General features: G+C 34.7%; 46 protein-coding genes (2 of these 46 cut by a window edge). 14 read left to right on the top strand and 32 right to left on the bottom strand.

Going from position 1 to position 57671, the window contains the following annotated elements; genetic code table 11:
- The 4 genes from gatB/aspS to secDF form a co-directional block, all read left to right on the top strand.
- Positions 1–1141, top strand: the 3' portion of a protein-coding gene (gene gatB/aspS, locus AC1DVP_RS11165) for a bifunctional amidotransferase subunit GatB/aspartate--tRNA ligase AspS (protein ID WP_477183550.1). Its footprint begins 2189 nt before the window's first position; 1141 of the gene's 3330 nt are visible here — the last part of the coding sequence; the start codon falls outside the window, past its left edge; its stop codon occupies positions 1139–1141.
- Between the two features lie 670 nt (positions 1142–1811).
- A complete protein-coding gene (gyrB, locus tag AC1DVP_RS11160; protein WP_477183549.1) occupies positions 1812–3755 on the top strand; it encodes a DNA topoisomerase (ATP-hydrolyzing) subunit B in 1944 nt (647 codons plus the stop codon).
- Positions 3756–3815: 60 nt separating this feature from the next.
- Positions 3816–4751 carry a malate dehydrogenase gene (locus tag AC1DVP_RS11155; protein ID WP_477183548.1) on the top strand — a complete coding sequence of 312 codons (936 nt, stop codon included), beginning with the start codon at positions 3816–3818 and terminating at the stop codon, positions 4749–4751.
- A 223-nt stretch (positions 4752–4974) separates the two neighbouring features.
- Positions 4975–7950, top strand: coding sequence for a protein translocase subunit SecDF (secDF, locus tag AC1DVP_RS11150; protein ID WP_477183547.1), 2976 nt, complete (start codon positions 4975–4977; stop codon positions 7948–7950).
- Between the two features lie 273 nt (positions 7951–8223).
- Here the strand turns inward: secDF and AC1DVP_RS11145 are convergent, their stop codons facing one another.
- Positions 8224–9117, bottom strand: coding sequence for a LysR family transcriptional regulator (locus AC1DVP_RS11145; protein WP_477183546.1), 894 nt, complete (start codon positions 9115–9117; stop codon positions 8224–8226).
- 101 nt (positions 9118–9218) lie between these two features.
- Here AC1DVP_RS11145 and AC1DVP_RS11140 point away from each other — a divergent pair, with 101 nt between their 5' ends.
- Positions 9219–9812: an NAD(P)H-dependent oxidoreductase gene (locus tag AC1DVP_RS11140; RefSeq protein WP_477183545.1), complete on the top strand. Its 594-nt coding sequence runs from the start codon at positions 9219–9221 to the stop codon at positions 9810–9812.
- A gap of 56 nt (positions 9813–9868) precedes the next feature.
- On the opposite strand, the gene lgt is transcribed toward AC1DVP_RS11140, so the two are convergent.
- From lgt to AC1DVP_RS11115, 5 genes are all read right to left on the bottom strand, one after another.
- Positions 9869–10798 carry a prolipoprotein diacylglyceryl transferase gene (gene lgt, locus AC1DVP_RS11135; protein ID WP_477183544.1) on the bottom strand — a complete coding sequence of 310 codons (930 nt, stop codon included), beginning with the start codon at positions 10796–10798 and terminating at the stop codon, positions 9869–9871.
- Positions 10799–10875: 77 nt separating this feature from the next.
- Positions 10876–11124 (bottom strand): membrane protein insertion efficiency factor YidD, encoded by a 249-nt coding sequence (yidD, locus tag AC1DVP_RS11130; RefSeq protein WP_477183543.1) that lies wholly within the window; start codon positions 11122–11124, stop codon positions 10876–10878.
- A gap of 39 nt (positions 11125–11163) precedes the next feature.
- Positions 11164–12642, bottom strand: a complete 1479-nt coding sequence (gene cysS / locus AC1DVP_RS11125; protein ID WP_477183542.1) for a cysteine--tRNA ligase — start codon at positions 12640–12642, stop codon at positions 11164–11166.
- 144 nt (positions 12643–12786) lie between these two features.
- Positions 12787–13458: a GTP cyclohydrolase I FolE gene (folE, locus tag AC1DVP_RS11120; RefSeq protein WP_477183541.1), complete on the bottom strand. Its 672-nt coding sequence runs from the start codon at positions 13456–13458 to the stop codon at positions 12787–12789.
- Positions 13459–13664: 206 nt separating this feature from the next.
- Entirely contained in the window at positions 13665–14861 is a 1197-nt protein-coding gene (locus tag AC1DVP_RS11115) for a pyridoxal phosphate-dependent aminotransferase (protein ID WP_477183540.1), read from the bottom strand.
- Between the two features lie 127 nt (positions 14862–14988).
- On the opposite strand from AC1DVP_RS11115, the gene AC1DVP_RS11110 reads away from it, so the two are divergent.
- Entirely contained in the window at positions 14989–16317 is a 1329-nt protein-coding gene (locus AC1DVP_RS11110) for a PDZ domain-containing protein (protein WP_477183539.1), read from the top strand.
- Positions 16318–16368: 51 nt separating this feature from the next.
- Here the strand turns inward: AC1DVP_RS11110 and AC1DVP_RS11105 are convergent, their stop codons facing one another.
- Positions 16369–16758 carry a DUF1573 domain-containing protein gene (locus tag AC1DVP_RS11105; protein ID WP_477183538.1) on the bottom strand — a complete coding sequence of 130 codons (390 nt, stop codon included), beginning with the start codon at positions 16756–16758 and terminating at the stop codon, positions 16369–16371.
- A 163-nt stretch (positions 16759–16921) separates the two neighbouring features.
- On the opposite strand from AC1DVP_RS11105, the gene AC1DVP_RS11100 reads away from it, so the two are divergent.
- Positions 16922–19555 (top strand): valine--tRNA ligase, encoded by a 2634-nt coding sequence (locus tag AC1DVP_RS11100; RefSeq protein ID WP_477183537.1) that lies wholly within the window; start codon positions 16922–16924, stop codon positions 19553–19555.
- A gap of 69 nt (positions 19556–19624) precedes the next feature.
- Here the strand turns inward: AC1DVP_RS11100 and AC1DVP_RS11095 are convergent, their stop codons facing one another.
- The 17 genes from AC1DVP_RS11095 to AC1DVP_RS11015 all read right to left on the bottom strand — a co-directional run bounded on the left by AC1DVP_RS11095 (position 19625) and on the right by AC1DVP_RS11015 (position 45667).
- Positions 19625–19990, bottom strand: coding sequence for an HIT family protein (locus tag AC1DVP_RS11095; RefSeq protein WP_477183536.1), 366 nt, complete (start codon positions 19988–19990; stop codon positions 19625–19627).
- A 244-nt stretch (positions 19991–20234) separates the two neighbouring features.
- Positions 20235–21086, bottom strand: a complete 852-nt coding sequence (locus AC1DVP_RS11090; protein WP_477183535.1) for an NAD(P)-dependent oxidoreductase — start codon at positions 21084–21086, stop codon at positions 20235–20237.
- Between the two features lie 449 nt (positions 21087–21535).
- A complete protein-coding gene (locus AC1DVP_RS11085) occupies positions 21536–23902 on the bottom strand; it encodes a TonB-dependent siderophore receptor (protein WP_477183534.1) in 2367 nt (788 codons plus the stop codon).
- A gap of 311 nt (positions 23903–24213) precedes the next feature.
- On the bottom strand, positions 24214–25215 hold the full coding sequence (locus AC1DVP_RS11080) for an FAD:protein FMN transferase (RefSeq protein ID WP_477183533.1): 1002 nt from the start codon (positions 25213–25215) through the stop codon (positions 24214–24216).
- Between the two features lie 58 nt (positions 25216–25273).
- Positions 25274–27469, bottom strand: a complete 2196-nt coding sequence (locus tag AC1DVP_RS11075) for a PepSY domain-containing protein (RefSeq protein WP_477183532.1) — start codon at positions 27467–27469, stop codon at positions 25274–25276.
- A 110-nt stretch (positions 27470–27579) separates the two neighbouring features.
- Positions 27580–28062 carry a DUF2271 domain-containing protein gene (locus AC1DVP_RS11070; RefSeq protein WP_477183531.1) on the bottom strand — a complete coding sequence of 161 codons (483 nt, stop codon included), beginning with the start codon at positions 28060–28062 and terminating at the stop codon, positions 27580–27582.
- 54 nt (positions 28063–28116) lie between these two features.
- Positions 28117–29640, bottom strand: coding sequence for an ankyrin repeat domain-containing protein (locus AC1DVP_RS11065; protein WP_477183530.1), 1524 nt, complete (start codon positions 29638–29640; stop codon positions 28117–28119).
- Between the two features lie 453 nt (positions 29641–30093).
- The gene (locus tag AC1DVP_RS11060; RefSeq protein WP_477183529.1) at positions 30094–32556 is read right to left on the bottom strand and encodes a TonB-dependent siderophore receptor; all 2463 of its coding nucleotides are present in this window, start codon (positions 32554–32556) and stop codon (positions 30094–30096) included.
- A 74-nt stretch (positions 32557–32630) separates the two neighbouring features.
- A complete protein-coding gene (locus AC1DVP_RS11055; RefSeq protein WP_477183528.1) occupies positions 32631–33767 on the bottom strand; it encodes a PepSY-associated TM helix domain-containing protein in 1137 nt (378 codons plus the stop codon).
- Between the two features lie 11 nt (positions 33768–33778).
- Positions 33779–36136, bottom strand: a complete 2358-nt coding sequence (locus AC1DVP_RS11050) for a TonB-dependent siderophore receptor (RefSeq protein ID WP_477183527.1) — start codon at positions 36134–36136, stop codon at positions 33779–33781.
- Positions 36137–36414: 278 nt separating this feature from the next.
- Complete coding sequence (locus AC1DVP_RS11045) at positions 36415–37545, bottom strand: PepSY-associated TM helix domain-containing protein (RefSeq protein ID WP_477183526.1); 1131 nt, start codon at positions 37543–37545, stop codon at positions 36415–36417.
- A 63-nt stretch (positions 37546–37608) separates the two neighbouring features.
- On the bottom strand, positions 37609–39978 hold the full coding sequence (locus tag AC1DVP_RS11040; protein WP_477183525.1) for a TonB-dependent siderophore receptor: 2370 nt from the start codon (positions 39976–39978) through the stop codon (positions 37609–37611).
- Positions 39979–40179: 201 nt separating this feature from the next.
- Positions 40180–40668, bottom strand: a complete 489-nt coding sequence (locus tag AC1DVP_RS11035) for a DUF6265 family protein (protein WP_477183524.1) — start codon at positions 40666–40668, stop codon at positions 40180–40182.
- A gap of 141 nt (positions 40669–40809) precedes the next feature.
- Positions 40810–43110 carry a type IA DNA topoisomerase gene (locus tag AC1DVP_RS11030; RefSeq protein WP_477183523.1) on the bottom strand — a complete coding sequence of 767 codons (2301 nt, stop codon included), beginning with the start codon at positions 43108–43110 and terminating at the stop codon, positions 40810–40812.
- A 227-nt stretch (positions 43111–43337) separates the two neighbouring features.
- Positions 43338–44036 carry a DUF1826 domain-containing protein gene (locus AC1DVP_RS11025; RefSeq protein ID WP_477183522.1) on the bottom strand — a complete coding sequence of 233 codons (699 nt, stop codon included), beginning with the start codon at positions 44034–44036 and terminating at the stop codon, positions 43338–43340.
- A gap of 211 nt (positions 44037–44247) precedes the next feature.
- Positions 44248–44586, bottom strand: a complete 339-nt coding sequence (locus tag AC1DVP_RS11020; RefSeq protein WP_477183521.1) for a hypothetical protein — start codon at positions 44584–44586, stop codon at positions 44248–44250.
- A 364-nt stretch (positions 44587–44950) separates the two neighbouring features.
- Positions 44951–45667, bottom strand: coding sequence for a DUF3667 domain-containing protein (locus AC1DVP_RS11015; RefSeq protein ID WP_477183520.1), 717 nt, complete (start codon positions 45665–45667; stop codon positions 44951–44953).
- Positions 45668–46159: 492 nt separating this feature from the next.
- Between AC1DVP_RS11015 and AC1DVP_RS11010 the strand changes: the two genes are divergently transcribed.
- On the top strand, positions 46160–46921 hold the full coding sequence (locus tag AC1DVP_RS11010; protein WP_477183519.1) for a response regulator transcription factor: 762 nt from the start codon (positions 46160–46162) through the stop codon (positions 46919–46921).
- A gap of 142 nt (positions 46922–47063) precedes the next feature.
- Here the strand turns inward: AC1DVP_RS11010 and AC1DVP_RS11005 are convergent, their stop codons facing one another.
- The 7 genes from AC1DVP_RS11005 to AC1DVP_RS10975 form a co-directional block, all read right to left on the bottom strand.
- Complete coding sequence (locus AC1DVP_RS11005; RefSeq protein WP_477183518.1) at positions 47064–49829, bottom strand: pectate lyase family protein; 2766 nt, start codon at positions 49827–49829, stop codon at positions 47064–47066.
- Between the two features lie 826 nt (positions 49830–50655).
- Positions 50656–51036, bottom strand: coding sequence for a DoxX family protein (locus AC1DVP_RS11000; protein WP_477183517.1), 381 nt, complete (start codon positions 51034–51036; stop codon positions 50656–50658).
- Between the two features lie 6 nt (positions 51037–51042).
- Entirely contained in the window at positions 51043–51507 is a 465-nt protein-coding gene (locus tag AC1DVP_RS10995) for an SRPBCC family protein (RefSeq protein WP_477183516.1), read from the bottom strand.
- Between the two features lie 5 nt (positions 51508–51512).
- Positions 51513–51836 (bottom strand): ArsR/SmtB family transcription factor, encoded by a 324-nt coding sequence (locus tag AC1DVP_RS10990; protein ID WP_477183515.1) that lies wholly within the window; start codon positions 51834–51836, stop codon positions 51513–51515.
- A 361-nt stretch (positions 51837–52197) separates the two neighbouring features.
- Complete coding sequence (locus AC1DVP_RS10985) at positions 52198–53169, bottom strand: peptidoglycan DD-metalloendopeptidase family protein (protein ID WP_477183514.1); 972 nt, start codon at positions 53167–53169, stop codon at positions 52198–52200.
- A 176-nt stretch (positions 53170–53345) separates the two neighbouring features.
- Positions 53346–54008, bottom strand: a complete 663-nt coding sequence (locus tag AC1DVP_RS10980; RefSeq protein WP_477183513.1) for a hypothetical protein — start codon at positions 54006–54008, stop codon at positions 53346–53348.
- A gap of 117 nt (positions 54009–54125) precedes the next feature.
- Positions 54126–54617 carry a thermonuclease family protein gene (locus AC1DVP_RS10975; protein ID WP_477183512.1) on the bottom strand — a complete coding sequence of 164 codons (492 nt, stop codon included), beginning with the start codon at positions 54615–54617 and terminating at the stop codon, positions 54126–54128.
- A 97-nt stretch (positions 54618–54714) separates the two neighbouring features.
- Here AC1DVP_RS10975 and AC1DVP_RS10970 point away from each other — a divergent pair, with 97 nt between their 5' ends.
- The 6 genes from AC1DVP_RS10970 to AC1DVP_RS10945 all read left to right on the top strand — a co-directional run bounded on the left by AC1DVP_RS10970 (position 54715) and on the right by AC1DVP_RS10945 (position 57572).
- The gene (locus AC1DVP_RS10970) at positions 54715–55518 is read left to right on the top strand and encodes a hypothetical protein (RefSeq protein WP_477183511.1); all 804 of its coding nucleotides are present in this window, start codon (positions 54715–54717) and stop codon (positions 55516–55518) included.
- 68 nt (positions 55519–55586) lie between these two features.
- Positions 55587–56039 (top strand): DUF5675 family protein, encoded by a 453-nt coding sequence (locus tag AC1DVP_RS10965; RefSeq protein WP_477183510.1) that lies wholly within the window; start codon positions 55587–55589, stop codon positions 56037–56039.
- A gap of 12 nt (positions 56040–56051) precedes the next feature.
- Entirely contained in the window at positions 56052–56315 is a 264-nt protein-coding gene (locus AC1DVP_RS10960) for a hypothetical protein (protein WP_073372063.1), read from the top strand.
- Complete coding sequence (locus tag AC1DVP_RS10955; RefSeq protein ID WP_445552234.1) at positions 56305–56547, top strand: hypothetical protein; 243 nt, start codon at positions 56305–56307, stop codon at positions 56545–56547. Before AC1DVP_RS10960 ends, AC1DVP_RS10955 begins: the two co-directional genes overlap by 11 nt.
- A 147-nt stretch (positions 56548–56694) precedes the next feature.
- Positions 56695–56913 (top strand): hypothetical protein, encoded by a 219-nt coding sequence (locus AC1DVP_RS10950; RefSeq protein ID WP_477183509.1) that lies wholly within the window; start codon positions 56695–56697, stop codon positions 56911–56913.
- 305 nt (positions 56914–57218) lie between these two features.
- Positions 57219–57572 (top strand): hypothetical protein, encoded by a 354-nt coding sequence (locus tag AC1DVP_RS10945; protein WP_477183508.1) that lies wholly within the window; start codon positions 57219–57221, stop codon positions 57570–57572.
- Position 57573: 1 nt separating this feature from the next.
- On the opposite strand, the gene AC1DVP_RS10940 is transcribed toward AC1DVP_RS10945, so the two are convergent.
- Positions 57574–57671, bottom strand: partial view of a DUF6922 domain-containing protein gene (locus tag AC1DVP_RS10940; protein WP_477183507.1) — the end only. Its footprint extends 190 nt past the window's final position; 98 of the gene's 288 nt are visible here — the last part of the coding sequence; the start codon falls outside the window, past its right edge — the gene reads right to left on this strand; the stop codon is at positions 57574–57576.

The raw sequence follows: 57671 nt of genomic DNA, 5'->3' as shown, positions 1-57671 counted from the left end.
CCAAATTGCACGCTGTTTTAGAGATGAAGATTCCCGTGGAGACCGTCAGCCGGAATTTACGCAGCTGGATATGGAAATGGCTTACGCAAGTATGCAGCAGATTATAGATTTGAACACTAAAATGTTTAATGAAGTAGTGAAGAAAATATACGGCAACAAGTGGATTTTACGTCCGTTTGAAGTGATTACATATAAAGATGCTATGGATTTCTATGGCTGTGACAGACCTGATTTACGTTACGGATTGAAAATGCAGGATATCACCAATATTGTAAAAGATACCACTTTCCAAGTATTCAGTAAGCCTATTGAAGACGGCGGAATTGTAAAATGCATCAAGGTTTCGGCCAAAGAGCAAGGGAATAAACGTATGTCAAAAGGCCAAATCGAAAACCTTACAGCTATTGCTCAACAGCACGGCTTAGGCGGATTGGCTTATATTATTGTAAATGAAGAGGAACTGCAGTCTCCAATTATTAAGTTTTTAGGTGAAGATATTGCGGCTGGAATTATAAAAGCGACCAATGCAGAAGTTGGAGATATTGTATTCTTTTCAGCGGCAGATTATGGAACGGCTAATAAAGCTTTGGATGCTGTTCGTCAGGAATTAGGCAAAATCTTGCACTTAATTAATCCGAAGGAATTATGCCCGGCTTGGGTTGTTGATTTCCCAATGTTTGAAAGAACTGATGAAGGAAGATGGACCTTCACGCACAATCCTTTCTCGATGCCTGCGATTTACGATTTGCAAAAGCACATGAAAGGGGATGACAATGAAATTGGAACAATTATAGCCCAGCAATACGATATAATCTTAAATGGTTATGAGATTGGAGGAGGTTCAGTTCGGGCACATAAATCGGAAATTCTGGAAGCGACTTATAGAAATATGGGTTACAATAAAGAAGAAATGATAAAAAGTGTCGGAACGATGCACAAAGCTTTTCAGTACGGTGCACCACCACACGGAGGTATTGCTTGGGGAATTGATCGTTTAATGATGATTTTGGAGAAAAAAGCATCCATTAGAGAAGTAATGGCTTTCCCAAAGACCGGAACCAGCGAAGATTTATTGTTTGGCGCACCATCTCTTTTGTCTGACAAAAAAGTTGAAGAAATGAATGTGAGGATTATGAGGTAATAGATTTATAATCTAAAATAATTTAAAAGTGGGTTTGTATTGAAAAATATAAACCCACTTTTTTTATTCAATTCTCTCATTACATTTTTAAAGAATGTTTCCGAGTGATACAGCTATTTTATTCGTGTCGTCATATTTGCAATGGAGTTTGTGATGTAAAAACGTTTTAAAGCTGGAAATGACGCTTAAAAGCTGGAATGATTTATTAATTGGCATCCAATTATTTTTATTTTTTAAATGATTGCAAAAAAGACTGAATAATAACTCCTGAGCCCCGATTAATTCACTATACTTTTGTTTTTAATTGGAGTTCAGTGAGCTTTGTTTGTTGTGAAAATCCTTATGGCCTGGGTCCGGCTTATAAGATTATAATGGAAGCAGGACAATACAGTCCAAAAAAGCTAAATCTTTCTGCTTAAAAAAATAATCGACTCAGTTTATTAAGTTGAACAGAGGTAAATATTATATGATTATGCCTATGTAAAAGCGTAAATAAAAGCTTATTTTTTGTTTATAAAAACGTATTCAGTTTTGAAGGCTTTTTTTTATGGATATAAACCATAAATGTTGATAACTTAAGAGCTTATAACAGTAATAAAGTCCTTAAATAGATTACATTTTCATATATTTGCTGTTAGACGAAAAACACATTTTTTTTAGATTAAATTATATGAGCGAAGAAATCAAGAAGGACAATTATTCAGCAGACAGTATCCAGGCTTTAGAAGGAATGGAACACGTGAGAATGCGTCCATCAATGTACATTGGAGATGTAGGTGTAAGAGGGTTACATCATTTAGTTTATGAAGTAGTAGATAACTCTATCGATGAGGCAATGGGAGGTCATTGCGATACGATATCGGTAAGCATCAATGAAGACGGATCAATATCTGTTGAAGATAATGGCCGTGGTATTCCAGTTGGGATTCATAAAAAAGAAGGCGTTTCTGCATTGGAGGTTGTAATGACCAAGATTGGTGCTGGAGGTAAATTCGATAAAGATTCCTATAAAGTTTCTGGAGGTCTTCACGGTGTTGGGGTTTCTGTTGTAAATGCATTGTCAAATCATTTAAGAGCAACTGTACACAGTAGTGATGGTAAAATATACGAACAGGAATACGAAAAAGGAAAAGCTCTTTATCCAGTAAAACAAATTGGTGAAACTACTAAAAGAGGTACAATTGTTACCTTTTATCCGGATCCTTCCATTTTTACCCAAACAATAGAATATTCATATGATACTTTGTCAGCCCGTATGCGTGAGCTGTCTTTTTTGAATAAAGGTGTTTCAATTACGTTTACTGATAAAAGAGAAAAAGATAAAGACGGAAATTTTCTTTCAGAATTGTTTTATTCTACTGAAGGACTTAAAGAATATATTCGATATTTAGATGGAAACCGTGAGCCTATTATTGCACACGTAATTTCTATGGATAATGAAAAAGGAGAAATTCCAGTTGAGGTAGCGCTGATTTACAATACGAGCTATGGTGAGAATATTTTTTCTTATGTAAATAATATAAACACACACGAAGGAGGAACGCATTTACAAGGTTTTAGAACTGGTCTTACCAGATCGTTGAAGAAATACGCAGATACTTCCGGAATGTTAGATAAATTGAAGTTTGATATTTCGGGAGATGACTTCCGTGAAGGTCTTACGGCAATTATTTCGGTAAAAGTGTCAGAACCTCAATTTGAGGGTCAGACAAAAACAAAATTAGGAAACAGAGAAGTCGTTTCGCCTGTAAGTCAGGCGGTAAGTGAAATGATTGAAAATTATTTGGAAGAAAATCCAAATGATGCCCGAATTATTGTTCAAAAAGTAATACTTGCTGCCCAAGCACGTCATGCTGCTAAAAAAGCGCGTGAAATGGTGCAGCGTAAAACCGTTATGGGCGGTGGTGGATTGCCTGGTAAATTATCGGATTGTTCGGAACAAGACCCTGCAAAATGCGAAGTGTATCTTGTCGAGGGAGATTCGGCAGGCGGTACGGCAAAACAAGGTCGTGACCGTGCTTTTCAAGCTATTTTGCCATTGCGTGGTAAGATTTTGAATGTGGAAAAAGCGATGCACCACAAAGTTTTTGAAAACGAAGAGATTCGAAATATTTTTACAGCACTTGGAGTAACTGTCGGAACAGAAGAAGATAGTAAAGCTTTGAATATTTCAAAATTACGTTACCATAAAGTGATTATCATGTGTGATGCCGATGTCGATGGCAGTCATATTTCAACTTTGATTTTGACATTCTTCTTCCGATTTATGAAAGAGCTAATTGAAGAAGGGCACGTATATATTGCTGCACCGCCTTTGTATTTAGTTAAAAAAGGAAATAAAAAAGAATATGCTTGGAATGATGATCAACGCGATCAGGCGAATGCAAGAATGGGAGGAAGTGCAGGAATTCAGCGTTATAAAGGTCTTGGAGAGATGAATGCGGAGCAATTGTGGGAAACGACAATGGATCCAGGTTTTAGAACTTTACGACAAGTGAATATAGACAGTCTTGCAGAGGCTGATAGGGTTTTTTCAATGCTAATGGGTGATGAGGTGCCTCCAAGAAGAGAATTTATCGAGAAAAATGCAGTTTACGCTAATATCGATGCGTAGTTTTTAGAATGAGCTGTATTTTTCGTTTTTGATTTGAAATTAATAAAAAAACAAATAAAAATGAAAGTTACCATTGTAGGAGCAGGGAATGTGGGAGCATCCTGTGCAGATTCAATTTCTTATAGAGGAATTGCAAGTGAAGTAGTATTATTGGATATCAGAGAAGGTTTTGCCGAAGGTAAAGCTATGGATATAATGCAATGTGCTACAAATACTGGTTTTAATACCAATGTTTCGGGGGTTACTAATGATTATTCTAAAACAGCAAACAGTGATGTAGTTGTGATTACTTCGGGAATTCCTAGAAAACCCGGAATGACCAGAGAGGAATTAATCGGAATTAATGCCGGCATTGTTAAAACTGTTGCAGAGAATGTATTAGCTCATTCGCCAAATTGTATTGTAGTAGTAGTGTCTAATCCAATGGATACAATGACTTATTTGACATTGAAAGCTACTGGATTGCCAAAAAACAGAATTATCGGTATGGGTGGAGCTTTAGACAGTTCTCGTTTTAGATATTATTTATCTAAAGCATTGGATAAGCCTTCTAATGATATTTCAGCAATGGTAATCGGTGGTCATGGCGATACTACGATGATTCCTTTGACAAGATTGGCTTCTTATAATGGTATTCCCGTTTCACAGTTTCTATCTCAGGAAGAGTTAGATAAAGTTGCTGCTGCCACGATGGTAGGAGGAGCGACACTTACGGGGTTATTAGGAACTTCTGCTTGGTATGCGCCTGGTGCTTCAGTTGCTTATTTGGTAGACAGTATTTTGAATGATCAAAAGAAAATGATAGCTTGTTCTGTTTTTGTTGAAGGCGAGTACGGGCAAAACGATATCTGTATCGGTGTACCTTGTATTATAGGTAAAAATGGAATTGAACAAATTGTTGATATTAAATTAAATGATGCTGAAAAAGCGGCTTTTGCTAAGAGTGCTGAAGCTGTAAGAAGCATGAATGCTGATTTGAAATCTGTTTTGGCATAATAATTTACATAGGAAAAAAAGAAGACTGCAATTTTGCAGTCTTTTTTTTCATTTTAATTAATAAATAAATTGGTTAATCTTTCCGTTAATTATATATTTGCTCGGTTTAAAAAAAATGATGTAAATCGTGCATTTCTTTTTTGTTTTTCAAAATAGATGTAATGGCTTATTTTATAGGGTTTTAAAACAAAAATAATAAAAAAATAATTAATTTTTAGTAATAATGCAGAATAAAGGACTTATTAAATTTTTCGCAATTCTATTTGCATTGGTAAGTATTTACCAACTTTCTTTCACTTTTGTCTCTAGCAAAGTTAAAAGTGATGCAAAATCTTTTGCTGGCGGAAACCCGGAAAAAGAAGTAAAATATTTGGATTCAATTGGTAAAGAAAAAGTGTTTAGCTTAGGATTTACTGATTTTACATTCAATGAAGTAAAAGATAAACAAATCAATAAAGGTCTTGACTTAGAGGGAGGAATCAATGTGACTCTTCAAATTTCTGTTAAAGACATTTTGAAAGGATTATCAAATAATTCGAAAAATCCAGTTTTTAATAAATCTTTGGCGGATGCCACTGCAAATAAAAAAGGAAATCAAGCTTATATTGATGCATTTTTTGAAGCTTTTGAAGCTAATTCTAAAGGTTCAGTAAAATTAGCGTCACCAGATATTTTTGCAAACAGAAGTTTGCAGGGTGATGGCGGGGTTACTTTTCAAATGACTGATGCTCAGGTTAAAAAAGTAATCAAAAGAAAAGTTGATGAATCTGTAGAAAGTGCTTTTGGAGTACTGAGAAAACGTATTGATAAATTTGGTGTAACGCAGCCAAATATCCAAAAATTAGGAGAGTCTGGACAAATTCTTGTAGAACTTCCAGGTGCTAAAGATATTGATAGAATCAAAAAATTATTACAAAGTACAGCTCAATTGGAGTTTTGGGAAACTTATAAAATTGAAGAAATCGGTAATTTCATTATGTCTGCAAATGAGGCTTTGAAAAAAACTGAAGTTGCTAAAGTTGAAACTAAAGCTGTTGCAAAAGATTCATTAAGTGCTTTATTGACAGATGCAAAAGATTCTACTGCTGCTAAAAAAGGAAATAATCCTATTATAGATAAAATTGTTGCTCAAGGCGGAGGACCAGTTTTAGGTCTTTTCTCTCCAAAAGATACTGCTGTAATCAATTCTTATTTTAAAAGAGCTGACATCAGAGTTTTATTGGCTGGTGATCAGCGTTATGCAAAATTTGTATGGGGAATACCAACTACCATTAAAGATGCAAAAGAAAAAGATGTTGAAGTTGTTGAATTATACGCTTTAAAAGGTAACAGAGATAATGTTGCTTCAATGGGTGGCGGTGTTGTGACAGATGCTAGCGATACTTTTGATCAATTAGGGAAACCAGCTGTTTCTATGCAGATGAATAATGTTGGGGCTAAAGAATGGGAAGAATTGACAGGAAGAGCTTATACTCAAAAAAGTAATATTGCTATCGTTCTTGATGATATTGTATATTCTGCGCCAGGAGTTTCCAGCGGGCCAATTTCTGGGGGTAGATCTGAGATTTCAGGTTCTTTTGATGTTACGCAAACTAAAGATTTAGCTAACGTTTTAAGAGCAGGTAAATTACCAGCTGCCGCCGAAATTATTCAGTCAGAAGTTGTTGGACCGTCCTTAGGTCAGGAAGCTATTGATAATGGTACTAATTCTGCAGTAATTGGATTGCTTTTGGTATCTCTTTGGATGTTGATTTATTATGGTAAAGCAGGCTGGTATGCAAATATTGCTTTGGCAGTCAACTTATTATTTATGTTTGGTATTTTGGCAAGCTTAGGTGCTGTGCTTACATTGCCGGGTATTGCTGGTATCGTTTTAACAATGGGAACTGCTGTAGATGCGAACATCATTATATATGAAAGAGCAAAAGAAGAACTGCGTGCAGGTAAAACTTTGGATGAAGCAGTAAAAGCTTCTTACAGCTGGACAGGAGCTATGCGTTCTATCGTTGATGCAAACGTGACTCACATACTAACAGGAGCTGTATTATTCATTTTCGGATCTGGACCAATCAAAGGATTTGCTACTACTTTATTAATCGGTATTATTACTTCTTTGTTTACTTCTATTTTTATTGCCAGAATCTTTATTGATAAAAATATTGCAGGTAAAAATGATTTGAATTTTGTGACTAATTTTTCTAAAAATTTCTTCACTAATTTCCATTTTGATTTCTTAGGGATCAAAAAATGGACTTACCTTTTCTCAATTGTTGTAACTATTGTAAGTATTGCATCGATTGCAACTCATGGTTTTGATCAAGGTGTAGATTTTGTTGGAGGAAGGACTTTCCAAGTTCGTTTCGATAAATCAATGAAACCTGAAGAGGTTAAAGATGAATTAACTGCTGTATTTGGCAGTGCCGAGGTTAAAATATTTGGTGAAGACAATCAGTTAAAAATCACAACTAAGTATAAAATTCAGGAAACTGGAAGTGCAGCTGACGAAGATGTAAATAAAAAATTATTCGAAAGTTTGAAAAAGCATTATGCTTCAGGAATGACTTACGATAAATTTATAAATGCTTATGAGGGCAAAAGACTAGGTGTTGTCCAAGCATCAAAAGTTGGTCCAACAGTAGCTGAGGATATCAAAACAAATGCGTATTGGGCGGTACTTGGTGCAATGCTTATCGTAGGTTTGTATTTGGTAATCAGTTTTAGAAAATGGCAATATAGTTTAGGTGCTATTGCAGCAGTAGCGCATGACGTTATCTTTGTATTAGGAGTTTACTCATTGCTTTGGAAATACATGCCTTTCGGAATGGAGATTGATCAGCACTTTATTGCGGCTATCTTGACGGTTATTGGTTATTCTATGAATGATACTGTAATTGTATACGACAGAGTACGTGAGTTCCTGGATGGTAAAACAAAAGGTTCATTCTCAGAAATTGTAAACAAATCTATTAATTCTACAATGTCAAGAACAATCAATACTTCATTGACAATGATTTTTGTATTGTTAATCATGTTTATTTTTGGAGGAGAGTCTATTAGAGGATTTATCTTTGCAATGCTTATCGGTATTATTATTGGTACTTATTCTTCATTGTTTATCGCAACTCCAGTATTGGTTGATACGATTTCTAAAGATGAGAAGCGTGAAGTAGAAGTTAAACATCAGGAAGTGGAAGCCTAGAAATAGTAATTATATATTTAGAAAAAAGATTCAGCGTTAAGTTGAATCTTTTTTTTTGCTTTACCTTGACCTGATTAATTAATTTTGGAGCAGAAACATTAGGTGTTTTTGGCAATATCGTCCCGCTTTTCGTTTCAATCTTTTGTGCCGAACACCAGCACAAAAGGATTTTCACTTTAATCGGGGCTAAAGGGTATGATTTGGCTTTCTTGCCATCATCTAAAAAAAATGTAATAATTGAAACAAGATTTTTATGATTGAGAGTAATCTTAGCTACATTATTTTCATAAAAGTGTCTTTTATTAATTGTATTTCATCTGTGTAAATGGTTTTCTTTTTGTTAGCAAAATAAAGAGTGTTCTTTAGAGGTATTGTTCCTTGCCATAAAAGCTTTATTTTACCGCTTTCTAATTCTGTTTTGCATAAAAAATCCGGAATGACGGCTAAGCCGCTGCTGTTACTCAAACAGCGCACTATGGAGTTTAGATTTGGAACAATGTAATTTGGTCTGAAATCAGCGCGTTTATTGAAATTAAGCTGCCAAAAATGCCTTAGATGTTCCATGTCGCCTGTTGTTCCATACCATTTTTGTTCTTTTAGCCAAAATTCTATTGCTTCTAAGTCACCTTGTTTTTTTAAAATTTCAAAGGCATCGGATTCTGTTTCGTTGCCGCCAATTAGAACGATGGTTTCTGAAGAGAAGGCTTGGTATTCAATTGTGTTCTTAAGAATCATTTGCGGCGTAATGATTAAGTCTAATATTCCTTTGTCCAGATTTTCTATCATTTCTGGATATTCTCCAAATTGAATAATTACATTAAACGGGAAGGTTGACAAATAAGGCTCTAAAGTAATCTGGAAGGTCTCAAAACACATTCCAATGCTAATGGTTGGGGTGTTTTTTTCAGTGCTTCGCTGAAAATTTTTCTCTGCCTCTTCTAATTTAGACAATGCATCTGTTATAAAATTATAAAGGACCTTTCCTTTTTCGGTAGGAATCATTTTTCTGCTGGTCCTGTCAAATAATTTATAGCCAACATAACTTTCGAGCGAACTTAGATGCAAACTTACTCCCGGCTGCGAAATAAACAGTTCTTCAGCGGCGCCAGTTAAGGTTCCAGTTTTGTAAATGTATTTAAAAGTTCTATACCATTCTAGATTTACCATTCTTTCAGATATTATAATTATGATACAAAGGTATGAATTGTGCTATTTTAGTAATGGTATTAGAGGTTGTAAATTTGCCTTATCAAATTAAAATAAAAGAAATGAAAAAGATATTTATAATAAATGGAGGTCAAAAGTTCGGACATTCAGGTGGGAGATTCAATCAAACGATAGCCAATGCCACGGCAGAATTTTTTCTAAGCCATAAAGATTTTGAAGTAAAAAGTACAGATATAAACCATGAGTATGATCCTGCCCAAGAAGTGGAAAAATTTGTTTGGGCCGATGTAATTATTTATCATACGCCGATTTGGTGGTTCCAGTTACCGCACGCCTTCAAAAAATATATTGATGTGGTTTTCAGCGAAGGCTATAATAAAGGCATTTACAAAAGTGACGGGCGTTCGTCCAAAAATCCTGCCATAAATTATGGAACAGGAGGGATGCTGCACGGAAGAAAATATATGGTAACCACTTCGTGGAATGCACCGAAAGAAGCTTTTACATTGCCAGGTGAGTTTTTTGGTGAAACCAGTGTTGACGATGGGCCTTTATTTGGATTTCATAGAATGAATGCTTTTACGGGAATGAAGCCTTTGGAAAGCTTGCATTTTCATGATGTCGAAAAAAATGCTGATGTTATCAATGATTTGAAATTGTATGAAAATCATTTAGCAGAATTGTTTTTGAACTAAAAAAAATAGCCAACGGAATCAACCCGTTGGCTATTTTTTAATGCAATAAATTCAATTTACATTTCACTCGTCTTTTTCGCGGTAAATACAAAGTACAATCCCACAGCAATAAACGGAATACTCAGCCATTGTCCGGTTGATAATATGTTTCCTAAATCGCTTTCAAAGCCACCTTGGCTTTCTTTTACTGATTCGACTACGATACGTACCGTGAATAACAGCACCAAGAACAAACCAAATAAATAACCTGATTTTTTTCTCGCATCTGTTTTCCAATACAAGAAAAATAATGCTGCAAAAACAAAGATGTAACAAAAAGCTTCATACAATTGTGCAGGATGCTTGGCAGGAACTTGTTCCAGTAAATTAGCATATTGAGGATTAGTTGCAATAGCATTATAAGCATCTTTTGGCGTCGGAAGCTGCGTTGCATTGACTGCTTGTCGTGGGGTAAACTGATCTCTTACAAAACGAATTCCAAATGAAGAGGCGGTTTCTTTACCCACAATTTCCGAATTGAAGAAATTTCCCAATCTAACAAAAATAGCTCCACTGGCCACAGGAATGACAACTCTGTCTAATATCCATAAAACAGGTTTGTTAAGCACTTTTTTACTGAAAAAATACATTGCAACGATAATAGAAATAGCGGCTCCATGACTTGCTAGTCCTTGATATCCAGTGAATTGAAATTTAGGGCTGAGTCGGAAAGGCAGGATGATTTCGGGCAGGTTATTGCGGTAATATTCCCAATCGTAAAAGAAAACATGTCCCAAACGGGCTCCAATTAAAGTAGCCAGCACGGTCCAAACAAACAAAGAATCCAATTTGTCAATAGTAATATTTTCTCTGTCAAAAATATGTTTCATGATGTACCAGCCCAATCCAAAAGCGATTACAAACATCAAACTGTAAAAGCGAATAATGAAAAAACCTAAATCAATACCTTCAGAGGGATTCCAAACAATGTTTAAAGCGTGTGTCATTTATTTTTTTATTTTTTTGTGAAAATACTATTTTGAATTGAGTGATTGTGTTAACTAAAAGGTAAGAATTTTTCTTTTTAATGATTATGACTGCATTTTTTCTCTGGAACAGGATCATATCCTTTTCCGCCCCAAGGATGACAGCTCAAAATTCTTTTCATTCCTAAATAACCTCCATAAAACAATCCGTGAATTTGCAATGCCTGAATCATATAGCTCGAACAGGTAGGCTCAAATCTGCAGGTCGCCGGAGTAAAAGGGGAGATAGCTCCCTGATAAAACCGAACGAGTAGTATAAAAGGATAAATTATTATTTTTGAAAACATTTTAGATGTTGTTATCTGAATTCTAAATCTGAATTCTGCTTACTGAATACTAAACGTAGTCCCTTCTTTCCCGTCTTTTAATTGAATACCCAATGCTATTAACTGGTCGCGAATCTGATCCGATAGCGCAAAATCTTTATTATCTCTGGCTTGTTTGCGCATGCCGATAAGCATATTCACTACGCCTTCTAATTTGTCTGTATTGCCATTGATTTTTTCTTCTTCTAATCCCAAAACATCAAATACAAAAGCTTGCATAACTGTTGTGAATGATTTTAAATCGGCAATGCTTAATGTTTCTTTTTCCTCTTTCAATAAATTGATATAACGAACCCCTTCAAATAATTGTGCAATTAGAATAGGTGTGTTAAAATCGTCGTTCATGGCATCATAGCATATTTGTTTCCAGCTGGAAATAGCTATTGAACTTGTCGCGCTTGCCGAAATTCCTTTTAAAGACTCCATTGCTTCCATTAGTCTTTTATATCCTTTTTCAGCTGCAATAATGGCTTCGTCAGAGAAATCAAGAATGCTTCTGTAATGGGCCTGCAGCATGAAAAATCGTGCTACCGATGCCGAAAAAGCTTTGCTCAAAAAAGCATTGTCTCCCGTTAAAATCTCACCTGGTAAAATATTGTTTCCAGTAGATTTTGCCATTTTTTTGCCGTTCAGGGTAAGCATATTGGCATGCATCCAGTAATTCACCGGAGTGTGTCCGGTGCAGGCTTCGTTTTGAGCAATTTCACATTCATGATGCGGGAATTTCAAATCCATTCCGCCACCGTGAATATCAAAATGGTTGCCCAAATATTTAGTGCTCATTGCAGTACATTCCAAGTGCCAACCAGGAAAACCGTCGCTCCAAGGCGAAGGCCAGCGCATGATATGCTGTGGTTCGGCTTTTTTCCAAAGCGCAAAATCCTGAGGATTCCTTTTGTCCGATTGTCCGTCAAGATCACGGGTATTAGCCAGCATATCTTCAATATTGCGACCGCTTAATACTCCGTAATGATTGGTTTCGTTGAATTTAACAACATCAAAATAGACTGACCCATTGGCTTCGTAACCAATTCCTTTGTCAATAATGGTTTTTATAATTTCAATCTGCTCAATAATATGTCCCGTTGCCGTTGGTTCGATACTAGGAGGCAAAAAGTTAAAAGCATTCAAAATATCATGAAAATCTACTGTGTATCTTTGAACTACTTCCATAGGTTCCAGTTGCTCCAAACGTGCTTTTTTGGCAATTTTATCTTCACCCTCGTCCACATCATCCACAATATGACCAACATCGGTAATATTTCGAACATAGCGGACTTTATAGTCTAAATGCAATAAGTATCTAAAGATTACGTCAAATGACATAAAAGTTCTCACATTCCCAAGATGTACATTGCTGTAAACCGTTGGTCCGCATACATACATACCGACATTTCCTTCGTTAATTGGCGTAAATGTTTCTTTTTCTCCCGAAAGAGAATTGTATATTTTTAAGGTTTGTGTCTTGTATAATGACATTTTGGTATAATTAGAAAATGTGACAATTAGAAAATTGTGTGTTTTGTGAAAAATAATAACCATTAAGGAATCAAGGATTTTAAGTCTTAATTTTACTTAATTTCTTAATGGTTTAATGTTTTAAAATTGATGTTTTAAACCAAATTAAAATTTAGTATCTAATTTGATATAGTCCAAAAACTCTCTTTTTATTTGGGCATCTTTGAATTTTCCGCCAAATTCAGATGTTACAGTACTGCTTTCGATATCTTTGATTCCTCTAGAATTCACGCAAAGATGTTTGGCGTCAATAACGCAAGCGACATCTTCAGTGCCAAGAGCTTGCTGCAATTCTTGAACAATCTGCATTGTTAAGCGTTCCTGTACTTGAGGTCTTTTTGCGTAATGTTCTACAATACGGTTCATTTTTGAAAGACCAATAACTCTTCCGCTCGAAATATAAGCTACATGGGCTCTTCCGATGATTGGCAATAAGTGATGTTCGCAGGTAGAGTAGAGTGTAATGTTTTTTTCAACTAACATTTCTCCGTATTTGTAGTTGTTCTCAAAAGTGGAAGCTTTTGGTTTTTTGTCAGGATTTAATCCTCCAAAAATTTCTTTTACAAACATTTTTGCAACACGATTAGGAGTTCCTTTCATGCTGTCATCAGTCAAGTCCATTCCTAACGTTAGCAGGATGTTTTCAACATCTTTTTTTATTTTTTCAATCTTTTCTTCATCTGAAATGGCAAAAGCATCTTTTCTTATTGGATTTTTTGCATTGGTACTAATATGATTGTTTCCTATTTCGTCTTGAAATTCTTCGTTGTTTATCATTAAAAGGTACTGTTTTTATGAGTGTCTATTTTTAAGGGGTAAAGATAATTAATAAAAAGGAAACATTTTCTATCGTTTTGTCTTTTAATTATTGCAAAAATTGATGAAAAGATTGAGTAATTTGATATCAAAACAAAAAAAGCAATAACATAAATGCTATTGCCTTTTGATATCGATAAGGTATTTGGTGTGTTTTTTCTTTTTCTTTATTTTGAATTGTAAGCAGTTAGCGCTTCTTTCAAAATTCGAACAGCACTTATTAAATCTTCTTTTTTCAAAACATACGCAATACGAACCTGATTTAAACCAACCCCTGGAGTCGAATAAAATCCGGCAGCAGGCGCAATCATTACCGTTTCACCATTCAATTCATATTTTTCTAGAAGCCATTGAGCAAAATCATCGGCATTATCAATAGGTAATTGAGCGATACAATAAAAAGCGGCTTTTGGAGTTTTTACGATAACGCCTTCTATTTTATTTAATTCGCTGATTAAAATATCTCTTCGTTCTTTGTATTCAACTATTACTTCGTCAAAATAACTTTGAGGTGTGTCAATTGCGGCTTCGCAAGCGATTTGTTCGATTGTTGGAGGGCATAAGCGAGCTTGTGCAAATTTCATTGCAGCAGCAATAACTTCTCTGTTTTTAGTTACCATACAGCCAATACGTGCGCCACACATACTGTATCTTTTAGAAACCGAATCAATCATGATTACATTTTGTTCGATTCCTTGTAGGTTCATTACAGAAAAGTGATTGTCTCTCTCGTCATATATAAATTCACGATATACTTCGTCTGCGATTAAAAACAAATCATGCTTTTTAACCAATTCTCCAAGCTGTTTGATTTCAGATTCAGAATATAAATATCCTGTTGGATTGTTTGGGTTACAAATTAAGATCGCTTTTGACTTTGGTGTAATTGCTTTTTCAAATTCTTCAATTGTCGGCAGTGTAAATCCGCTTTCGATATTAGAAATGACGGGTACAACTTTTGCACTTGATTCTTCCGAGAAAGCACTATAATTGGCATAAAAAGGTTCAGGAATAATGACTTCATCTCCAGGATCCATGATGCTTCCAAGAGCAAACAAAAGTGCTTCAGAACCTCCAGTGGTTATCATTATATCTTCGTAACCTACTTTTACATCTTGTTTGGCGTAAAATTGGGCCAGTTTTTTTCGGTAACTTTCGTATCCTGCAGAAGGACCATATTCGATGATAGTTAAATCAATGTTTTTTATCGCTTTAATAGCAATTTCAGGGCTTTTTATATCGGGTTGTCCAATGTTTAAATGATAAACCTTACGCCCTTTTTTTTTAGCTATGTCTGCATAAGGAGCCAATTTTCGGATTGGCGATTCCGGCATTCTTCGACCTCTGATTGAAATTTCAGGCATGATTGTAAAATTTGAGGTGCAAATTTGCAATTTATTTTCGGAAATTGCTGTTAAAGATTGTGCCAATTTTATTGTTTTTTTGCAGATAATTATTGTATATTGGGTTATAATATAGAAATTTAACTAAATGAAAAAAAAATGTGTATTTTTTCTTTTATTAATAACAATAATGCCTGTTTTTGCTCAGGAGGGTTTTGTATTTGAAAAAGGTATAGAGAAAGTTACAGTGCCAATGGTTCTGATTAATAATTTAGTTTTTATTCCTATAAAGGTAAACGGAGTGGTGTTGAACTTTCTTTTGGATACAGGTGTAGAGGAAACTATTCTTTTTAGTTTGGAAGATAATCCAGATGTTAATTTTTTTAATTCCGAAAAAATAAGCCTGAAAGGCTTGGGAAGTGAGGATGCTATTGAAGGATTGAAAACAACCAATAATATTTTGGAATTAGATGGAGTTAAAGCCACCCGACAGCTTATTTATGTTATTCTTGATCAGAGTTTTAATCTTTCTTCGCAAATTGGAATACCCGTAAACGGAATTATTGGGTATAATTTTTTTAGAGAAAATTTGATCCGAATCGATTATGCCAGTAAAAGAGTAATTGTTTATAAGGATAATAAAACAAATAGGAAAAAAATAGAAAAAAAATTTGACAAAACAACAATTACAATTGATAGGTTTAAGCCATATTTGTTGGGAATAGCTGATATTGATAAAGTAAAAATACCTGTAAAAATGTTAATAGATACCGGGAATAGTGACTCAGTATGGCTGTTTCAAAATTTGTCGGATCAAGTTAAAGTGCCATCTAAAAATTTTGAAGATTTTCTAGGAAAAGGCTTTAGCGGTGACATTGAAGGAAAAAGAGCGAAAGTTACCAGTTTTTCATTTGGGGATTATACTTTCAAATCGCCAATTGTAGCTTTCCCTGATTCCAGTTCTATAAAAAGTGTCCGTATGGTTAAAAATAGGGCAGGATCAGTTGGAGGTGAAATTTTAAAGCGTTTTTCGGCCGTTTTCGATTATAAGAACGAATTGCTTTATTTGAAGAAGAATTCAGATTTTTATCAGCCTTTTAGTTATAATAAAAGCGGTATTGAAATAAAACACAACGGAATACAATGGGTAAAAGAAACGGTTAGGATGGAGACTGTGCCTTTGGGCGGTATTACTTTTAATAGTGAAGGAAAGAATGTTACTAATGATTTTAAATATAAATTTGAGCTCAAACCAATTTATGAAATCGCGAATATTCGAAAAAATTCACCTGCAGAAAAAAGCGGCCTGCAAGTTGGGGATATAATTATTACGATTAATAAAACACCAGTTTATCAATATTCATTGCAGAAAATAAATGAATTGTTTAAATCGGAAGACAATAAAGCATTTTATTTGGAAATTGAAAGAAATGGTAAAGCTTTTAAGTTTTCTTTCCAATTGGTTGATGATTTGTAACAAAAAAACGCTTTTTAAAAGCGTTTTTTTTGTTATTATATACTGTTTTAGTTAGTTTGTGAGCACTTCCCCTTTAATTTTGAGAGGAACCCGGCCACCATCATAATTAACAGCATTAGTTTCTAGTGTAATGGTTTTGCGTATTGGACCTGGAACCATATTGTATTTTATTTCAATTCGGTCTGATTTACCAGGAGCTATAGGCTGAGTAGGCTTATATAGTATTGTAAAACTGGCTGTAGATTGGATTCCTGTTATACTTAGTGGCGCATCACCGTTATTGGTAAATGTAAAGTTTCGAACTCCATTATCAGCAGATTTATTTACTTGACCGTAGTCAATCGTATTATTTGTTTGCTGTATTTCAATCTTAGGGCCACTTTGCGCAAAGCTAATGTAGCTTGAAAGCAGCAAAACGATAAAAGTTATTATATTTTTCATAATTCTTAGTTTTTAGTAGGTATAGTAAATGTACTATACTTTTAATTAACGGACAATTTTTTATTTCGCTTTTTATACTGTGCTTAATTATTTACTTTTGTCCCTAATATAAATATCAAAAATCAAACCAAAGTATAATTTTGGTTTTAACAGTTGCTTTTTTATGACAATTCCTGCACAATTTGACGCTAAAACTATTGAGAATAAATGGTATGCGTATTGGATGAAAAATAATTATTTTCATTCGAAACCAGATCACAGAACACCATACACTATTGTAATTCCTCCTCCAAATGTAACTGGAGTCTTGCATATGGGGCACATGTTGAATAATACCATTCAGGATGTTTTGATTCGTCGTGCACGTCTAAAAGGTTTTAATGCCTGCTGGGTTCCAGGAACGGATCACGCTTCTATTGCAACAGAAGCTAAAGTAGTTGCAAAATTAAAATCTGAAGGAATTAATAAATATGATTTGAGTCGTGAAGAGTTTTTGAAACACGCTTATGATTGGACGGATAAATACGGAGGAACTATCCTAGAACAATTGAAACAACTGGGTTGCTCTTGTGATTGGGACAGAACTAAATTTACGATGGATCCTGATATGTCGGCATCTGTAATTAAATCTTTTGTGGATTTATACAACAAAGGATTAATTTATCGTGGTTACCGAATGGTAAACTGGGATCCGGAAGCGAAAACAACTTTATCCGACGAAGAAGTTATTTATGAAGAACAACAAGGGAAATTATTTTTCTTAAAATATAAAATTGAAGGAAGTGAAGATTTCTTGACAGTAGCAACTACACGTCCTGAAACCATTTTTGGAGATACTGCTATTTGTATAAATCCTAACGATGAACGTTTTGCTCATTTGAAAGGAAAGAAAGCGATTGTGCCAATTTGTGGGCGTGTGATTCCAATAATTGAAGACGAATATGTGGATGTTGAGTTTGGAACTGGATGTTTGAAAGTGACTCCGGCTCACGATATGAATGACAAAACGTTAGGGGAGAAGCATAATTTGGAAATTGTAGATATTTTTAATGAAGATGCAACGTTAAATAGTTTTGGATTACATTATCAAGGGAAAGATCGTTTTGTTGTTCGTACCGAGATTGCAAAAGAATTAGAATCGAATGGTGATTTGGTTAAAACAGAAATTCACCTGAATAAAGTAGGAACTTCTGAAAGAACCAAAGCGGTAATCGAACCTCGTTTGTCTGACCAATGGTTCCTAAAAATGGAAGATTTGGTAAAACCGGCAATTCAATCTGTTTTGGTTGATGGTGATATTAAATTGCATCCAAAACGTTTTGACAACACTTATGCACATTGGTTAAACAATATCCGTGATTGGAATATTTCCCGTCAATTGTGGTGGGGACAACAAATTCCAGCCTATTATTATGGTGATGGTAAAGAAGATTTTGTGGTTGCAGAAAGTATTGATGAAGCTTTAATTTTGGCGAAAGCAAAAACCAACAATCAACAACTAACAACGAATAACCTTACTCAAGATGCCGATGCTCTCGATACTTGGTTTTCTTCCTGGCTATGGCCAATGTCCGTTTTTGGAGGAATTATGGATCCTGAAAACGAAGATTTTAAATATTATTATCCAACCAATGACTTGGTAACAGGTCCGGATATTTTGTTTTTCTGGGTGGCGAGAATGATTATTGCTGGATATGAATATACCGATAAAAAACCATTTACAAATGTGTATTTGACAGGTTTGGTTCGTGATAAACAAAGACGTAAAATGTCTAAATCTTTGGGGAATTCACCTGAACCATTAGAGTTAATTGAAAAGTTTGGTGCCGATGGAGTTCGTGTGGGATTGCTTTTGAGTGCTTCTGCAGGTAACGATATTATGTTTGACGAAGAATTGTGTAATCAAGGAAAAGGTTTTACAAATAAAATTTGGAATGCTTTCAAATTAATAAAAGGCTGGGAAGTTTCGGATGCTATTCCGCAACCAGAATCTTCTAAAGTGGCGATTGAATGGTATGAAGCCAAATTGCAGCAAACGCTTTTGGAAATCGAAGACAATTTCGAAAAATACAGAATCTCGGATGCTTTGATGGGAATCTACAAATTGGTTTGGGATGATTTCTGTTCGTGGTTCCTAGAAATGATTAAGCCGGCTTATCAAAAACCGATTGACAGCGTAACTTTTGCGAAAGCGATAGAAATGCTGGAAAACAACATGAAATTATTACATCCTTTTATGCCTTTCTTGACGGAGGAAATTTGGCAGTTGCTTTCAGAAAGAACAGCCGAAGAGGCTTTAATCGTTTCGACCTGGCCGGAAATAAAACCTTTCAATGCGAAATTAATCACCGATTTTGAAAACACAATCGAAGTGATTTCGGGAATCAGAACGATTCGTAAAGACAAGAATATTCCGTTTAAGGATACGATTGAATTGAAGGCAGTAAACAATGATAAAGCTTCAACTTATTTTGATTCGGTTGTGACCAAATTAGGAAACATTACTTCATTGGAATATGTTTCGGATAAAGTGGATGGAGCGTTATCTTTTCGTGTAAAATCGAATGAATATTTTATTCCGATTTCAGGTAATATTGATATGGAAGCCGAAATTGCTAAATTGACCGAAGAGTTAAATTACATTAAAGGCTTCTTGAAATCGGTACAGATTAAATTGTCAAATGAAAAGTTTGTAGCCAATGCAAAACCTGAAATTATCGAAAACGAACGTAAAAAAGAAGCCGACGCTCTTTCTAAAATAGAAACAATTGAGCAAAGTTTGGCTGGATTGCAATAGTAATTGACTTTTGTATAAATTAAAAATCCCAAAACGTAAAATGCGTTTTGGGATTTTTTTTATGGTGTCTTATAAGTTTGATTTTATCTTTTCGATTACATCAGTATATTCAGCATCTGATAAATAGGTTTTCTGCGGATTCATTTCGAATACAGTTCCAAAACCGTAACCTTCTTTGTATTTAGGAACGATATGAACGTGTAAATGTGAAAGTGTATCGCTGTAAGCACCATAATTAATTTTGGTTGGATTGAAAGTGGCAGCAATTGCTTTGGCTACTTTTGTCACATCACGAAAGTAGGCATTGCGCTGTTCCTCGTTCAATTCATAAAGCTCAACGGCGTGGTCTTTATAGACTACATTGCAGCGGCCTGAGTAGGATTGCTCTTTGAAAAGGAATAATTGTGACACTTCTAAGTCACAAATTTTAATCATTAATTGATTCAAGGTGTCATTATTTTGACAGTATAAACATTCTGAAATGGGGCTGGACATATTATTTTTTAAAGAAATTTTTAATTAAAACCAAAACTAGTAAAAATATGTCCTTGTTTTAGCTAAATAATTTAAAATTTATTTGATGGATTATTGTCTTGAAATGGGTATTTCGAAAATGAAAAGAAGTCATTTGAGAACTGAATAGCAGTCCAAACAGCTTGAAAATATTTATCAAATTGGATTAAAGATTTTTGATAATGGCCATTACATCTTCATCTCCCAAGCCATTGTCTTTTGCCTGCTCAAAACTTTTGAAGAGCGGTTGAAATAAAGGCGAGTCTAATCCCTCATTTTTGGCGAGATTTAGGTCTTTGCATAAAAGGCTCAAAGGAAAAGCAACGGGATATTGATTAGCTAAAAGAGATGGTGTTTTTATGTTGGTTATTCCATTTCCACAGGCTCCGTCGTTGATAATGGTTAGCATGTTTTTACGGCTTATTCCGTTTTTTTCAGCAAATAAAACCGTTTCTGCCAATCCCTGAATATTTAATGCAAGAAAGTAATTGATGGCTAATTTCGCTGAACTTCCAACGCCAACTCCACCTAAAAGAAGAGAAGATTTACCCAATACATCAAATAAGGGTTTTGCTCTTTCATAATTTTCTGCGCTGCCTCCTACAAGAATAATAAGAGTTCCATCCTGAGCTGGTTTTACGCTGCCTGATACAGGAGAATCTAAAAATTCGATTTGATGTTTGCTTGATATTTCGGCTAAGTATCGGGAAGTATCGGGTGAAATTGTACTCATGTTGATGATGAGTTTGCCAGTTTCGGGTTTAGACAATAAACCAGTTTCGTTCTGGAAAACATCTTTTACGGCATCGTCATTTGTAAGCATGGTAAAAACGACGTCGCATTTTTTAATTAATTCTTGCGGATTTAAAGCCGATGTTGCGCCAAGATTGATTAATTCCTGTTCTTTTTCTTTTGTTCTATTATAAACAGTCACTTCATAATTGGCTTTGAGAAGATTTTTTACCATTGGGTTGCCCATGTTTCCAAGACCAATCCATCCTATTTTCTGTTTATTCATGATTTTAGTTTTTAAAAATTAGGGGTCCAATTTATGATAGAATTGCACAAGTAAATTTACGAAAAAATGAGATAGAGAATGGGCTTGGGGAAATTCAAAATTTTGAATAAAAATAAAAAAGCAAAATATCTGCTTTGATCCTCGATATAAGCAAAAATTATTGAGAGCCGGGGTTCGGCTCTCAAGATTACTTCACTTTACTTTTATTTTCCTAGGCGTTCAGTGAACTTCGTTTGACGCGGATAGCGGAACCTATGCCGATAAAAAAGCCAAATCTTTCTGCTCCCAAAAATTTACAATCAAATTCAGATGGTTTGAACTGTGGCTAGCTATCTAATGTTTTACAAAACAAAAAACCTCGCCTATTTCTAGACGAGGTTTGTAAGTTTAATGCATGTGAAATTGCAAAAAAAAATAAAAAAAAAATAACTAAACTTGAGATTTTAGAATTATAGCTTGTATTTTAAGCTTACCATTACTTGACGCGGAGTAATTGGGTTCACACTGTAATTTTCGTGTACCGTATAATTTAATTCATTTGTAATGTTTGATAATTTACATAAGATAGAAACTTTTGTCCAGTCATATCCAATAGAAGCATCAATAGTAGTATATCCTTCTAATGGAATATCACGGTCTCTGATAGTTACAGTGTAAGCTGGGTTTGGTTTTGGGTTTGCAGGTGTAGGTGTAACAGCTGTCCATAGATAGTCATCATTCCAGCCTCCTGTACGATCTCCAATATAGTTTCCGATTGCTCCAAAAGAAAGTCCTTTCAATGCACCGCTAGGTAATTTGTAGAAAAAGCTTAAATTAGCAGTATTCTTGGGTGTTCTCGCTAGAACATCTCCCACAACAAGGCTGCCATTTGTGCCTGAAGATTTTGAAACTTTGGTTTCGTTAAAACTATACCCTGCAATAATGTCTAAACCTGCGAGTGGTCTAGCTGTAATATCTACTTCAATTCCTTTTCCTTTTGTTGCTCCTACTAATTCTTTGAAATTGGTGTTTGCGTTTTCAGTAACTCCATCAGCCAAGTACTGAGCAGTTTGTGCTAAATTATTGTTAGATATTTGATATACAGTTATATTAGTACTTAAGATTCCTCTCCAGAAATCTGTTTTAATACCTGCTTCGTATTGGTCTATGATAGATGGGTCTAATGTTTCCCCGTTAACAGTTGTTCCTGTATTTGGAGTAAATGAGTTCGAATAACTGGCAAATAAAGATAAATCTTTGTTCGGTTGAATTACCAACCCTGCTTTTGGAGAAAAAGCTGTATTAAAGCTTTTAACTCCTGTTACGGGTTCAGCATTTTCATAAGTAGTTTTAAGAACGTTTTTATTTGTGATTTTGTCTTTTTCTATTACCTCTTTGGTTGTTGTAGCATCGCTTTCTTGCCAAGACCAACGTAGTCCTGCTAAAACTTTGACATATTTGTTAATTGAAAGCAAATCTTGAGCAAATACTCCAAAACGCTGTGTATCTGTTGTAATTAGTTGCGTTATTCTACTGCTAAATGGTACATCACGACTTTGTGTATTGTAATCATAGTTGAATAAATTAATTGCTTTTGTCTCTGTTGTTATAAGATCTGCATGGTTTTTAGTAGCATCATAAAAGCCAAAAGTATAACTAGGTGCAGAAGAATCTTCATAATCAACTCCTGTGAATATTTGGTGTTTGATTCTTCCTGTATTGAAAGTTCCTTGTAAACTCAATTGGTCACCAAATATTTTTTCGGCAGCGTCAGCTTGTGTCAAACCACGTTTCCAGTCGCCATTAGCAGCTACTGTATTTAGTTGTGCAGTGGATTTTTGAGTTCTGTGGTAGGATTGATAAGAGCTATTGAAAACTAATTTCCAGTTGTCGTTAAAATCGTGATTAACTAATACCGAAGCACTGGATGATTTGGTGTTTCCAGTTGACCATAATGCTCCAAAATAAAGGTTGCGTGGAATATCCAAAATAGTTTTAGTTTCATTGACAATTCCAGTTCCAAAATCAGGAATCCAGTCTGCACTTAAATAATCTCCTTGTGCTGTAATTTGAGTTTTATCTGAAATTTTAAACAAGAAAGAAGGGTTAAGATAAATACGGTCGTTTTTTAMAAAATMTCTAAAACTTTCTGAATTTTMGTATGAAGCATTGAATCTATAAKCAATCGATTTGTTTATTGGTCCATAAAAGTCAATAGACGGTTTATAAAAAGCATAGCTTCCCATTTGCATGGTTAATTGACCTCCTTCGGTAAATTTAGGTGTTTTGGTAACCAAGTTCAATATTCCTCCAGGTGTAACATTTCCAAATAGCAATGCAGAACCTCCTTTAAGGAATTCTACTCTTTCTAAAGAAGCAACATCAGGAATAGATCCTGCGTTGTAACGGAAACCGTTTTTGAACATATTGTTTGCATCCATTGAGTATCCTCTGGACCATAAGGATTCCTGAGCGCCACCACGTGCTGAACCAACATAAACTCCATTAGCATTCTTGATAACGTCACTCAAACGGATTGCTTGTTGCTGTTCGATAACTTCTGCTTCAATGACTTGTACGCTTTGTGGTACATCCATTGGTTTTAATCCTGAACGTAAAGCTGTTACTGGCTTTTGTTGTTTATTTCCGGTTATTATAACTTCCCGTAAAACTTCTCCTTTTCTTTTTTTTACAGTATCATTAGCTGATTTTATAGTATCTGAAGAAAAATAGTAAATATCCTTATCGTGTGGATCGTTTGTGCTGCTTGCTATATCTTGTGCCTGAATTGAAAAACAAAATGGTAAGAAAACTAAGGGGAGTAAAATATATTTCATGTTGTTTATTTGGAATAATTAAAAATAACAATGCAAATATAAAACCTCATTTTCGATACCACAACTTATTTAGACTAAATATTAATAATATTTTTGTAAATATTTAACCTATTGTATTTTAGTATTTTATATAGGTTTGTTTGTGTGTAAAATGCAATTGTTTAGAAGTATTTTTGAAAAAAAGATCCTTTTTTTGCTGTAGAATGTGTGATAACATCCTTGAGAATAGCTTTAAATGTCTTTTTTATCAATTCGTTTTGTTTTAAAAATTATGACTGCGATTAAAAAAAAGACTTGATTTTTGTAAAAAATTAAAGCCGTGTCTTGATTTTTTTGATTCTAAAGTTCTTTGATTTTATAACTTTTCCATTGTCGGTAATTATAAGGCAACTATAATCGGGGTATTTGCTGAGTAATTTCATGCCTGATGTTTTCCCCAAAATCATTAAAGAAGTGCTCAATCCATTGGCAGTTTCTGCATTTGGGCCAAAAACGGTAACACTGCACAAACCAGAAACTGGATAACCCGTTGCAGGATTGATGATATGAGAATAGCGTTTGCCATCAAAAACCACAAATTTTTCATAGCTTCCAGATGTGGTGACTGCACCATTATTTATTGGGACAACCGCAATCAGCTTGTCGGTGTCAAAGGGATTTGTAATACCAATATTCCAATCTTTTCCGTTTGGCTGTTTACCCCAAGTACTCATATCTCCGGAGCCGTTTATAATTCCGGCTTCGATTCCTTTGGCTTTCATCATCTCACGGCATTTATCAGTGGCATAGCCTTCTCCCAAAGCGCCAAAACCAATTTTCATGCCTTTTAGTTTTAAGAAAATGGTCGAATTTACACTGTCTAAAATGATATTTTTATAGCCTACCTTTTCCACCGATTTTTTTATGGCTTCCGCCGAAGGCATTTCGGTCATGGAACCGTCGAACTTCCAGATTCTGTCCATTGCTGCGAAGCTGATATCAAAACCGCCATTGGTTATTTCTGAAAAATGAAGTGCTCTTTGAGTTAATTCAAAAACTTCTTTGTCTACTTTCACCGGTCGGATTCCTGCATTTTGGTTTACTTCGGATATTTGTGTGGTTGGTTTCCAATCGGATATTAAATATTCGATTCGGGTGATTTCGGCAATAACAGCATCAATGTTTTGTTCAGCCGAAAGCGAATCTTTTGCAACAATGCTAATGTCAAAACGACCGCCCATAAGTAAGGTGGTTCTTTTGCGCAAGACTTGGCTGTTGCCTGTGAAGGAGCATACAATTAAAAAAACAAATAAGAATTGGTGTTTTGCTATCATATTAGAATTTAAAAGCATCAGTTTGTCAAAATAACATATATCATGTGAATATTTATGACTAATAACAATCCGTTAATATTTGCCCTTTGGCTTTATAATCCGAAATATTTAAAGCTGTTTGACTAAGAATTTCGTCAAGAGCAAACTCTACGTCTTTTTGCATAGCAAGAGAACCACAAATCATTACAACTCCTCCGTGTGTTAGTAAATCTATAAAGAAATCAGTATCTCGTTTGATGAGATTCATGACATAATCATGATTCATTTCGCGGGATAAAGCCAAATGAAAACTTTGGAGCTGTTGTTTTTCCATCATTTCATTGGCAAATTTTTTATAGCCCGAAACGGTTTCAGTTTCGGTTCTAAAGCCAGAATACAAATGGATTTCAGTTTTTTTCTTGTTTTGTTCTATCATTCCAAGGAACGGAGCGATGCCGGTTCCATTGGAAATGAGCGCTACTTTAGAGGCCTTTTTAGGAAAATGAAAAAGAGTATTGTTAATAATTCGTGCTTTTATAGTTGAACCAACTTCAAGATTATTTAAAAAGCCAGAACCCAATCCAGAAGGATGTAATTTTACAACTAATTGGATGTTACCATTGTGATTTCCGATAGAGTAGAGGCGTTCTCGTGTATCGTTTGTTGGATAAATAGCCAATAAATCTCCTGATTTAAATTTGGCTCTCATATTCGCACAAAGCGTGAGTATAAAAGTATGCTCGGCATCAGAAACTGCAGTTTTATCTAATACCATCAGTTTTTGCAATCCTTTTGGAACGTGATTGTATAATGATGGAGTGGTGGAAAGAGGAATTCCAGTTTTGGCACTCCATAATTTTATCCAATTTACAAATTCTTCAGCCGATTTGTCGTTTATGGTCTGTAATTCTAAAATGCGTTCAGCCCATTTTTGTTTTGCTAATAAAGTATCAATGTCATGTGCAAAGCCACAAAAATCTGGATAGGCTGTCGATCCAAAGCCTACTACCGAAACATTGATTTTTTGCTGTTGTTCGATTGTGTTTACAAGCGATATAAATTTAGTCGCATTAGATGGAGGATCACCCAATCCGTGGGTTGAGCTAAAAATAATAAGATGCTCTGCTTTTGGATAGGCCGAAAAATTATTCAGTTCAGTAAGGAAAACTTTTTCGCCGTGGGCGTGTAATTGTTTATGAATAGCATTGGCAAATCGAAGCGAACTGCCATTTTCGGAACCTACTAACAAAATGAATTTGCTTTCTTTGGCTGTGTGCTTGTTTTTAATGCGGCTCGCTCTTCGTTTTAATGTCATTGCAAAACCCGAGTAAATAAAAAACAGAATATTCAAACTCGCAATTCCTAAAATGAAAGCCCATAACATACTCGCACGTCCTGTGTGCAAATCAAGACTCAGCTCTGATAAGAGTGTTGTCATTGGAAAGCGTTTTTCACTTTCGACAGCACCAGTAACTTGATTGACTTCGATTTCTCTATCTTTTAGGGTAATGATATAATATTCTTCGGGGTCATCCGAAAATGGAAATTCAATTTTTTGAACATCTGCCAAAAGCGTGCTTTTAAATACTGAAATATCAACCGCTTTTTTTGAAACAGGAACAGTTGTTGTAATTTCGTTATTTTCTTTTGAATCTGTTTTTGGTATGAAAAAATTAAACTTTTCTGCCGTCAAATATGTTCCTGATACAGCAATAATCAGAATCGGAATTAAGGCAAATCTACCCAAAACTACGTGGTAATATTGGGCAAAATATTCCTTAATTACTTTAGAAAAGAAATTACGCAGTCCTCTTTGCCTCTTTAGCACAAGGACAAAACCAGAGATGGAGATTAAAACCAATATAAAGGAAATAAGTCCCACAAAGAAACGGCCCGTTTCATGAAGAAATAAAGAACGATGAAGCGCAGTAATCCACTGGATAAATTCGCTTTTTTTGATTGGAGCGCCTAGTGTTTTTCCTGTTCTGGGATCAATATAAGCATTGACATCATTGTCTTTTTGGTCGATTCCTTCCAGTGTCACAAACTGATTGTGGTCAACTGTAATTTCAGTTATTTCAGGATAGGTTTTGCGCAGTACAGGCAAGGTTTCGCTCAGGGTTATTGTATCAAAATCTGCAGCTCTGTACGATACTGTTTTTTCTTGAATAGCATCGACTGCCAGTATAGTGCCTGTTATTGATGCCAATAGTAAGAATGCAGCAGAAAACACAGCTAGTGCCAAGTGCGAATAACGCCAAAAAGAAAGAGTCATTGATGTAATTTATTTTGGTAATTATTTATATTTTAAAAAATCTGCAAAATCAGCGTGCTGTTATTTTTACGCAGATTTTGCAGATTTTAGCAGATATAAAAGTTTAAAATTTAAAGTTTATTCAATCTTACGTATCGAATGTATCCTTTACCTTCCGTTTTATCGGCAATGCCTTCTGTTGTCAAAGGAACTTCAAGATCGGTTACATAATATTTCTGATCTTCAACCGCAGTTTCAAAACGCAATTTGTATCCTTTGTTAATTTTAGAATCTTCAATTTCTAAAGTAGTCATGCTGCGATCACCTCCAGTAACCGAAGCTCCAGTTTTGGCACTGATATCTGTAGGTTTTTGGGAATAAAATTTATGCCACTCTTTAAGGGTTTTGTACCATTTTTTATCATCTCCCATCACATAAAGCGTTTTGTCGTAATCTCCTTTTGGATTAATGAGCGATACCACAACATAAGCACCTTCTCCAGCATAGTTGGACATTTGGAGCATGCACTTGTATTTGCTGGTTTGTGCAGCTGAGTGAAAAGATAATAAGCAGATTAAAGCAGCTGTTAAAGCTATTTTTAGTATTGATTTCATATCGAATTATGAATTGTTAATTATTTATTATGAGTTGTGATTGGCTTTTAAGTGTTATTTCAAAAACGCTAAATCAGTTTTACTTTTGGTCAATGACTCATTTTCTTTAGCCAAGTCAAAAACACTTTCCTTAAAATCGGTTGTGATTTCTTTTTTGGCACCAATAGAAATCAGGTATTTCATAATACTGTCGTCTTTAGCAATCATTGCCGCTCTGTGCAAAGCTGTCAATCCGTCTTTATTTTTGGCATTAATGTCAATGTTTAAATCAGCTAATTTTTTTAATAAAACTAAATCATTTTTGGCTACTGCCAAATGGTAAAGCGTGTTACCGTCTTTTTGGGCAGTTGCCAAGTTTAACCCTTTGTCTTGAAGCAATTTTATTTTTGCAGCAAAGGGATCCTGTTTTTGCGTATTTGCACTTTCTGGACGGCCACCCATTCCTATTCCCATTTGCGGTCTGTAGGATTGAATTAAGTAAAAACCTAAGTTGTTGTCTGCTCTATCTAAGACTTTTACATCGGCACCTTTGTCCAAAAGCATGCTAACGGCTTCGGGAGTTCCTGATTTTACAGCTATTGTTAATGCTGATTCCCCATTTCCGTTTTGAATATTTATGTTTTTTACAATTACCAATATTTGTTCCAATGCAGCAGTTGTTTCTCTAGACGCTGCAGCTACCATTAAAGGAGTGTTTCCTTCGTTATCGGCTTTGGTAATATTTACTCCCTTGGCCAAAAAGTAGTTGATGATTTCAGTTTGTTTTGGTTTATTGACTAGAAAATGAAATACAGTTTCTCCAAATTTACTTGTAGTTGTAGGTTTGATTTTTAAATCCTCTACTAAGTATTTGTATGTTTCAATTGTATTTGTTTCTCTGCGGGAACCTTGTGCGGCAAAAATAAGTGCATTGTCAGTATATTTTACCCCTTTTTCCAATAGTGTTTTTAAGAAAGGGATATTACCTGTTTTGGCTACATAATTGAAAGCAGTATTACCGTTGCTGTCCACATCTTTAAGCGACATTCCTTTGGTGGCAAAATAAGTCGAAAGGGCGAGGTCTTTATCATAAGGGATTGCTATAAGCAATAGGTTTGCACCGTCTTGATATTTTTTCATTGGTTCGACACCAGCTTTAAAAAAAGCTTCATAAACAGCCGTATTGGTTACGCCGCTGCTAGCCGCTGCTGTAATAGGAAATGCACTGTGGCTGTCTTCTAAATTAACATCTGATTTTTTAGCGATAAGATATTCTATGATTTCCAGATTTCCTTTGCTTGCCGCCCAATGCAGATAAATTCTATTATCGTGAGTCGTTTTGGTAACTTCATTTCCGGGCTGTTCCAATAAGAATTTTATGGTAGCAGCTGGAGCATCATTGTTAATGGCTAAAACCACAGGGTCGAATGATCTTGAGTTTAATTCCGAAGGATTGTTGCCTTTTGCAATTTCAGCTTGAACAGTTGCTGCATCTGGGAATGTTTTCCAAAAAGACTGTTCTAAAAGCGTATTTTTTTGTTGAGCATTAACAAATAATGTGGTAAATAAGACTAACGAAATAAAAAAGATATTTTTCATAAGATTATAAAGATATATTAATTTACGGCATGCTATATAGGTTAATTCTTAAATTAATCAAGAATTAAGGAACGTATTTTGAATGAAAAGCAAAGATTATTTAGAATAAATAAAAATAGTGCAAATGTAAAAATAAATAGTATAATAGCAATCATTATTTAAAATTTAAATGGAATTTTCATCGCGTGTTTTTTTAAAGCTTTCTGAATTACATTATTTTTTGCTGCATGCTTATCTGTATGATTTCGAGCCGAGAAAAAACATAAATATTATTTGATTGTCTATTTGGATTCAAAAAGCAGTGAAAGGTTTAATGTAATTTCTTTAAATTTTCAATTTAATGAAATCCGACCCGCATGTTTATTGTGATTACAAGAAGCTTGTGCAAAGGCTTCCCCGTAGCTAATCTTTTGAGAAGAGACTGCGGGGCATGCCAAAATAGTTGTTTTTTATTTAAAAGGTATATCCCATGTTGAACATGAAATTTCTCGGAGCACCAGGACCAACCATGTTAGGATTGGCTTGTGATACGATGTATTCTTTGTTTTGAAGGTTGTTCAGGTTTAAAGAAAATTTCATTTGCTTAATCTGATAATAAAAAGCAGCATCTATTAGTGTATAGCCTGGCAAAGTAAAATAGGCCAATCGTGTGTTTTGTTTTGAAGCAAAATTGGAACCCAATCCAATTCCGAAGCCTTTCATTTTTCCTTCAAGAAGCGTGTATTTTGCCCAGAATCCACCTTGATTATGCGGTGAAGCTTCTTTCCATCGGTCAATATCTGCCACAACTGCCGTTTTTGTAATGCGGGCATCATTGTAGGCATAATTGGCATTTATGGACAAATTGGGCAATATGTTTCCTGTAATATCAAACTCGATTCCTTTTGAAGTTTCTTGACCTCTTTGCTCTAATAGCTGAGTGTTCGTAGGGTCGTTTGCGTTTACTAAAATATTGTTTTGAGTAATTTTGTAAGCCGCAACAGTAATGGCTAATTTCTTGTCGAACCAGTCACTTTTGGCTCCAAACTCATACATCTTGCTTGTTAATGGATCAAATGGGCCACCGTAGATTTCAGGAGCTCCTATAGTTCCTGCACTTTGTGGCTGAAAACMTTCTACATAAGTTCCATAAAGATTGATTTGTGGAATTAAGCTATATACTAATCCTACTCTAGGTATCAAAGCGTGCTGTTTTACTTCGGCTTCTGTGCTTTTTTTGTAATTAGTAAAATCAGTGTAGAACTCTTGTCTTAAGCCTAAAAGAACTTGTAGTTTGTTCCATTTTATTTGGTCTTGTATGTAAATACTCTGCGAGTAATATTTTGTTGCTGCAGTTGCTGTTCTGGTTGTGAAATAGTTATCAGTATTGGCAGCGGAATAATCAAGATTTGCCAAATTATAAAACGGAACATTGGGAACAGGATTTCCATTTGCGTCAAGCAGATACAGATTCTTTTTAGCAGGATTATAGGTTGCTATTGACGCAGTATTAGTAGCATTTCTGTAGCCGGTTGCAACGCCATTTGTTCCGCCAACGGGTACAGTACTCAAAATATAATCGGCACCCAATACTATTTTATGTTCTATTTTTCCTGTGTTTACATCATAATTCAAGTAGGTGGTAAGGTTGTCGTCATAGCGGTTGCGCATACGTTCTGTTGTGCTTTGTAATAGTAAAGACGGTATTTCTTTTCCAGCTCCATCTACAGCATAGGCATTAGCCCCGCGATGTTCAACCATATCTTCAAAGAATTTATATTTTAAATACGATACATTCAATGAAAGTTTACTGTTGAATTTATGATTCATAATTGCCGACAGATAAAATGTTTTTTCTTTCAAGTAATCGCTGGCTCTAGACATACTCTGTGAAATAGGAGTAGTAAATAATCGTGTGGCTCCATCGGTAGAAGGGCCAAATAAGGGCTGGCCTCTTTCGGTTCTTCCTTTGATGATGCTGTAAACAAAATCGACATCAATTCTGGTTTTTTCACTGGGTACAAATGCGATAGTCGGTGCTATAGATACATCTTCTCTTTCTTGTAAATCCCTGAAAGTTGCACTGTTTTGATAGGCTACATTCATTCGGTATAAAATGGTTTTGGATTGGTTTAAGGAACCTGTTAAATCGGTTGTTGCTCTTATGGTTTGAAAACTTCCAACATTTACGCTTGCTGAATTTCGATTTACAGCCAATGCTTTTTTGGTTACATTGTTTATAGACCCGCCAGGTTCTGTATTTCCGTATAAGGCAGATGCAGGGCCTTTCATTACTTCAACTCGTTCCAAATTATTTAGATTTAAAGAATTAAAGGAACGGCCACTAACTCTTAATCCATTTATAAATTGGTAGCTGTTTCCCGAAATTCCTCTTATCGTGAACCGGTTTTCAAAATTATTAAGGCTTACTCCGCTAATGTTTTTTAGAACATCATTGACGCGAAAAGCTTGTCTGTCAATAATTAATTCTTTGGTTACATAGCTTACAGACTGTGGCAAATCTTTTAATGGAATGGTAGATTTGGATGCCGCAACTGATACATCGTTTCTGTAGGTTCGTTCTCTAAAACCCGAAACTACAATTTCATCTAGTTGACCAATGCTTTCATCTACCGTAAAATCGATGCTGTAATTGCTTTGACTGGAATTTATCTCGATGGTTTTGCTTTCTTTTTTGATKCCAATACCTGAAACAATGATGGTATAAGTGCCTTGTTTGATGCTTTGTATTTTATACTCACCGCTTTCATCGGTCACTGCTCCTTTAGTAGTGCCTTTCAATTCAACATTTGCAAATTCGGCTGCTTTGCCTTGACTGGTTTTTATCTTTCCTTTTAGGGTTCCAGTTTTTTGTTGGGCTAATAGTGTTGATGTTAAAATAAAAAATAGACTAATGACATATAAGAATTTTGTCATTGTTGGATTCAAATAATTCATGGTTAAAATATAAATAGGTTAGGTTGTTGTATTTATTTATGGTTTCTTAATATTTAATTTGTCGTGACGCTTTTCTTTTTTTTATTTCGACCCCACCAAATGTAGAAGCCTGTTATTGGAAGGCTCGCACAAACTAAACTGGCAAAAAAAGCAAGTATTTTACCAGGTAATCCCAAGATGCTGCCTGCGTGTAAATCGTAAGTGATGAATCGGAACTTTTCTCCAGTATTTTTATCATCAAAAGTGGTTGTTTTTAACACTTTTCCCGTGTATTGATCGTATACAGCAGCTACATCATTTAAGCGGTTTTCATGCCTAATAAATGCATTAAAAGCAGCCGATGAATCTTTGGGTATGAACAAAATATACTCACTGGCTTTAGGATGTAAATTTTGTACTGAATTGTAAATTTTATCAAAACTGTTTTTTGAATTAACCTGAGTAGAGTCCGATACTAATTTTTCGCTTTTTTCACTTTTTTTACCACCATTAAGTGTCCATTGCACTGCTGAATCATACCATTCAAAAGCCCAAACTAATCCAGTAAGTGCAATGATTAAAGCAGGAATCATCATGTAATAGCCTAATATGTTATGCAAGTCATAATTTTTTCGTTTCCACTTAGTGGTACTTTTCCACTGAAACGAAAAGCGCTGTTTAATGGCATTTTTATTTTTTGGCCACCATAAAATTAAACCTGTAATAAGGGAAAAAACAAATACAATTGTGGCTGTTCCTACAATTGGATCTCCAATATCATGTTTAAGAAAAAGTGTTTGGTGAAGCATTCTGACTACGAAGAAAAATTCGAAATTATAATCTTCTATCTTTTCGATATTTCCAGTGTAAGGGTCTAAATAAATGTACAATCTGTCATAATCATCCCAATACCAAATACTGTTATTTTCCAGTTTATTAAAACTCCAAAATGCAACTGTACTTTCGTTGTCATTAACAATTTTGCATCCTGATATTGGATTTTCTGATTTGGTTTTTGCTATTTCTAATAGTTTACTGAATGGCAATGCTTTGTTTTTTACTTCTTTTACGTGGTAATGTTCATGAACAATAGGTCGTAATTCTTCTTCAAAAACATATAAACATCCTGTGGTGCCTAGAATAATTACAATTAGGCCTGACGCAAGGCCTAGCCATAAATGTATTTTTCCTATTGCTTTTTTTAATTTCATTGTTCTGTTAATTAAAACCTGAATGTTAAGTTTGCTAAAACCGTTGTAGATGCTTGTGGTGCTCCCCACGTACTCCAATACTTTTCATTGGTTATATTGTTTATCTTAAGACCAACTCTCCAAGTAGGCTGCTCGTAAAATACAGTACTATTAAAAATGGTATAGGATGGAATGTAAAAAGTATTGGTAGTGGACATAAAACTTTTATCTACATAATTAGCTCCAAAACCAAAACCTAGACCTTTTAAAAAGTTTTGAGATTTATATGAAGCCCAAAAGTTCCACACGTTTTCAGGGGCATCAGCAGCTTTGTTTCCTTCAAGGGCTGGGGTTGCTGATTTTACGATGCGATTGTCATTATAGGAGTATCCTGCAATAACATTTAAACCTGAAATTGGGTCAGCGGCTAATTCAAAATCATATCCTTTACTCACTTGTTTTCCGCCTTGCTGGTATGATAAATCCGTAAATCTCATTACGGCATTATCATTTGTAATGTTGTAATAACTAATAGTGGTACTTAATTTTTTATTAAATAATTCGGCTTTTATACCTCCTTCGTATTGATTAGCATAAAGCGGATCTAATATTAATTGATCCCCATTGGGTTGGTTTACGGGAGCAAGATTTTGAAATCCGTTTAAGTAATTACCAAATATGGAAACCTGATTTTTAATAAGTTGATAGACAATTCCTAATTTAGGAGATAATGAAGTCTGATTGTAAGCAGGCGTAATTGTAGTTGTAGTACCATTTGTAGCGGCAGTTTCCTTACGGTCAAAATTGTCAATACGCAAACTTAGCATTAGCGACAGCCTGTCGGCAAAACTAATCACATCAGATGCATAAGCACTAGCGGTGTATTCTTCTCTAGCGGCTCTAATAACTGGAGTTCCTAATAGTGCGTCGATTTCCTTTTTTCGTATTGGAGTAAAATCTTTCGTTACATCAATTGTTTTAATAACACCAGTAGTCGGAGTTGTGGAAAAAGTATCTGAATAATATCTGTAGTTGACACCGGCCAATAGTTTGTGCTTTAGAAATCCAGTTGAAAATTCACCATTAATATTTTCCTGAATATTGGTGTAGTTACTGGATATAGGTCCAAAAAGGGTGGCACGATTACTGACTTGTGTTGGAGAAGTCCAAGTAGGAAGAACTTGGTAGCTGTATTCCACATCTTCACCTACATAAGAAAATAGGGTTGTAGATTTCCAATTTTCAGATAGTTGGTATTCTGCTTGAGTAAAAACTTTTGAGGCCGAAGATTTGGCATCGGCATCGTCATGTACCAATGATTTTTTATAATCTAACTTTATATCACTCGGATTGGTTACGCCAGATGTAGCAGATACAGCAGGATATAATGGTTTGGTGCTTTTAACATTAAAAAGTTCTGCATCTATATTGAAAGTAAGTTTTTCGTTTGCTTTAAAAGTAAGGCTTGGAGTAACAGAAAGGGTTTTGTTGAAGCCGTAATCTAAAAAGCTTTTTTCGTTGTTAATTGCGAAGTTTACTCTGAATAATACCGTTTTGTCTTTGTTAAGCGGTGTATTAACATCAGCGGTAAGTCGGTTTAGACCAAAACTTCCAGCGGTATAAGCTATTTCTGTTGCTGTTGTTTCAAATGGTTTTTTGGTAACCAAATTTACTACTCCGCCAAAAGAAGAAGCCGAGGATCCAAATAAAGTTCCTGAAGGGCCTTTTATCACTTCAATGCGCTCAACGTTTGCAATGCCAACAGAAGAACGGCCAGATAAAGTTTCCATGCCATTTCGAGAATTAATTCCAACGGTAAATCCTCTGAAAATAACAGCAAATCCTCCCGAAGGATAGTTAAGCGGCACTACTCCAGGAGAATTTTGCATAGCACTTTTAATGTCAACTGCTATCTGCTCCTGCAAAAGTTCTTTATGAATAACACTATACACCTGTGGGTTTTCTAAATTTGAAATGGGCATTCTCGCCACATAATCTGTTTTTTTAGATAAGATGCTTTTTCGGTTATTAATGACAACTTCTTTTAAATCATTGTTGGAAACTTCCAATTGCAAATCAAGAATAGTGGTTTTATTTTCTGTTACTGTCACTTGTTTTTCTATAGTTTCGTGACCTGCTAATGAAACTTGCAATGTGTAGGTGTTGGCTTTTATTCTATTAAATTCAAAGCTGCCATCGTCATTGGAAGTGGTGCTATATTTTGAGTTTTTAAGGATAATGTTTACTCCAGCAGCGGGATCATTATCAGATGTAATAATTATTCCCTTGATTTTACCTAGGTTTTGTTGGGCTAAAAGGCTTATGGTTGAAAAGAGAAACAAGCATGTTAAGAGAATAAATTGTAGAATTCGTTGGTTAAAATAGGTCATTGTTTTAAAGTTTGATTGCGTGTAATTATTATTGTTATTATTATTTAGAATAAATAAAAATAATGCAAATGTAAATAATTAACTTATATTTTGTAATATTTATTTAGAGTAAATAAAAATAATTTCATTTAAATGAATTGAGAGAGTAATTCATCCTTTAGATAGGTGAGAGGTGTTTATAGTAATGGTTTTAATATAAAAAGCCCCTAATGAATAGAGGCTTTATTGAATTTGGCTACTGCCATGTATATGTATATTTATGGTTTTTTATGTTTTATTTAATTTGTTATAATGCTTTTTTTTTTATTTCGTCCCCACCAAATATAAAACCCAGATATGGGAAGGCTTGCAATGAGTAAACTGATAAGAAAAGCAAATATTTTTCCGGCTAGCCCGAATACAGCTCCAGTATGTAAATCATAATTCATGCGCATTAACTTATCTGGAACTGCTGCATTTTTATATTTTCCGTAAATGTGTTTTACTTCTTTTTCTTCTAAAGTGTATTGGTCAAAATAGCGGTAATCCGTTTTCCAGAATGTTTCAGCTTCAGGATTAGCATTGGCAGCTATGGAGGTGCTGTCATTTTCTGGCGGATGCACTTCGATGGATTTTGCCGTTGGATATTCTTTTTGCATTAGTATCCAAATTTTGTCCAACGACTTGCTTGGAGCAATTGTCTTTTTTGTTGAAACAGGATCCCCGTAAATCAATGATTTTTCCCCGCCTGTTACTGTGTAATAGGAGTAAGCAAACCATTGGAAACCCCAAACTAAACCTGTAATTGCGAAAATGAACGCAATTAAAAGCACATAGAAACCAGTGATATTATGCAAATCATAGTTTTTGCGTTTCCATTTTGTTTCTTTTTTCCATTTGAATCTAAAGCGCTGTTTAGCTGCATTTTTATTCCGAGGATACCAAAGATACAGCCCTGAAAGTAGCAGTACCAGAAATATTAGGGTTGCCGAGGCTACAATGGGCTGTCCGATTTCTGGAGGAAACCAAAGGTAGTAGTGTCCGTCGAGGATGAATCTGAAAAAGCCTTCATCCATATTGGCTGTTTCTATTACTTTGCCCGAATATGGATTTAGGTAAACTATATAATAATAAGTGGGTTCATAATGAAAGAATATAGCTTCGGCCGATTTTTCGGTTCCATTGTATTTGATGGCATGAAGAGCCTTGCCAGGAAGTTCCTTTTTGGCAATTTGTTCTAATTGTGAAGGAGGAAGGAACGGCTTGCTTTGCTTATCGACAAAACGGTATTCCTCGGTGATATTTTGTATTTCTTCCTGAAAAGCATATAGACAGCCTGTAATAGCAATAATGAAAACTATTATTCCCGAAGATAATCCGAGCCATAAATGTATTTTTCCTATCGCTTTTTTTAAATTATTATTTTTCATTAAAAAAGAGTAAAACTCCCCATCTTAATGAGGAGCTTAATTGAACAAAACTAAAAAGTATTTTTAGAATTTATAACCCAAAGTTATTCTTGCATTAGTACCTGCTTCAGCTTGCCAATAATACATAGTGGTGTAGCTGTAATATCCTCCCGAATACAAGTACTTGTTAAGTATGTTGTTAACAATAAGATTTATAGATAGTTTTTTTATTTGGTAAGACAAGCCGCCATCTAAGCGGAAATAATCAGGAAGTGTATTAGTGTTATCAGGCGAAATGTACCAAGGCGCTCTTTTTACCTGATATTGATATCCTAATGAAACACCAAATCCGTTCAGTAATCCGTTATCCACTTTGTAATTTATCCAAGTGTTTTGAATGTGTCTTGTACTTCCGGGAATTTGATTTCCTACCATATTTGGGTCAGTATCCTTTGTCGTTTTCCCTTCTGTAAAAGCGTAGTTTAAAACAATGTCTAAATTTTTAAAGATTTCACCTCTAATATCAGCCTCAAAACCTTTTACTTTTTGTTGTCCATTTTCTTTGCTGTATTGCATAGATCCTGAWGAATGTTCAGCATCGAATGTAAGTACATTGTCTGTGGCAATTTGATAGGCTGCAAACGTAGAATTCCATTTTCCATTTAGCCAGTCTCTTTTAAAACCTAATTCTAAGTTGGTTCCTGTTTGAGGATTAAAACTTTTCCCCTGCCAATCGCTTCCATAATTTTCTGTAAAAGACTCATCCCTTACAAAATAGGCCGATGTATTTTTGTCAATAGAATAACTCAGGCCAATACGGGGTGTGAGTTTTTCGTTTTTTGAATCTTTATTATAAGCATCACCAGCTTTTAATATAGTATATCTTCCTGCCAATGTTAAACGAAGGTCATTATCTAAAAATCCTAATTCATTCTGTGCATAAAAGCCTTTGTAATTATTGTAATATTTTACGCCTCTGTCTTTTATGTTTTTACTTCTGTCAAAAGTAGGTGATGCAGGTATGCCATGAACAGGATTGTAAATGTCCAAATCAGGTAAAGTAAAAGATTGTGACCAGTCATGATAGTATGTTTTATCACTGATATCTAATCCTGATAATATTTTGTGCGAAACCGATCCGGTTTGAGCCTGACCGTTTACAAATGCCTGTCCAACATATATTTTTCCTAAAATATCCCAGTTTCCGCCGGCTCTTTTAAGAATGGCATCATTGTTAGGATCAAAACCAGCTGGCCATAATGACATTCCTTCCTGCTCGTAGTTTAGGTATGAACCTTGGGCTGTAATTTTCCATTTGTCATTGAATTTATGCTCTGCAATTCCCAAAAGACTTCTTTCGAGCATTTGTGTAGGATCTAATTCTTTTTCTGATGTAGTAAAGCTTCTTGGTAATTCTTCATAACCGTTTTTTGCATAAACATAGTTACTTCCAATTGCATTTACTTTAGAAAATTGTTGCGTATATTCTAACGTTACAGAAGTTTTGTCTGTAAATAAGTATTTCAATACGGGTGCAAAAGTATAACGGTCGTTAAAATCAAAATCACGGTAACTGTCTTTCTTTTCGCCCATCACATTGAAACGGTACAAAAGTTTTCCGTTTTTGGTCAATTTACCATCTAAATCCAAGGTTCCTCTATACATACCAAAACTGCCCAAAGACAAACTTGCCTCTCCTTTGTTTCTTCCGCTAGGTTTTTTGGTTACCACATTATAAAAACCGCTAGGATTTCCATTAGACAGCATAAATCCTGCAGGGCCTTTTACAAATTCGATGCGTTCTACCATACTCATGTCTTCCGTTAGCGGACCCCAAGTAGTACTTACGTTCATACCATTTCTAAAAGCAGCAACTTGGCTGCCTCTCATCGTGATATTGGCATAATTATCCCAATGCTCTACACGTGTAGCCCCACTCACATTGCGCGTTACGCCTTCAAGCATGCTGTTGATTTGCTGATCCTGGATAAGCTTTCCTGTTACCACTTGGATGTTTTGCGGAATTTCTATAATAGGGGACTGCAAGCGTAGGGAGGATGAAATTCTATTGGTTTTGAAAACACTTTTATTACTTAAAACGACCACTTGGTTCAATTCGTTATTAGACAAGGAAAGATTGATATTTATAGTTGCTGTTTCACCAGATGTTACTGTTACGTTTTGCTCAACGTCATTATAACCAACTAATGTTACAATTAAGTTATAACTGCCGGATGGTACGTTTTTAATTGTAAAAACTCCATTATTATCGGCAATGGCTGTTCTGTTTAATCCTTTTAAAGTGACAGATACTCCTTCGGCAGGTTTGTTGTCACTGGTTTCAACAGTTCCTTTGATGCTTCCTGTACCTTGGGCAAAGGCTGTTGCTGTAAATAGAACAAGAAGTAATGACAGTAATGTAATCTTGGGTAATTTTTGATTCAAATATTTCATAGATTTAGGAATAAAGATTTTTAATAATTTTTATTTAGAATAAATAAAAACAGTGCAAATATAAATATTTAACTTTATTTAACAGGATTTATTTAGATTAAATATAAATTAATGTTTGATGATTTGTTTTTTAAAGTTTTAGGGCATAAAAAAACCTTGCCGTTATAAGACAAGGTTTGTTTTTTGATGAGGTAAAGATTGTTATTTTGGTGTTTCAGATTTTTTCATCCCAAATTTTTCCGCACTGGGTTTTCCGATCTGTACACCAGAAATAGATGCGACAAGGCTGTCTTTGCTAATTTGGCTGTATGTTATTTTTTGCGGATAATCGTGTTTTGGATTTTCAAAAACCAGCTGTTTTTTTGTTACGGAAGTCATTTTAAAAGGAACAGTTTTGTTATCGTTTTGCCCTTTTACCGTAGCGTTGTAGAATAGTTCTTCTCCTTTTTGCTGTAATATTATGGATTCAAAATGTAAAGTATCTTTGTTTTTAATAAAAAAGGATTCGCCTTGAAAAGTACTGTCGTTAAGCTGTTTCCAATTTTCTGAAAGAATACCTTCTGCAGTTTTGGTTTCCCATTTACCCAATAACCAGTTGGCTGATTTTAATTTATCTTTCTCGTTTGCTTCTTGATTTTTACAGGAAACAATGGCTAGCAAAAGCAATATAAAAGTTGTTTTTTGGAACATGGGCGTAACTGTTTGATGTTATTTTGAAATGCTAATTTATGAAAAATAAAATAGAAAGATTTTTGATTTCAGATTAACGATTTTTGATTAATAAATAGTAGATTGTTGATTTAAGAAGTTTATAATATCTAAAATCAGAAATCAGCGATCATTTTTGCTTCCATTCAAAATCGAATAAACTAATTCCTTGGTAGGTTTTTGATCTTTCAGTTTTTCTCTGACCACATCAAAAGTGACTCTAAAATCACAGCCCAATTTATAATCAGCGCAGCCATAAGCGGTTTTGCCTTTTATAATTGTTCCTTTTTTGCATTTCGGGCAAGTCAAAGTATCAGGAGCTGTTTTTACTGCTATTTTCTTTGGTTCTAATTTGAGTTTGAAATTTTCTTCAAAACGGATTAAGCCTTCAACTGTTCCGGAATCGGTTTTAAAGTCTTTCAAATTTACAGTCGAACCTTTTTGAACTAACCGCAAATATTGACTTTCGGAAATCTTTTTTCCTGCAAAAACATAAGGCAGTACAAAATCACAGCCCGATTTATATTCACTGCATCCGTAAGCCGATTTCCCTTTTATCAGATTTCCTTTTTGGCATTTTGGACAAACTTCTGCCAAAATTCCTGTAGCTTTCTTTTTTTCAATTGTTACTGCTTGTTTTTGCACAGTTTCGGCATGTGAAATATTGGCGCGGGTAGTTTCGCTTCGTACTTCAGTAACCAAAGCTTCGACCATGTGTTTCATGTTTTTAATGAATGCGCCGGCGGTAAAAGTTCCCCTTTCAATATCTTTCAGCTGCTTTTCCCAAGAACCTGTCAGTTCTGCCGATTTTATTAATTCATTCTGGATCGTATCAATAAGCTGAATTCCCGTAGGTGTTGGCAAAACCTGTTTTTTGTTCCGAATAATGTATTGGCGTTTAAAAAGCGTTTCAATAATATTCGCCCGAGTTGATGGACGCCCAATACCGTTTTCTTTCATCAGTTCGCGCAGGTCTTCATCGTCAACCTGTTTTCCTGCTGTTTCCATGGCGCGCAGTAAAGTTGCTTCCGTAAACTGATTGGGCGGTTTGGTCTCTTTTTGTAAAAATGAAGGTTCATGTGGTCCTTTTTCGCCCACAATAAAACTGGGTAATAAATCGGCTTCTTTTTCTTTGGCGTTTGGGTCTTCAAAAACGACACGGAATCCTTTTTTTAAGATTTCTTTTCCGGTGGTTTTAAAAGTGACATCGGCTGCTTTTCCGATTACTGTCGTATTGGCAACCAAACAATCATCATAAAATACAGCAATAAAGCGTTTTACAACTATGTCATAAACCTGTTGCTGATTGTATTGTAAATTGGATTGTACTCCTGTTGGGATAATCGCATGGTGATCGGTTACTTTTTTGTCGTTGAAAACTTTAGGCGATTTTTTAATCTTTTTTCCTAAAAGCGGTTGAGCCAATTCGGCATAATTAGTCAATTTTTGCAGAATTCCAGGTACTTTCGGATATATATCATTCGGTAGAAAAGTTGTATCGACTCTGGGATAGGTGACTACTTTTTGTTCGTATAAAGTCTGGACAATTTTTAGTGTTTCATCTGCCGAAAAACCAAATTTTTGATTGCAGTATACTTGCAAACCTGTTAAGTCAAACAGTTTCGGGGCATATTCGTTTCCGTTCTTTTTATCGACTGAAACAATTTCGAACTCACTTTCTTTGACTTTATTGGCTAGAATTTCACCGTCTTCTTTTTTCAGGAAGCGTCCTTCCTCATAGCTGAAAAGTGTTTCTCTGTACAATGTCTGTAATTCCCAATAGGGCTGAGGTTTGAAATTTTCGATTTCTTTGAATCGCTCCACAACCATTGCTAGCGTTGGAGTTTGTACGCGCCCTATAGACAGGACTTGTTTATAACCGCCGTGTTTTACGGTGTACAACCGAGTGGCATTCATGCCGAGTAACCAGTCGCCAATTGCTCTGGAAAAACCTGCATAGAATAAATTATCGTAATTGGCAGATGGTTTCAGGTTTTCAAAACCCTCTTTGATGGCTTCGGCGGTTAGGGATGAAATCCACAAGCGCTGTACCTCGCCTTTGTATTGGGCTTCGTTCATGACCCAGCGCTGAATGAGTTCTCCTTCCTGTCCTGCATCCCCGCAGTTGATAACTAGCTCTGCTTTGTCGAAAAGGCTTTTTACAATTTTAAACTGTTTTTGAATCCCCGAATTCTGAACAACTTTGGTTTCAAACTTTTCGGGAAGCATGGGCAGGTTGTTCAAATCCCAGCTTTTCCAATGCGGTTTGTAATCGTTGGGTTCTTTTAGGGTACATAAATGTCCAAAAGTGTAGGTAACAGCATAACCGTTGCCTTCGTAATACCCATCGTGTTTGGTATTGGCTCCCAAAACGGATGCGATTTCGCGTGCTACACTTGGTTTTTCGGCAATACAGACCTTCATTTTCTCCTTCTTATTTGAAGGCGCAAATTAGGAATTTAGAAATTGGTATTGAAATGAAATTTTTATTCAGTTGGGGCGAAGGTACTATCTTAAAAACCAAGAAAAAAGAACAAATTTTTACAACTTGGCTTTTTGTTTAAAAAATGTGTTCAGGAGCTTGGAGACTTTATGGAACAGGAGAGTGGGAAAAACATTTCTCAGTCACGAAATGTAATTTCATTTTTTTTTTAGCAAATCAACAACAAACGATATTCTCCTTCATTTTCTATTGGTGCTCTGTGAATACAAGGCAGTACCTGTTGTTTTGGATGATCCACCGCCAGGCGCCAAAGATGTCCTATTCCTAAATTAATAGGCACTGCATGGGGTTGCACCTGATAATGCAAATCAAAATAATTTTCCTTTAAAAAGTTGTCAAATTCCTCTGATGATCCGTTATGCAGCTCTTTAAGCTTTTTTCGAATTTCAGGAATTAGAATTTTTTGCTCCGCTTGTTCATTAGAAATAATATCACTTGCGACTCCATGATATGTACATAAAAAGGTATCCGTTGCAATGGGTGAACGATCAACATGATACGAATACACATCAGTAGATATGAAATCAAATTCATCATCCCGTTCATAACATTTAAGTAAATTAAGAGAGGGAGAAGCTCCGAAATCGGCTAATAATTGTAAATCATTTAAGATAATTTTCCTTGCTATGTTTCCCTTTTCTGATAATTGGAGTGATAATAAATCTTTAGGATAAACTTCAGTTATATTTTCTTTTATTTGCAGTTTATCTACAATCTCTTTAAAATTGCCTTCCAAATTTCTGTACCAGCACAGTGCATTCATTTCTCCCTTAAAATTCTTATTTACAAGTTCAGAAAAAGTGGATACCATTCCAATTTGGCTGCTGTCAGAAAATGTATTACTCATAGTTTGATATCAAAAAATCCAGTTATTTAATGCATTACAAAATTATGCAATTCTGCGAAGCAGTTCTATATTTTAAAAAATTGTAATCTATCATCTGAATCAGTATCATTATAGTTTTCAAATGAATGTCTTAAAATCAGTTTTTTATTTTGCATGTATAAATCAAAAAGGATTAAATTGTTTTCATCATAAATTTGAGTTTCGTCAAATTTTAAAAGTATTGACCATTTCTCTCAATTGAAAATCTTTTTTCGATGCTCCATTTACCTTGAATTGTTTGACAATCGGCATATTGTTCTGTAGTTAAATCATTCATTATGTTAGGGAAATTTTCTGTTTCAAAACTTCCATCCTCGTTCAATGTTAATTGAACATCATTGCATCTGTAACTATAGCGAAGCATTGCTGTGTAGCTAATTTGGTCTAGCTTCCAATTGCCGCTTAGCTCTTTGGTCTCGGGTTGTTTAATTAAATTTTCTAAGGAATTTCCATTAAATGAATTGCATCCGCAAAAAAACATTAAAAGCATCAAGTAAAATCCTTTTTTCATATTAATTTCTTTTTTAAAGTTTTGTCTTTTGCGATAGCGCTGATTTTTATTACTTCTTCAAATATATAAATTAATACGAAAAACACTGTTTCGATGATTTACTGGATTTGCTTTTGTTAGTGAGGTTGCTTCGTTTCTAGCGATGACTTTGATTGTGTATTTTTTTTTATTTTTTAGTTCGATTTTTGTAGTTTTTTATTAGAGCGTAAATTGAGAATACAAAAATTATCAGGTATAGAGCGTCTAACAGCGGTTTCTGAAAGCTTAGATTTTCAAAGTCTAAATGTTTTAACAAAGTCCATCCTAAAATGATTGCTATTACACCAAAAGCAAATGATGGTATTTTCTTGTTTTCCATATTTTTCTAATGTTTTGTTATTATGTCAATTGTTATTCCTATTGCAAATATTAAAATGAAGAATGTTATCATTCCTAATAAATAGCAAATTAATGCTTTGAAATAATTAGGTAATTTCTTTTTTTCAAAGAAATTACCTGTTGCCCAAACTAAATAAATCACACTCATCATTCCTGCAATGTTTAATAATTTGACGTGTAAAATTCCTTCGATAATTGCAAAAAAAGCAAAAATCAGCATTGAAATTCCTAATATAAAACATAACATGATGAGCAATTCAAAAAAGTTATAACCATATTTTTTAAAAAATACTTTTAGCCAAACCGCAATAAATGTTCCTGTCAAAATATTCATATATCCATAATTTGCCTGCAGCCACCCTAAAATTTTGACAAATGCAGATTTTTCTAATCCTTCATATTTTATATATTCATCTTCAATATGAAAAAAATGGCTTATAAGAGTATAAATCAGGGACGTTAAAATTATAAAAATAATTGGTTTTACAAGGCGGCTTCTATTTTCTGATATATAATTTCTAATGTTTTGTCCTGGATTTATAAAAAGTTCTTTAACGGTGAATAAAATGCCGCGTTCAAAATGTAAAACGTGTTCAATTTCGTGAGCAATATAATGTCCGTCAATCCTTTTCAGTTTTGAAGGTTGTCCGCAGTTTGGACAAAAGTTATGATTTACTTCGTTATTACAGTTTTTACAGTTCATTTTTATTCTAATAATTTTTACAGTTCGTTTATTGGTAACAGAAAAAGTTAAAACTTTGCTTTAGCATTTAAAATGTTTAACCACAGATTAAAAAGATTCACTCAGATTAATCAGTGATAATCCATTTAATCTGTGGTAAATTAAAAAAGATTCAATCTTTAACTCTCCTGAGAATTACGTCTCTTAATTTCCGAATTTAGATCTTCGATGTAGCTGTAAGCTGGGATAATTGTGACAATGGCTAAAGGGAAAAAAATAGTGAGCAAATTGTATTTTGATATAATTATCATAATAACGAAGACAATTAACCATAGAATTCCAAAGCTAATTATTGTTGCTTTTAGAGTTTTTTTATTCTTAAGCAGTTCTTCTAAACTGGATTCAGACAAAGATTTTTTCTTCATGATAAAAAAGTTAAAGTGCTGTACAAAAAAAGCCAATCGTTTTTAATTTCACTTTACACTTTTGTGTAGTTTTTACTATTTTTATAAAATGGAAAATGAAAAGCATTCCTTACTCAGCAGAAACAAAATAAAGGCAGTATCCGATGCGGATAAGCTTCAGTTCAGCAATTATCTGGAAGTGGTAAAATCTTTTGCAAAGATGACTTATCAGAGTGTTTATGTAATAGATTATGAGGGGATTAAATTCGAGTATGTTTCGAGTAATCCTTTATTTTTATGCGGTTATTCTCCCGAAGAAGTGCTTGAAATGGGCTATGAATTCTATTTCAGGAATGTTCCCGAAGATGATTTGGTGTTACTAAATTTAATAAACAATGCAGGATTTGATTTTTATGATAAATTGCCAAACGATGATGAGAGAAAATTATACAGCATTTCGTATGATTTTCATTTAAAGGGAAAATACGATAAGCCCATTCTCATTAATCATAAATTGACACCGCTTTTTCTAAACGAAAAAGGAGCTGTTTGGAAATCATTGTGCATCGTTTCTATTTCACATAACCAAAAAGCTGGGAACGTTACAATAAATAAAGAAGGTTCAGCAGTTTTGTGGGAATTGGATTTGGCAAAAGAAGTTTGGATTGCCAAAGAAAAATCTAAACTCAAAGACAAAGAATTGGAAGTGCTTCGATTATATGCTCAAGGGTTAACGATAAATCAGATTGCAGAAAAAATGTTTGTTTCTCCTGATACCATAAAGTATTACAGAAGAAAAATTTTCGAAATTTTTGAGGTGAAAAATTTCGCAGAAGCTCTTTCTTTTGCCATAGACAATAAGATTATCTAAACTTAGGAAGGATATAACGCATTTTTTGAGATACTTCCGTAGGATGCTTTTTTGTGTATCGCTATTTCAGGACTTGACATTAAAATGAAATAACCTCTCTTAGTTTTTTTAAGAGAGGCTATTTTGTGATTTTTATTCTGTTTTATCTTTTAGCAATTGTTTTAACGAATGTCTCTTTATCTGTAGTCACTTTTACTAAATAGTTTCCGATACTAAGATTGCTTACATCGATAGGTTCAGCATTGTTTGAACTTTTAACTAATGTTCCCATCATATTATAAATCATAATGCTTTCTATTTTCTGGTCAGAATGAGTTATGTTTAATTGGTTTGTTACTGGATTTGGATACAAAACCAAGTTTGTGGCTTCGGTACTTTGTACTGCTTTAGTTTTTTGAGCAGTACGTAATGTAGTATTGTATTTAGTTTCAATATAAAATAGGTTTGCAACAGAACCTTTTAGTATAGTATTTGCACCAGATGCAAGTGAAGCACTAACTATTCCTGCTGAAGCAGTGTAGGATATGTCATTAATTTTAATTGTCCCAGTAAAAGTAGGATCAAACACCAAAGTCAATGTTGATGCTGCCGTCGTTGTAAAAGTTATAGACGTGCTTGATTCTATTTTTAAACGCTTTGTCAATGTCAAACCATTATATGTTGCTGATCCGTCAGTAGAATTCATATTTCCTGTGATGGTATAGAATGAACTAACTTTTCCTGATGTTGTGAAATTATGTATTTCATTGCCGGAAGAAGCCGTTGTAACTGTTATAGTTCCCGATCCAGTTGCCGATGTTCCTGTACCGGTAGTACTAATGGAATATGATAAAGTAGCTGTTGGAGTTCCTGATATAGTTATTGTTTTGGCTGTAGTGTTTTTTACAAAACTAATTCCTGATGCAGGTAATCCAGTCACTGTTGCATCGGTTGCAGTTCCGCCCCAAGTGAAAACAATTGAGCCAATCGCAGTGCCGCTCGTTACTGTTTGGTTATTGTTGGCAGTTGAAGTTAGTGTTTGAGTACCTGATGCTGTAACCGTGATGGTTCCTGATCCAGTTGCAGGCGTGCCTGCGGTACCTGTTGTGCTAATGGAATATGATAAAGTAGCTGTTGGAGTTCCTGATATAGTTATTGTTTTGGCTGTAGTGTTTTTTACAAAACTAATTCCTGATGCAGGTAATCCAGTAACGGTTGCATCGGTTGCATCTCCACCCCAGGTGAAAACAATTGATCCAATCGCAGTACCGCTAGTTACTGTCTGATTGTTATTGGCAGTTGAAGTTAGTGTCTGGCTGCCTGCGGGTGTAGTTTCTCCTTGTACTGAAACTAATGTTGTGCTATAATTGGTAAGTGCAGACTTAAATGCTGTAATCACAAGTGATGATGCATCATCTACGGCATTGTCAAAAGTCCATTTTAAATCACCGCCAGAAACACGTCCTGCGTATTGAACTACTTTAGTTTGAGCAGCTGCAGGCTGATCTATCACCAAATTTTTAACATAGAATGCAGTATTGGTATCAAAGTTATTGTATGAATTGGCTCCCAGTTTCGATTTAATGCTGCTGCTGATAACTTCGCCTCTGGTTGCAGTTTCAATAGCATCAAATTCAACAGGATAATTAGTGGCATTGTATGGAACATAGCGCGTTTGACCAGTCATTGTATTGTTAAATGCTTTAATTGTTCCTCCAGCTTCACCAGAAAAAGTGCCTGTAGAATCATAAAATATATCAGTGCCTTGTTTAGAAGTAAGCATAGGGTATTTACAATTGCGGAAAAAATTTCCTTCCATAAATAATGAGGAACCTAATGTAGATCCTGCTCCATATTTAGAATTTCCGTCATAATAGTTGTTGTAAATGTGTGCTGAATAGTAACGAACCCTTGGATGACGAGAATCAGAATGATCGAACCAGTTATGGTGATAAGTAATATATAAACCGGTTGTAGTTCCTTCGCTTAAGCCTAAAAGACTGGCTTTTCCACTATCCCAAAAGTGGTTATAAGCCAATGTTATATAAGTTGATGATTTATTGTCTAATGCCCCATCGCCTTTTATTTGGTCAGCGTCACTACCGGCATCGCCATAGAACAAATCGCAATTGTGAACCCAAATGTGATCATTATCCTGCTGCATTCCAATATTGTCTCCTGCCGTACTATTGCAGTTCATAACTCCGATATTGCTGACTTCGATATTAGATGCCGATTTAAGACGAACGCCCCAGCCATTGGCAACTGCATCTGTACCAACGCCTTCCAGAGTAAGGTAGGATGATGCATTATTTGAATTTTCAATAACAATATCTCCGCCTTCCATTACAGACATATCGGTAATATTTCCAATCAAACGAATGATAAACGGACGGGTGTCTTGTCCCTTTTTAATAGCATACAAAATATTTTGCAAGCCGACACAAGGATTTGTGCTGGCGCCAGTGATATTTATTGAAATTGTGTTTTTGGTATTTTGGGTAACATAAAGAATTACGGCATTGTCTTTTGGAGTCCCATTGGCTTTATATCCTCCAGGAATTCGGCCGCTGTCAAAAGCGAAACCATTACGGTCTTGAGCCACAACGGTTAAATTGCCTGTTGTGGTCCCGGTGCCTTCATTTCCTGAAATAACGGGTTTTACAGTAAGAGTATAAGAACCCGCAGCAAGTCCAGGTACATCAGCACGATAATAAGAACCATAACTACGGATAAGTTGTGTGTCAATTTTTTTGTTGGTTTCACCGCCACCGGTGTAATATACATTGTAGCTGCCGGCTCCAGAAACGGGAGTCCATTTTACAAAGGCAGATTCTAGCCATCCTGACGATTCATTAATAGTAACGGACTGTGCCCAGATTTGGGTCGAGGCCAACAAGGCGATCAGGTAAAATAAAAGTTTTTTCATAATTTGGTTTTTTTGGTTTTTAATTGGTTTTTGTTAACGATTAACATTTTTGTAGTATATAACTGTTTTGCAATCGATTACACAAATGTATATAATTTATTTTATCTTGATTAAAAATTTGTCATATAATTTTGAATAAATTTTGTTAATCGTAAAAAAAAGACTAAAATATTAGGTTTTATACGTGTTTATGGTTAATTKTTTGATGTATTATTTTTTTTATTTATCATAAAAAATAATAAATTGTAATCGATTGTTTAGTATTTATGAGTAGTTTTGTTGAAATATTCTTTTATTTTTATATGGTTATAGGTTTTTTATTATAATAATTGCTAATAATTTTGAAGATTATTTTGTGAAAGGAATTTTAAGTTGGAATGTTGTTTTTAATGCCAAAAACCAGTGAGATCTTTGGTTGCAGAGGAGGTGCATGGTAAAAGAGTTTTGACTTAGCTGGAATATCCCCATCAGAGCTTTATTGAGAGGAACAAAACGCTCAGGCGTTAGCTAGTCACATTAACTAAAATAGTTATAGTCTAGCAATGGGGATTGTGTTTTTGCACACGATTCAGGGAAACTACTCGAGGGTTAACGATAAATCAGATTGAGGAAAAAATGTTTGTTTCTCCTGATTTCATAAAATATTACAGAAGAAAAATTTTCGAAATTTTTGAGGTGAAAAATTTCGCAGAAGTCCTTTCTTTTGTCATAGACAATAAGATTATCTAAATTTTTGGATTTCCGCTTTAAAGAGGTTCTTTTAGGGAGTTTAAATAAACCCGCTCTGCAAAGTAGTGAGAATACAGAGCGGGTTTTGTCTGGAATTTTAGTTTGCAACAGTTAACTTTCTGTCCGCAGGTCTAAAATTCCAAGAAACTATTATGAAAATGGTCTGAAAAAGTGGTCCAAAAATTGCTTTCCCAGCATTGCCCATTGCCAAATGCGAAAATAATGCGCCTGTCATCAGGAAAAAGAATCCTGCGTATGCCCATTCTTTTAAGAGTTTGTTTTTTGGAATTAAAATAGCGATAACTCCAAGAATTTTCCAAACGCCGATAATGTTCATAAAATACATCGGATAGCCAGTATGGGCAATAAGTTCGTTCATTTCTTTGGTGTGCAGCAGCTGTGATATGCCGCTTCCTAACATGCCAATAGACAGAAGTGCTGTGGCTGTCCAATAAATTATTTTGTTTCTTTTTGTCATGATATATTATTTTAATTGGTTTACGATTTCCTGGAGGCGGTTATGTGCCATGTTTATTCCTTGTGCGAATGGCAGTTTCAAAATCTGGTCTCTTATTTCAACTGATTTATAAACCACATGCATAGTAAGTTTACTGGTACTGTCGGTCACTTTTTCAAACTTTAAAAATTCAAGCTGAACGCCAAAAGGTGTATTGCTCATTTCAAATGTTCTTGTGATTTTTTCGTTAAGGACAAACTCATGGATCGTTCCGTTAAATTCGTGTTTGTTTCCTTTTGGGTCAGTGGTTTCAAATTGGTAACTGCCATGGTTTTTATTTTTAAGTTTCAGCACTTTCGTTCCCATCCACTGCTCGACAATTTCGGGTTCTGCATAGGCTTTGAACAGTAATTCCAAAGGCAGATCAAATGCTCTTGTGATTACTAATTCCTGCTTGCCGTCAACGGCATTGATTTTTGTTTTTAGTTCCATGGCTATTATTCCTTTGGTTTATAATTCTTCATAATGTCTTCCAATTTATTAAATCGGTCGTCCCACATTTTTCGGAAAGGCTCGATAAAGTCGGCTATCTCTTTCATTTTTTGTGCATTCAGATGGTAGTAAATTTCCCTTCCGCTTTGTTCGGCTGTGAGCAGTTCACATTCGGTTAAAATTTGGAGATGCTTAGAAACCGTTGGTCTTGCCGTGTCAAAATTGGATGCAATTGTTCCTGCCGTCATCGATTGTGTGGTTACCAGCATCAGTATTGCCCTGCGTGTGGGATCGGCAATTGCCTGAAAAACGTCTCTTCTTAAATTCATCGTGAAGTTATTTGACTACAAATATAAGTGTAGTTAAGTAACTACGCAAATTTTTTTGAGAATTATTTTATGAAAGTTGGAAATATGATGAGTTTTATGAAAGAATACAATTAATTGAGTCATTGCGAGGAACGAAATACCCGAACGAAGTGAACAGAGCGTAGCTAATCACATTTATAATTTCAGCTCTAATGATTTGTTGGAGTTTGCTTTTGATATTGGAGATTGCTTCGTTCTCCGCAAGGACTTCGATTGTGGATTTGTGTTATGTGCTTAGCTTGTGTGGCAAATCGGGAGACTTAGAGCCGTAATTTCATTGTTCGTGCAACGAACGCAGCGAAACTCTTGCTGTTCGTAGTAGTTATTTTTTTTCGTTTTGAATTTTTTCGTTTTGAATTGGCGAATAATCTTTTTTTATTTGCCCGTTTATAATTATGTTTTCAAAATAACACTTTACTCCAGTTGCTGAATTCATATCTTCAACATTTTGTATATGGAAATGCAAATGTGCCTCGGAAGAATTTCCAGAATTACCACAAAGTCCCAAAAGTTGCCCTTGTTTTACTTTTTGCCCTTGCTTAACTACAATTGAATGTTGTTTTAAATGAGCAAAAAATAAATATTCGTTGTTTGTAGTTTTTATTATTACAGTATTTCCTGGTATATAAATAGGATTTAAAATCCCTGGAACATTGTCTTTGATTCCATCAACGGCCAAAACAATTTCTCCATCGCAAGGCGCAATTATATCTTTGCCAAAAGCATAATAATCTTCATTTGTTTTTTTGTCTGTTTTGTAAGATTTTCCTTTTTTGTCAGTAATTATTAAATCAAAAGCGTTTTTCTGTGCTTCACTTTCAACGTGGTAGTTTAATTCTTTGGTGTCACCACCCCACATTACTGTCCATTCTTCTTTGAAGGGTAAAATTAATTTAGTTTTATTTTTTTCAAGTTTTGGAAGAGAACTTTCTTTAAATGGCTTTACAAAAAATCCGTTAATTTTTGAATTATCATCTACAGATATATTTACAGCAAATAAGACTCTTTCAAAAGTAGTTTTATAGGAAGCATAAGTCTGTTCGTAATTTACAAATTCTCGTTTAGTGATTTTTCCTGCTTGTTGTTTTAGTCCATTAAAAAAATCTTTTGTCTTATCAATAGGTAATGTGTTTTGCATTTCAGTCGAAAAATTTGCAAAAATCGCATCAAAATCGTCCGAGTTATAATTTTCTTCAAAAATATCAACCGCAGTTTTGTAAGTTGCTTTTTCAGTTTGTCCAAATGCAAATGTTGTCAAAATTGTAAAAGCTAAAATTGTTAAGAGTTTTTTCATATGAATGTGTTTGTTTCGTGTTGGTATATGATTATTGTTAACGTTTTGGTATTACAGCGGGTTTGAGACTAAATTAAGCCCATTCTTCGGATTTGCCAAATCATCCCAAATACAAAACCAACTTTCCATTAAGCCAATTGCCTAAATCCGTTGTAGCTGTTATGGGCAGTTATTTTTTATTCATCAGGTATTTCGAATTTGTCAAAATCAACAATTTCGGATAATTTGATAAGTCTATTTATGTTTATATTTTTCCATACTTGTTTAAAAACTTCATCTCCACCTTCAGCGTTTTTATTTACATTTACCTTTTCAAGTTTCTTTTTAGTTAAAAAATTAATGCTTGTTTCACTCTCAATTACAGCACCACCATTGCTTCCGTCATAACCAATTAACTCAAAATCTGAGTTTTTAAATCTGAATGTATATTTCCAATATCCATATCTACCGTGTCCATAGTGTACACACAAGTTGCCTTTTTTTATTTCAACTGATAGCTCTGGAGGAAAATATACACCACCATCTTCGTTTTCGGACGAAAAACAATCATAGTTTTTTGAAGCCAATTCGTAATAGTCTTTTTTGTTGAAGAAAACTATAATACCTCTTCGGTTTCGGTCTAATTCGCTACGATATTCATCTTTAATAATTTTGTTTTTATCTGTACCTTTGATAATCAGAACAATATCTTCTATGCCGTCTTTATTCAAATCTCCATTTACTTTTTCAGAAATCACATATCCTTTAGGTAAAAAGTCAGATAATTTTTTACTTTGCTCAGTTTGTCCAAATAATATTGCTGTGAAAAATGTTGTAAAAAGTATAAATAAGCTCTTCATTGTTAGTTTTTATAATTGCCCATAACTTGTATATATCTTCTTAACGCCTGTAAAGGAGTATATTTATTGGTATTCACTCTTTTTTAAAATCAATTAGTACAACATAAGTACAACAAATCAGAATACTTTTACTTGACTATAGATCCCAATACCATTGAGCTGTGCTTGGCGGTTCATCATTTGATATTCTGCAAGCTTGCCACAATAATACTGATGAGTTGCTTTAGCATACCCATTTTGTAAAAGTAATTCATTTAAGCATAATCCACTAGGCAAAATTACATACCCTAATTGCCTGTTCCAGTAGTCATAATAATTTTCCTGTTCTGTAATGATAGTTACAATCGTTTTAGGCGGTGCAACCGACAAAACGAAGTGTAAGGATTGCAAACCAAATTGAAGCAGTAATTCGGCAGGTAAACTGCTTTTCTCCTCATCCTCTTTCATCTTCCTATTAATCTTCACTTCTGGCGCATCCAAGCCATAAAGTCGGATCTCTTTTTTCATTTGAGTGAAAAGATTGCAAATGATGATGCTGTCTCCGTCAAGGACTTCCTCAATTTGCCAATGGGTTTCCACTATGAACGGTGCTTTTGCTTTGTATTGCATTGATTTACAGTTATTTAAGTTATTGATAATCAAAGATAATCATTGAACTTTGACACTGCAATTGCAAGCAAATATTAACTTTAAAAAATTAGAAAAAATGGCAAGACAAAAAGGTGTTATCAAGTATGTTGGAACTCTTGGAGATATCCGACACTTCAAAATTAAAGGACAAGAAGGTTTTTTCGCTGGTATGGTTGGCGGACCTTCGGGTGACCAAGTGTTAACTGCTCCTGAATTTGAGAGAACTCGTGAGAATATGAACGAATTTGGAGCTTGTGCCAAAGCAGGGAAATCTGTTCGAACTGGCTTATCTCAAATAATGAAGCAAATGTCAGACAGTCAAGTAACAGGAAGATTAACTTCTATAATGAAGAAAATCAACTTGGAAGATCAAACCGAAGCCAGAGGGTATCGTAAAATTGAAATCTCTACTCAACGCAATTATCTAAAAGGATTTGAATTTAACAAAAACATTTCCTTAACTGGTATTTTCAATGCTCCTTACTCATTAACTCACACTCCTGACAGAGCAAGTTGCGAATTTGTAATTCCTGACTTTAATCCTGCGAATTTGGTTAGTGCTCCATCTGGAACCACTCACTTCCGATTGATTACTTCACTTTCTGTAGTGAGTGATTTTGAATATAATGCTACTACAAACAGTTATGATCCTATGGATGCTGATTTGAATGAAGTAAACGATATTCAATTCAGTGGTTTCTTGGACTTGTACGCTCCAATTCCTGCTACAACAATATCAGCAACTTTACCTGGTGGAGTTGTTCCAACGGCAAATACAACTGTTTTACAGTGTATCGGAATTGAGTTTTACCAACAAGTAGGACCAAATTATTACTTGTTTTCAAGTGGTAGTTGTTTGAAAGTCGAGGACGCATTTTAGAAACAAAACCAAAAAATCCCTCAATCTAATTGGGGGATTTCTTGTTTTAACTCCAATCTATCATAATTATGGAAACTAAAATAATAAGAGTTGCCCAGGGCAAAGAAAGTACATTGAGCCAGTTGTATATCAACGGAATCTTTCAATGTTATTTATTAGAAGATAAAATAAGAGAAGTAAAAATAGCTTCAGAAACTGCCATTCCAAAAGGTGTTTTTAGTTTAAAACTAAATACTTATGGAGCTAAAAATGTGGATTACAAAAAAGCTTTTGGAAAACTTCACGAAGGAATGATTGAGATTACGGGTTTACCCAATTTTAGTTTTGTGTATATCCATACTGGAAACAGCATCAAAGAAACTGCAGGCTGTCCGCTTTGCGGTTTTGGTTTTCAATTTGTTGATGGTAATTATCAAGTTTCTCAAAGTATTTCAGCTTATAAAATGATTTATCCAAAATTGGTTGCACTGGCTAAGGTTGAAACGAATACAATAACTATTGAAAATAATTTTCAATTCTAAAAAGCCAAAATAATGGAAAACATCAATAATATCACGGTGCTTTTTGGAACACTTATCACATTGTTACTTTCGGTTGTAGCCTATTTCATCAAGCAATTACACTCTGATTTTAAGAGTATGGAAAAAGATTTGATTGAAGTAAAAACAATGGCTTTAATCATCAAAACGGAGTTCAAAAGTGGTAATGATTTACTGAACCAAAAAGTAGAATATTTAGAAAAAAGAGTACAACACATAGAATTAATAATTTTAAAAAATCAAGAATATGAAAAATAAAAATATGAATGTCGTAGAAAGAACATTGGCACCAACTCCAAAATGGTTTAAAGTTCTTCGCACTGTTGGAATTGCTTTGGCATCTGTTGGCGGTGTAATCATTGCTTCTCCAGTTGCTTTGCCTGTTGGATTGGTTTCAGTAGCTGGCTACTTGGTTCTGGGAGGTAGTATTATTTCTGTGGTTTCTCAAACTGCTGTAAAATCAGAAGAAGAACCAAAAGTAAATCCTTAAAACAGTTTAAAAATCAAATTGAAAGCTTCGTAATTCGGGGCTTTTTTTGTTTTTGACAGTTTCAATTGGTCATTTGCTTTATTTTATACCGTTTTATTTAAGTGGGCGGAATACATTGCCCTTATATTGGCTTTAAACAGCTTTCATTTGGCAATCAAAAAAGGGTTGGTTTATCAGAAAAAGGGAGGCAAGGAAGCCTTAATCTTTAAATTTGTCAGAGGTCATTCGGATGAAGGGGGAATCAGCGCTGTTTTTTTTGAGAGAATGCTTATTAGGGGTTTTCTTTTGGAATTGGATGCTGTGGCATTCTTTCAAAAAAAATTGCATCCAAGGGGGTTTGGGGGAATGGAAGATTCCCCCAACTGAACTTTCGTAGTGCGTTGGCAGTAGCGAAACAAGGGTATCGTTTTTTATTTGCTGACTGGGTTTTTTCTGATTGCTTTTAAAGTTGGCTTGATGCCGGGTAAGTTGTCCTGAAATAAAAAATTCTATTCAACTGATTTGGTGCTTCGAAGTGAAGAGCATCAAGACAGCTTAAAAGCAATTTACTACTATCGTTCTGGCAAATAAAAAACGATACTCTTGTGGGGAAATTTGATTTTTGAGGATGCCTAACTGTTCTTGTGAAATGGAGGGTTTCTATTTACTAAAAAACGTTATTCGATGTAGCTATGGCATCTTCAAAAAACAATGCAAATACAATTCCTATTTCGGGTGGGAGCGTTGGGGAGGGGATATTTTACATAATAAGCTTATGGTTTCGGTGTGGCTGGTGTTCAGCCATACTGAACCATAATGGCTTATTATGTAACATAGCTTGGGGGTGGTTTTGGACTTTCGAGCGTTGGGAAGTAGCTTATTGTAGTTGTGGAGTTTACGGAACAAGCTACAATGTGCTATTAGAGCGTTGGCAGAAGCCCAAAAACACAGGAGCGTTGGCAGAGCGTTGGCTGGGTGGGCGCAAAAAGGTCAGCGATAGCGTTCCTATTTCTTTTTTTGGGTTATTTGAAAACCGCCATTTATAAATTAAAGTGTAAAACGAAGAAATGGCTTTACATTATATCTCTTTGCCACATTTACACAAACTTTGTTACTGATATTCTCTGTTGTTAATTTTAAATATT

Source organism: Flavobacterium sp. P3_A6, from assembly GCF_056403035.1.
Note: the sequence above shows the minus strand (reverse complement) of the source record. Positions and strands in the feature narration are given on the sequence as shown.

What these genes read in the sequence shown, in the direction of transcription:
- gyrB (WP_477183549.1), top strand. Translation starts at nt 1,812, where the DNA reads ATGAGCGAAGAAATCAAGAAGGACAATTATTCAGCAGACAGTATCCAG.
- AC1DVP_RS11155 (WP_477183548.1), top strand. Translation starts at nt 3,816, where the DNA reads ATGAAAGTTACCATTGTAGGAGCAGGGAATGTGGGAGCATCCTGTGCA.
- secDF (WP_477183547.1), top strand. Translation starts at nt 4,975, where the DNA reads ATGCAGAATAAAGGACTTATTAAATTTTTCGCAATTCTATTTGCATTG.
- AC1DVP_RS11145 (WP_477183546.1), bottom strand. Translation starts at nt 9,117, where the DNA reads ATGGTAAATCTAGAATGGTATAGAACTTTTAAATACATTTACAAAACT.
- AC1DVP_RS11140 (WP_477183545.1), top strand. Translation starts at nt 9,219, where the DNA reads ATGAAAAAGATATTTATAATAAATGGAGGTCAAAAGTTCGGACATTCA.
- lgt (WP_477183544.1), bottom strand. Translation starts at nt 10,798, where the DNA reads ATGACACACGCTTTAAACATTGTTTGGAATCCCTCTGAAGGTATTGAT.
- yidD (WP_477183543.1), bottom strand. Translation starts at nt 11,124, where the DNA reads ATGTTTTCAAAAATAATAATTTATCCTTTTATACTACTCGTTCGGTTT.
- cysS (WP_477183542.1), bottom strand. Translation starts at nt 12,642, where the DNA reads ATGTCATTATACAAGACACAAACCTTAAAAATATACAATTCTCTTTCG.
- folE (WP_477183541.1), bottom strand. Translation starts at nt 13,458, where the DNA reads ATGATAAACAACGAAGAATTTCAAGACGAAATAGGAAACAATCATATT.
- AC1DVP_RS11115 (WP_477183540.1), bottom strand. Translation starts at nt 14,861, where the DNA reads ATGCCTGAAATTTCAATCAGAGGTCGAAGAATGCCGGAATCGCCAATC.
- AC1DVP_RS11110 (WP_477183539.1), top strand. Translation starts at nt 14,989, where the DNA reads ATGAAAAAAAAATGTGTATTTTTTCTTTTATTAATAACAATAATGCCT.
- AC1DVP_RS11105 (WP_477183538.1), bottom strand. Translation starts at nt 16,758, where the DNA reads ATGAAAAATATAATAACTTTTATCGTTTTGCTGCTTTCAAGCTACATT.
- AC1DVP_RS11100 (WP_477183537.1), top strand. Translation starts at nt 16,922, where the DNA reads ATGACAATTCCTGCACAATTTGACGCTAAAACTATTGAGAATAAATGG.
- AC1DVP_RS11095 (WP_477183536.1), bottom strand. Translation starts at nt 19,990, where the DNA reads ATGATTAAAATTTGTGACTTAGAAGTGTCACAATTATTCCTTTTCAAA.
- AC1DVP_RS11090 (WP_477183535.1), bottom strand. Translation starts at nt 21,086, where the DNA reads ATGAATAAACAGAAAATAGGATGGATTGGTCTTGGAAACATGGGCAAC.
- AC1DVP_RS11080 (WP_477183533.1), bottom strand. Translation starts at nt 25,215, where the DNA reads ATGATAGCAAAACACCAATTCTTATTTGTTTTTTTAATTGTATGCTCC.
- AC1DVP_RS11075 (WP_477183532.1), bottom strand. Translation starts at nt 27,469, where the DNA reads ATGACTCTTTCTTTTTGGCGTTATTCGCACTTGGCACTAGCTGTGTTT.
- AC1DVP_RS11070 (WP_477183531.1), bottom strand. Translation starts at nt 28,062, where the DNA reads ATGAAATCAATACTAAAAATAGCTTTAACAGCTGCTTTAATCTGCTTA.
- AC1DVP_RS11065 (WP_477183530.1), bottom strand. Translation starts at nt 29,640, where the DNA reads ATGAAAAATATCTTTTTTATTTCGTTAGTCTTATTTACCACATTATTT.
- AC1DVP_RS11055 (WP_477183528.1), bottom strand. Translation starts at nt 33,767, where the DNA reads ATGAAATTAAAAAAAGCAATAGGAAAAATACATTTATGGCTAGGCCTT.
- AC1DVP_RS11050 (WP_477183527.1), bottom strand. Translation starts at nt 36,136, where the DNA reads ATGACCTATTTTAACCAACGAATTCTACAATTTATTCTCTTAACATGC.
- AC1DVP_RS11045 (WP_477183526.1), bottom strand. Translation starts at nt 37,545, where the DNA reads ATGAAAAATAATAATTTAAAAAAAGCGATAGGAAAAATACATTTATGG.
- AC1DVP_RS11035 (WP_477183524.1), bottom strand. Translation starts at nt 40,668, where the DNA reads ATGTTCCAAAAAACAACTTTTATATTGCTTTTGCTAGCCATTGTTTCC.
- AC1DVP_RS11030 (WP_477183523.1), bottom strand. Translation starts at nt 43,110, where the DNA reads ATGAAGGTCTGTATTGCCGAAAAACCAAGTGTAGCACGCGAAATCGCA.
- AC1DVP_RS11025 (WP_477183522.1), bottom strand. Translation starts at nt 44,036, where the DNA reads ATGAGTAATACATTTTCTGACAGCAGCCAAATTGGAATGGTATCCACT.
- AC1DVP_RS11020 (WP_477183521.1), bottom strand. Translation starts at nt 44,586, where the DNA reads ATGAAAAAAGGATTTTACTTGATGCTTTTAATGTTTTTTTGCGGATGC.
- AC1DVP_RS11015 (WP_477183520.1), bottom strand. Translation starts at nt 45,667, where the DNA reads ATGAACTGTAAAAACTGTAATAACGAAGTAAATCATAACTTTTGTCCA.
- AC1DVP_RS11010 (WP_477183519.1), top strand. Translation starts at nt 46,160, where the DNA reads ATGGAAAATGAAAAGCATTCCTTACTCAGCAGAAACAAAATAAAGGCA.
- AC1DVP_RS11005 (WP_477183518.1), bottom strand. Translation starts at nt 49,829, where the DNA reads ATGAAAAAACTTTTATTTTACCTGATCGCCTTGTTGGCCTCGACCCAA.
- AC1DVP_RS11000 (WP_477183517.1), bottom strand. Translation starts at nt 51,036, where the DNA reads ATGACAAAAAGAAACAAAATAATTTATTGGACAGCCACAGCACTTCTG.
- AC1DVP_RS10995 (WP_477183516.1), bottom strand. Translation starts at nt 51,507, where the DNA reads ATGGAACTAAAAACAAAAATCAATGCCGTTGACGGCAAGCAGGAATTA.
- AC1DVP_RS10990 (WP_477183515.1), bottom strand. Translation starts at nt 51,836, where the DNA reads ATGAATTTAAGAAGAGACGTTTTTCAGGCAATTGCCGATCCCACACGC.
- AC1DVP_RS10985 (WP_477183514.1), bottom strand. Translation starts at nt 53,169, where the DNA reads ATGAAAAAACTCTTAACAATTTTAGCTTTTACAATTTTGACAACATTT.
- AC1DVP_RS10980 (WP_477183513.1), bottom strand. Translation starts at nt 54,008, where the DNA reads ATGAAGAGCTTATTTATACTTTTTACAACATTTTTCACAGCAATATTA.
- AC1DVP_RS10975 (WP_477183512.1), bottom strand. Translation starts at nt 54,617, where the DNA reads ATGCAATACAAAGCAAAAGCACCGTTCATAGTGGAAACCCATTGGCAA.
- AC1DVP_RS10970 (WP_477183511.1), top strand. Translation starts at nt 54,715, where the DNA reads ATGGCAAGACAAAAAGGTGTTATCAAGTATGTTGGAACTCTTGGAGAT.
- AC1DVP_RS10965 (WP_477183510.1), top strand. Translation starts at nt 55,587, where the DNA reads ATGGAAACTAAAATAATAAGAGTTGCCCAGGGCAAAGAAAGTACATTG.
- AC1DVP_RS10960 (WP_073372063.1), top strand. Translation starts at nt 56,052, where the DNA reads ATGGAAAACATCAATAATATCACGGTGCTTTTTGGAACACTTATCACA.
- AC1DVP_RS10955 (WP_445552234.1), top strand. Translation starts at nt 56,305, where the DNA reads ATGAAAAATAAAAATATGAATGTCGTAGAAAGAACATTGGCACCAACT.
- AC1DVP_RS10945 (WP_477183508.1), top strand. Translation starts at nt 57,219, where the DNA reads ATGGCATCTTCAAAAAACAATGCAAATACAATTCCTATTTCGGGTGGG.